Source organism: Streptomyces sp. NPDC096132 (assembly GCF_044763345.1).
Taxonomy (GTDB): Bacteria; Actinomycetota; Actinomycetes; order Streptomycetales; family Streptomycetaceae; genus Streptomyces.
In genome coordinates, this window is record NZ_JBIWGA010000001.1 from 631,220 (window position 1) to 688,013 (window position 56,794).

Consider the following 56,794-nt stretch of genomic DNA (forward strand, 5'->3'; position numbering starts at 1 on the left):
GAGCTGCCCGCGCTCACCCATGTGGTCGTCCTCGACCCGGCCGGCGTCGAGACCGGCGAGGACTGGATCCTCACCCTCGACGAGCTGGAGAAGCGCGGCGCGGCCCGGCTGGAGAAGGAGCCCGGGCTGATCAAGGAGCGGGTCGCCGCGATCACCAAGGACCAGCTCGCCACCCTCATCTACACCTCCGGCACCACCGGCCGCCCCAAGGGTGTCCGCCTCCCGCACGACAACTGGTCGTACATGGCCAAGGCGATCGCCGCGACCGGGCTGGTCGGCCCGGAGGACGTGCAGTACCTCTGGCTGCCGCTCGCGCACGTCTTCGGCAAGGTGCTCACCTCCGGCCAGATCGAGGTCGGGCACGTCACCGCCGTCGACGGCCGCGTCGACAAGATCATCGAGAACCTTCCGATCGTCCAGCCGACGTACATGGCGGCCGTGCCGCGTATCTTCGAGAAGGTCTACAACGGCATCGCCAACAAGGCCCGGGCGGGCGGCGGCGCCAAGTACAAGATCTTCCGCTGGGCCGCCGGGGTCGCCCGCGAGTACGCCAAGGTCAGCCAGGACAACTTCCGCCGCACCGGCACGGCGTCCGTCCCCTTCGGTCTCGGCGCCAAGCACAAGGTCGCCGACGCGCTCGTCTACGCCAAGATCCGCGAGGCGTTCGGCGGCAACCTGCGCGCCTGCGTCTCCGGCTCGGTGGCCCTCGCCCCCGAGATCGGCTTCTTCTTCTCCGGCGCAGGCATCCACATCCTGGAGGGCTACGGCCTCACGGAGTCCTCCGCGGCCTCCTTCGTGAACCCTGGCGAGGCCTACCGCACCGGCACGGTCGGCAAGCCGCTGCCCGGCACCGAGGTGCGCATCGCCGAGGACGGCGAGATCCTGCTGCGCGGCCCCGGCATCATGGAGGGCTACCACGGGCTGCCCGAGAAGACGGCCGAGGTGCTGGAGGCCGACGGCTGGTTCCACACCGGTGACATCGGCGAGCTGTCGCCCGACGGCTACCTCCGCATCACCGACCGCAAGAAGGACCTCTTCAAGACCTCCGGCGGCAAGTACATCGCGCCCACCGAGGTCGAGGGGCAGTTCAAGTCCGTCTGCCCGTACGTCTCCAACATCCTCGTGCACGGCGCCGACCGGAACTTCTGCACGGCGCTGATCGCGCTGGACGAGGTGTCCATCCTGGACTGGGCCAAGGAGAACGGCCTGGAGGGCAAGTCGTACGCGGAGGTCGTCGCCGCGCCGGCGACGGTCGCGCTCGTCGAGGGGTACGTGGCGGAGCTCAACGGCGGTCTGCAGAAGTGGCAGACGATCAAGAAGTTCCGGCTGCTGCCCCGGGATCTCGATGTGGAGCACGGGGAGATCACGCCGAGTCTGAAGCTGAAGCGGCCGGTGGTGGAGCGGGAGTACAAGCACCTCATTGAGGAGATGTACGCGGGTACGCGGGAGGCGTAAGCAGGCCAGGGGGGCGGGGGACTGAATTCGGCTGCCGGTCCGTCGTGGCTGGTCGCGCCCACGCGGCGGAGCCGCAAGTCGAAACAGTCCCGCGCCCCTGGGTTGACTGCAGCCAGGATGCTCGAATCTTGCCCCTTGTTCGTCTGCTATCTGTCACTTTCGTACACCCGCATCGCACTCCTCCCTCCAGAGTGATCCCCTTCGGTCACCCACCGCTTATGGCCGGGATCGGTCTGTCACTCTGTGGGCATCCGAACTGTCCGGGGAGCTGCGCATGGGGGCCATTCCGACCCAGCGGGAGACCGTCTCCCTGGCCGCGGGTGCGCCGTCGCCCGCGACCCCGGACGCGCCCCCGGTCGCCCGCACCACCCTGGCCGGCAGCTCCCACGCCCCCGGCGCCGCGCGCGATCTGGTGCGGGCCGCGTTCCAGGAGTGGGAGGAGCTTCCCGAACGCCTCGCCGAGGACGTGATACTCGTCGTCAGCGAGCTCGTCACCAACGCCGTCGTGCACGCCGGCACCGACGTGGAACTGCTGTGCCGTCTGGAGGACGACCCGGAGCACGGACACGCGGTCGTCGTCGAGGTCTCCGACCGTCACCCCTCCCGCGCCCCGCGCGACAACCCGCCCGAGACGCCGTACGAGACACCGGAGTACGGCAGGGGCCTGCGCCTGGTCGCCGCGCTCGCCGACGCGTGGGGAGTGACGTACCGCAGGGGCGCGAAGACGGTGTGGGCGCGGCTGCTGCCCCTGGCCCCCGAGCCGTACGGGACCGACGAGACCCACGGTGCCTCGCCCGTCGCGCCCCTGGACCCCCTCCTCGAAGCCCTCGCCCCCGAACCGCAACCCTCCTGCCGGGGCGGGGACTGGCTGAACCGTGGTGCCCTGTCCTTCCTCGCCGAGGCCTCCGACCTGCTCGCCGGGCAGCTCGACGAGGATCTCGTCGCCGCGCTCACCAGTCAGCTGCTGGTGCCCCGGCTCGCCGACTGGTGCGCGGTGTGGCTGGAGGACGAGGTCAGCGGGCGTGCCTGGGGCTCCCCCCGGTCGGACGGAGCCGAGAGCGCGGGAGGCTGGGGCGACTGGGGGCCCGGGCCGCGGCTCGCCCGGGTGTGGCACGGCAACGAGGGCCACATCGAGGAGCTGCGGCGGGCCCTGGAGAAGGACCCGCCGCGCCCCTGCGACCCGCCGCGCTCGGGCCCCGAGCCCTACCCCTGGCCCGGCGCGGCACTCGGCCCGCGCGGCGCGGCCCTCGCCTATCGGCTGATCGCCGGCGGCCGGCCGCTGGGCACCCTGGCCATCGGGCGGGCCGGACTGGGCGCCTTCCCCGACGAGGTCACCGGGCTCGTCGAGGACCTCGGCCGCCGGGTGGCGCTGGCGATCGGCGCGGCCCGCCAGTACACCCGCCAGGTCACCATCAGCTCCGTCCTGCAGCGCGGCCTGCTGCCCGGAGCGATGGCGGAGATCCCCGGCGTGCACAGCGCGCTCGTCTACGAGCCGCGCGAGCAGGGCGGCCCGAGCGGCGACTTCTACGACCTGTTCCCGGCGGGCGACGGCCGCTGGTGCTTCGCCATCGGAGACGTCCAGGGCAAGGGCCCCGAGGCGGCCGTCGTGATCGGCCTGGCGCGCCCCTGGCTCCGGCTGCTGGCCCGCGAGGGCTACGGCGTCCCCGACGTCCTGGACCGCCTCAACCAGCTCCTCCTCGACGACGCGACCGAGGCCGCCGACGCCGCCGCCCGTGCCTTCGTCGGCCCCGCCGGACCCGCCGACGGCCCGCAGACCCGCTTCCTGTCCCTCCTCTACGGCGAACTCGCCCCCTTCGAGGGAGGCGTCCGCTGCACCCTCGCCTCCGCCGGTCACCCGCTGCCGCTGCTCCTCGGCCCGGACGGCTCCGTCGCCACCGCCGCGCGCCCGCAGACCCTGCTCGGGGTCATCGAGGACGCCACGTACACCAGTGACGTGCTGGAGCTGCGGCACGGCGACAGCCTGCTGTGCGTCACCGACGGGGTGACGGAGCGGCGCTCGGGCTCCCGCCAGTTCGACGACGGCGACGGTCTGGCCGCGGCGCTCGCCGGGTGCGTCGGCCTGGACGCGGAGCTGATCGCCGAGCGGATCCGCCGGCTGGTGCACGAGTTCGGCGAGCGGCCGCCGGAGGACGATCTGGCGCTGCTGGTGCTGCAGGCGGAGTAACCGTCGTCGTACGGGACAATGGAGGGCATGCCTTCCGCACTCCCCGACGGCGAGCCGGTCCCCGACGACGGCGCGCTCCCGGCGCACGCGCTCACCGGCGCGGCCGACCGCCCCCTCGGGTTCTATCTGCACGTCCCCTACTGCGCGACCCGCTGCGGGTACTGCGACTTCAACACCTACACCGCCACCGAGCTGCGCGGCACCGGTGGTGTCCTCGCCTCCCGCGAGAACTACGCCGACACCCTGATCGACGAGATCCGGCTGGCCCGCAAGGTGCTGGGCGACGATCCGCGTCCGGTTCGTACGGTCTTCGTGGGCGGCGGCACGCCGACGCTGCTGGCGGCCGGGGATCTCGTACGGATGCTGGGCGCGATCCGCGACGAGTTCGGCCTCGCGGTGGACGCGGAAGTCACTACGGAGGCGAACCCCGAGTCGGTGGACCCGGCGTATCTGGCGGCCCTCCGCGCGGGCGGCTTCAACCGTGTCTCCTTCGGGATGCAGAGCGCGAAGCAGCATGTGCTGCGCGTGCTGGACCGGACCCATACGCCCGGGCGCCCCGAGGCGTGCGTGGCGGAGGCGCGGGCCGCGGGCTTCGAGCACGTCAACCTCGATCTGATCTACGGCACCCCGGGCGAGTCGGACGACGACTGGCGGGCGTCCCTGGAGGCGGCGCTGGGCGCGGGGCCCGACCACGTCTCGGCGTACGCCCTGATCGTCGAGGAGGGCACCCAGCTGGCGCGGCGCATTCGGCGGGGCGAGGTTCCGATGACGGACGACGACGTCCACGCGGACCGCTACCTGATCGCGGACGAGGTGATGACCGCCGCCGGCTACGACTGGTACGAGGTCTCCAACTGGGCCACCTCGGAGGCGGGCCGCTGCCTGCACAACGAGCTGTACTGGCGGGGCGCCGACTGGTGGGGCGCGGGGCCCGGTGCGCACTCCCACGTGGGGGGCGTGCGCTGGTGGAACGTGAAGCACCCCGGCGCGTACGCGGCGGCCCTCGCGGGCGGGCGTTCCCCGGGGGCGGGGCGTGAGCTGCTCTCGGAGGAGGACCGGCGGGTCGAGCGGATCCTGCTGGAGCTGCGGCTGCGGGAGGGGGTGCCGCTGGAGCTGCTCCGGGAGGAGGGGCTCAAGGCTTCACGCCGGGCGCTGGGGGACGGGCTGCTGGAGCAGGAGCCGTACGACGAGGGGCGTGCCGTGCTCACGCTGCGCGGGCGGTTGCTGGCGGACGCGGTGGTCCGGGACCTCGTGGACTAGGCGCCCGGCGTCGGGGCTGGGCGGGTGTGGGCTTCGCTCGCCGCGCTCGCGGGGTGCCGCTGCGCCCACCCGTGCCGCCCCAGCGGCACGATTGCCCGCAGCTGGGGGGTATGACGCTGGTGCTGGGTGGGCGCTGCCTCGGTGGCGCGGTTGCCCGTGGCTGGGGAGGTATGGCGGCTGCTGCCGGGTGGGGGTCGTCTCGGCGGTAGGGCTGTGCGCAGCTGGGAGGTATGACGGCTGCTGCCGGGTTGGGCGCCGCCCCAGCGGCACGATTGCCCGCAGCTGGGGGGTATGACGCTGGTGCTGGGTGGGCGCTGTCTTGGCGGCGCGGTTGTCTGTGGCTGGGGAGGTATGGCGGCTGCTGCCGGGTGGGGGTCGTCTCGGCGGTAGGGCTGTATGCAGCGGGGGAGGTGTGACGGCTGGCTGCTGTCGGGTGGGGGCCGCCCCGGCGGTGCGACTGTCCGCAGGTGCGCGTGCGTGGCCGGCTGTCCTGGCTACGCGGGAGCGGTGACGAAGTCGATCAGTTCCTCCACGCGGCCCAGCAGCTCCGGTTCCAGGTCCTTGTAAGAACCCACCCGGGCCAGGATCGCCTGCCACACCGCCCCGGTGTTCTCCGAGGGCCAGCCCAGCGCCCGGCACACCCCCGTCTTCCAGTCCTGGCCGTGCGGGACGCGTGGCCAGCCCGTGATGCCCAGGGACGACGGCTTCACCGCCTCCCAGATGTCGATGTACGGGTGGCCGACGACCAGGGCGTGTTCGCTGGTGACCGACTGCGCGATGCGCCATTCCTTCGTGCCGGGCACCAGGTGGTCCACCAGGACGCCCAGGCGGGCGTCGGGGCCGGGGGCGAAGTCCGTGACGATCGACGGCAGGTCGTCGACGCCCTCCAGGTACTCCACGACCACGCCCTCGATGCGCAGGTCGTCGCCCCACACCTTCTCCACCAGTTCGGCGTCGTGCCGGCCCTCGACGTAGATGCGGCCGGCGCGGGCGACCCGGGCGCGGGCGCCGGGGACGGCGACCGAACCGGAGGCGGTACGGGTGGGACGTACCGGACCGCCCGACGGCGGCCGTACGAGGGTCACCACCCGGCCCTCCAGGAGGAAGCCGCGCGGCTCCAGGGGGAACACCCGGTGCTTGCCGAAGCGGTCCTCCAGGGTGACCGTGCCCGCCTCGCAGCGGATCACCGCGCCGCAGAAGCCGGTGCCGGGCTCCTCCACCACCAGGCCGGGCTCCGCCGGGACCTCGGGGACGGGCTTCGGCTTCTTCCAGGGAGGGGTCAGATCCGGCGAGTACTGGCGCATTCGGATGACGATAGGAGAAGCCCCGGCCCGAGGGGTCCACGATCAGTGCGACACGCCGAAGCGGGTCGCGAGCGCGTCCCGCTGGGCCCGTACGAACGCCGCGTCCACCACCGCCCCGTGACCGGGCACGTACAGCGCGTCCTCGCCGCCGAGGGCCAGCAGGCGGTCCAGGGCGGCGGGCCAGCGGGACGGTACGGCGTCGGGGCCCGCCTGGGGCTCGCCGGACTCCTCGACCAGGTCGCCGCAGAAGACCACTTCCGGTGAGCCGGGGACCAGGACCGCCAGGTCGTGGGCCGTGTGGCCGGGGCCCACGTTGGCGAGCAGCACCTGCCGGCCGCCGCCCAGGTCGAGGGTCCACTCGCCGGAGACGAGGTGTCGGGGACGGACCAGGGTGTCGGCGGCCTCCGTCGCCGTCGTCTCGTCCAGGCCGTTGCGCACCGCGTCCGCCCGCAGCTCCTCCGCCGAGACCGTGTCGACGCCCACCGCGCCGAAGACCTCCGCGCCCGCGAACGCCGCGGCGCCGAACGCATGGTCGAAGTGCGGATGCGTGAGCGCGAGATGGGTCACACGCGCGCCGGTCAGTTCCTCGGCCTGCGCCCGCAGCCGCGCCCCCTCCGCGAGGCCCGACCCGGCGTCCACCATCAGCACCGCGCCCGCCCCGACGACCAGCCCGGCCGTGCAGTCCCAGCCCGGCAGCCGCACCCGCCCGACGCCGGCCGCGACCCGCTCCCACCCCAGCTCTTCCCAAGTCACCGTCATACCGGGACGCTAACGGTAAGGCGTCCCGGCGTCGGCCGACCTTGCCCCCGGTGTACCCCACCGCCGTACACTGGCCGGGGAACGTCTGGCACTCGGAAGTGAAGAGTGCCAGGGCAGGCGCCCAGGGGACTGGGGGACGACTTCTGGAGGTGTGCGCGGATGCTGAGTGAACGCAGGCTGCAGGTACTGCGCGCCATCGTCCAGGACTACGTCGGCACCGAGGAGCCCGTGGGCTCCAAGGCCCTCACCGAGCGGCACAACCTCGGCGTCTCCCCGGCGACGGTCCGCAACGACATGGCCGCCCTGGAGGACGAGGGGTACATCGCCCAGCCGCACACCAGCGCCGGGCGCATCCCCACCGACAAGGGCTACCGGCTGTTCGTCGACAAGCTGGCCGGCGTCAAGCCGATGACCGCGCCCGAGCGGCGGGCCATCCAGAACTTCCTCGACGGCGCCGTGGATCTCGACGACGTGGTGGCCCGGACCGTGCGACTGCTCGCGCAGCTCACACGGCAGGTCGCCGTCGTGCAGTACCCGTCGCTGACCCGGTCCACCGTGCGGCACGTGGAACTGCTGTCGCTCGCGCCCGCCCGGCTGATGCTCGTGCTGATCACGGACACCGGTCGGGTCGAGCAGCGCATGGTGGACTGCGCGGCGCCCTTCGGGGAGGCCTCTCTGGCGGATCTACGCGCGCGGCTCAACAGCCGGGTCGCGGGCCGACGGTTCACGGACGTGCCGCGTCTCGTGGAGGACCTGCCGGACGCCTTCGAGGCGGACGACCGCGGCACGGTCTCGGCGGTGCTCTCCACCCTGCTGGAGACGCTCGTCGAGGAGAACGAGGAGCGGCTGATGATCGGCGGCACCGCCAATCTCACCCGCTTCGGGCATGACTTTCCCCTCACCATCCGGCCCGTCCTGGAGGCCCTGGAGGAGCATGTCGTCCTCCTCAAACTCCTGGGCGAGGCGGGAGATTCGGGCATGACCGTACGCATCGGTCACGAGAACGCCTATGAGGGACTCAACTCCACTTCCGTGGTGTCGGTCGGCTACGGTTCGGGCGGCGAGGCAGTCGCCAAGCTCGGCGTGGTCGGACCGACCCGCATGGATTACCCGGGAACGATGGGAGCGGTACGCGCAGTGGCACGGTACGTCGGACAGATCCTGGCGGAGTCGTAAGTGGCCACGGACTACTACGCCGTTCTCGGCGTGCGCCGCGACGCGTCGCAGGAAGAGATCAAGAAGGCCTTCCGTCGGCTCGCCCGCGAGCTGCACCCGGACGTCAACCCGGATCCGAAGACCCAGGAGCGGTTCAAGGAGATCAACGCCGCCTACGAGGTGCTGTCGGACCCGCAGAAGAAGCAGGTCTACGACCTCGGCGGCGACCCCCTCTCCCAGTCGGGCGGCGGTGGCGCGGGCGGCTTCGGGGCCGGTGGCTTCGGCAACTTCTCCGACATCATGGACGCGTTCTTCGGTACGGCGTCCCAGCGGGGGCCGAGGTCCAGGACCCGGCGTGGCCAGGACGCGATGATCCGGCTGGAGGTGGACCTGGAAGAGGCCGCCTTCGGCACCACCAAGGACATCCAGGTCGACACCGCGATCGTCTGCGGCACCTGCAACGGTGAGGGTGCCGCCCCCGGCACCTCCGCCCAGACATGTGACATGTGCCGCGGCCGCGGTGAGGTCTCGCAGGTGACGCGGTCCTTCCTCGGCCAGGTCATGACCTCCCGGCCCTGCCCGCAGTGCCAGGGCTTCGGCACCGTCGTGCCGAACCCGTGCCCCGAGTGCGCGGGCGACGGCCGGATCCGCTCCCGCCGGACCCTCACGGTCAAGATCCCGGCCGGTGTGGACAACGGCACCCGGATCCAGCTCGCGGGCGAGGGCGAGGTCGGCCCCGGCGGCGGTCCCGCCGGTGACCTCTACGTCGAGATCCACGAGCTGCCGCACGCGATGTTCCAGCGGCGGGGCGACGACCTGCACTGCACGGTCACCCTCCCGATGACCGCGGCGGCCCTCGGCACCAAGGTGCCGCTGGAGACGCTGGACGGCCTGGAGGAGGTCGACATCCGGCCCGGCACCCAGTCCGGCCAGTCGATCCCGCTGCACGGCCGGGGTGTCACGCATCTGCGCGGCGGCGGGCGCGGCGATCTCATCGTCCACGTCGAGGTCCAGACCCCGACCAAGCTCGACCCCGAGCAGGAGCGCCTGCTGCGCGAACTGTCCAAGCTGCGGGGCGAGGAGCGGCCGACCGGGCAGTTCCAGCCGGGGCAGCAGGGGTTGTTCTCGCGGTTGAAGGACGCGTTCAACGGTCGCTGAGGCGGGCTGTTGGCCTTCTGCTGGGGGTCTGGGGGTCGGCCCCCGGGTAGGCACAGTCAGCCGGGGCGGCAGGGGTTGTTCTCGCGGTTGAGGGACGCGTTCAACGGTCGCTGACGCGGGCTGCCGGCCTTCTGCTGGGGGTCTGGGGGTCGGCCCCCGGGTAGGCACAGTCAGCCGGTCAGCGGGGGTTGTTCTCGCGGTTGAGGGACGCGTTCAACGGTCGCTGAGAGGGCAAGAACCCGCGCGGGGACGGTCGGATTCGGACTTGTTCGGAGGACGTGGCAACATGCCGTCATGTCCTCCGCGCTGACCGATCTCTTTCCGCATCCGATCGTGCAGGCCCCCATGGCGGGCGGCGTCTCCGTGCCGCAGCTCGCCGCCGCCGTGTCCGAGGCCGGCGGGCTGGGGTCCCTGGCCGCCGGGTACAAGACGGCCGACGGCATGTACCAGGAGATCAAGCAGCTCCGTGGACTCACCGGCCGCCCCTTCGGCGTGAACCTGTTCATGCCGCAGCCGGAGTATGCCGAGACCGGTGCCGTCCAGGTCTACGCCGAGCAGCTCGCCGGTGAGTCCACCTGGTACGAGACCGAGCTCGGCGACCCGGACAGCGGCCGCGACGACGGCTACGACGCCAAGATCGCCGTACTGCTGGACGACCCGGTGGCGGTGGCGTCCTTCCACTTCGGCGTCCCGAGCGGGGACACGATCGAGGCACTGCGCCGGGCGGGCACGCTCACCCTGGTCACCGTGACCTCCGCCGAGGAGGCGGTGGCCGTGGAGCAGGCCGGGGCGGACGCGGTGATCGTGCAGGGCATGGAGGCCGGCGGCCACCAGGGCACCCACAAGGACATCCCGGAGAACGACGGCTCCGCCATCGGGCTGCTCTCCCTGCTCGGCCAGGTCCGCGAGGCCGTGGGCCTGCCGATCGTCGCCGCAGGCGGCATCATGCGCGGCAGCCAGATCGCCGCCGTCCTCGCGGCCGGCGCGTGCGCGGCCCAGCTGGGCACCGCGTTCCTCGCCACGCCCGAGTCGGGCGCGCACGCCGTGCACAAGGCGGCGCTGACCAACCCCCTGTTCGTGCGCACCGAGCTGACCCGCGCCTTCTCCGGCCGCCCGGCCCGCGGTCTGGTCAACCGCTTCCTGCGCGAGCACGGCCCGTACGCCCCCGCCGCCTACCCCGAGGTCCACCACCTCACCTCGCCGCTGCGCAAGGCGGCCGCCAAGGCGGGCGACGCGCAGGGGATGGCACTGTGGGCGGGACAGGGCCACCGCATGGCCCGGGAGCTTCCCGCCGGGCAGCTGGTGGAGATCCTGGTGGAGGAACTCGAAGAGGCGCGGGCGGCGGCCGGATTCCCGGCAGGCGAGGACGGTGCCTCGTGACCGCGCCCGTCTTCGTCGTCGACGAACTACCCGGCGGCCGTGCCGAGTTCGTCCTGGACGGCCCCGAGGGGCGGCACGCCGTCTCCGTGAAGCGGCTGCGGGCCGGTGAGGAGGTCGTCCTCACCGACGGCGCCGGCCGCTGGGCCGAGGGCGAGGTCGTCGCCGCCGAGGGCAAGGACCGGCTGGTCGTGAGCCTGAAGGACGTCGTCGAGGAGCCCGTCGAGTCGCCCCGGATCACCGTCGTACAGGCCCTGCCCAAGGGCGACCGGGGCGAGCTGGCCGTGGAGACGATGACCGAGACCGGGGTGGACGCGATCGTCCCGTGGGCCGCGTCCCGCTGCATCACGCAGTGGAAGGGCGAGCGCGGGCTGAAGGCGCTCGGCAAGTGGCGGGCCACCGCCCGCGAGGCCGGCAAGCAGTCCCGCCGGGTCCGCTTCCCCGAGGTCGCCGACGCGGCGACGACCCGGCAGGTGGCGGACCTCCTGGCCCGGGCCGACTTCGCCGCCGTACTGCACGAGGACCGCGACTACGGCAGCGAGCCCCTCGCCACCGTGCCGCTGCCCGCCGAGGGCGAGATCGTGCTCGTGGTGGGCCCCGAAGGGGGTGTCTCCCCGGACGAGCTGGCGCTCTTCGAGGAGGCGGGCGCCAAGGCGTACCGGCTCGGCCGGAGCGTCCTGCGCACCTCCACCGCCGGCACCGCCGCCGCGGCCCTCCTCCTGGGCCGCACCGGCCGCTGGTCCTGACCCCGGCTCACCGGCCCACGACCGCCGCGAACAGCTCCCAGCCGTCCAGCTCCCCCGCGGAGTCGAGCAGTCCGCGCCGGGTCGCCTCGTCGACCAGGGCGCGCACGGTGCCGGGTCGGTGGAGGTTGAGGTGGTGGTGGCGGTCGCCCACTCCGCCCGAGTGCGTGTAGGCGCCGCCGCCGACGTAGCGGCCCTCCCCCTCCCGGAAGACGATCCGGGTGTGGACGCCGTCCCGGCTGAGGGTGAGGACGTCCCGGCAGGGCTGACCGTCGCCGTGCCGGTGGCGGACCGTCCACAGGTAGGTGGTCGTGGGGTCCACGACGAGTCTTCTCAAGCGGCGGTGGTCGCGCATGTGTTCAGCCTAGACAGTGGCCGCATACCGGCTGTCGCGCCGCGTTCGTGCGTGGCAGGCTGCCCTCCATGGGGCTTTTGAGGCGGATTCAGCTTCTCGCGGTCGTGCCCTTGGCCGTGGGCGGTGCCGTGGCCTGTGAGCCGGGTGGCGGGGTGAGTGCCATGTCGGTGGCGTACACGACCGATCAGGCCGCCACGGCGGAGATCGAGCGGCGGGACGTGGACGTGCGCTGGCTGACCTGCACCGCCGAGACGGACGAGAACCTCGTCTCCGTCGACTGTCAGGGGGAGACCGGGGACGGCAAGGACGTCACCGTGGACGGCAAGGTCACGCGGGCGGTCGACGGCAAGTGCGTGCGGGGCGATCTCGCCGCGGACGTCGGCAAGAAGCAGCTGTTCCAGGTCAGCGGGCTCGGCGACTGCGGCTCCGCGACGCCCTCGCCGGTCGAGCCGTCCGGTTCCGCGGGGCCCGGTTCCGCGCAGCCCGGCGGGCAGCCGACCGTCACGGTCACCGTGACCGTCACCGAGACCGTCGGGGGCGACGGCGGACAGAAGTGATCGAAACCCCTGACCTGCGGTCCCATCCCTGAATACAGTGATCTGGTGACACAGTCCGCGACGCCTGCCGCATACTTCCGACACCCGCACCTGCACGGCGAGTTGGTGGCCTTCGCCGCCGAGGACGACGTCTGGCTCGCGCCCCTCGACGGTGGGCGCGCCTGGCGGGTCAGCGCCGACAACGTGCCGGTCTCCTCACCCCGCATCTCGCCCGACGGCACCACCGTCGCCTGGGCCTCCACCCGCGACGGCGCCCCCGAGGTGCACATCGCCCCCGTCGACGGCGGCCCGGCCACCCGCCTGACGCACTGGGGGAGTTGGCAGACCCGGGTGCGCGGCTGGACCCCCGACGGCGACATCCTCGTCGTCAGCACCCACGACCAGGCGACCCTGCGCCGCAGCTGGGCCCGTGCCGTCCCGGTCGACGGCGGACCGGCAACCACCCTGCCGTACGGCCCGGTCGGCGCCGTCGCCCATGGCCCGCACACCGTGCTGCTGTCCGCGCCGATGGGCCGCGAGGCCGCCCACTGGAAGCGCTACCGGGGCGGTACGGCGGGCAAGTTGTGGATCGACCGGGACGGCAGCGGGGAGTTCGTCCGGCTGCACGAGGAGCTGGACGGGAACATCGAGTACCCGGTGTGGGCGGGGGACCGGATCGCGTTCCTCTCCGACCACGAGGGCACCGGCGCGCTGTACTCGTCGCTCGCCGACGGATCCGACCTGCGGCGGCACACCCCGCTCGAAGGCTTCTACGCCCGGCACGCCACCGGTGACGGCACCCGGATCGTGTACATGTCGGCGGGCGAGCTGTGGCTGCTCGACGATCTCGACGGCGCCGAGCCGCGTCGCCTCGCCATCCGGCTCGGCGGTCAGCGCACCGACCGCCGTCCGTACCCGGTCACTCCCGCCCGCTGGCTGGGCGGGGCCGCGCCCGACCACACCGCGCGCGGCAGCGCCGTGGAGATCCGCGGAGCCGTGCACTGGGTGACCCACCGCTCCGGGCCCGCGCGGGCGCTCGCCGCCGTGCCGGGGGTGCGGGCGCGACTGCCGCGCACCTTCCGCACGGAGGGCGAGGAGTGGGTGGTCTGGGTGACCGACGCCGAGGGCGCGGACGCCCTGGAGTTCGCCCCGGCCACCGGACAGGTCGCCGGCGCCACCCCGCGCCGGCTCGCGGCCGGACGCCTCGGGCGGGTCCTGGAGCTCGCCATGGCACCCGACGGCAGCCGGGCCGCCGTCGCCGCGCACGACGGGCGGCTGCTGCTCGTCGAGCGGGAGAGCGGCGAGGTCCGCGAGCTCGACCGCAGCGCCGACGGAGACGTCTCCGACCTGGTTTTTTCACCCGACTCGGCGTGGCTCGCCTGGTCGCACCCCGGCCCGCGCCCGCTCGCCCAGCTCAAGCTCGCCAACGTCACCGATCTGTCGGTCACCGAGGCGACCCCGCTGCGCTTTCGCGACTACGCGCCCGCCTTCACCCTCGACGGCAAGCACCTGGCGTTCCTGTCCACGCGCGCCTTCGACCCGGTCTACGACGAGCACGTCTTCGACCTCTCCTTCCCGGCCGGCGCCCGCCCGCACCTGATCACCCTGGCGGCGACGACCCCCTCCCCGTTCGGCCCGCAGCGGCACGGCCGGCCCTTCGACGCGCCCGACAAGGAGGAGACACCGGACAGCGAGGGCACCCCGGCCACCCGGATCGACCTCGAAGGCCTCGCCGACCGGATCGTGCCGTTCCCGGTCGAGGCCGGCCGCTACTCCGGGCTCGCCGCCGCCAAGGACGGCGTGCTGTGGCTGCGGCACCCCGTGCGCGGTGTCCTCGGCGCCTCCCGCGCCAACCCCGACGACCCCGATCCCCACACCGAGCTGGAGCGCTACGACCTCGTCCAGCAGCGCTTCGAACACCTCGCCGGCGACGCCGACGGCTTCGAGGTCAGCGGCGACGGCAAGCGGCTGCTGCTGTGGACCGACGGCAAGCTCAAGGTCGTGCCCAGCGACCGGCGCGCCTCCGGCGACGAGGACAGCGACACCAACATCACCGTCGACCTCGGCCGGATCCGGCAGACCGTGGACCCGGCCGCCGAGTGGCGGCAGATGTTCGACGAGACCGGCCGCATCATGCGGGACAACTTCTGGCGGGAGGACCTGGGCGGGGTCGACTGGGACGGGGTCCTGGACCGCTACCGGCCCCTGCTGGACCGGGTCGCCACCCGCGACGACCTGGTCGACGTGCTGTGGGAGGTGCACGGCGAGCTGGGCACCTCGCACGCGTACGTCTCCCCGCCCGGCGGTTACGGCCGGGGCGCCCGCCAGGGCCTGCTCGGCGCCGACATCTCCCGCCACGAGGACGGCACCTGGCGCATCGACCGGGTGCTGCCCTCGGAGACCTCCGACCCCGACGCCCGCTCGCCGCTCGCCGCGCCCGGCGTCGCGGTGCGGGCCGGCGACGCGATCCTCGCCGTGTCCGGGCACCCGGTGGACCCGGTGACGGGCCCCGGCCCCCTGCTCGTCGGTACGGCGGGCAAGGTGGTCGAGCTGACGATCTCGCCCGCCGGCGGAGGCGAGCCACGGCACGCGGCCGTGGTCCCGGTCGCCGACGAGGAGGCGCTGCGCTACCACGCGTGGGTCGCGGACCGGCGGGCGTATGTGCACGAGGCCTCGGGAGGCCGGCTCGGGTATCTGCACGTGCCCGACATGCAGGCGCCCGGCTGGGCGCAGATCCACCGTGACCTGCGGGTCGAGGTGGCCCGGGAGGGGCTCGTGGTGGACGTCCGGGAGAACCGGGGCGGGCACACCTCGCAGCTGGTGGTGGAGAAGCTGGCGCGGCGGATCGTCGGCTGGGACGTGCCGCGCGGGATGCGGCCGTCCAGCTATCCGGAGGACGCGCCCCGGGGGCCCGTGGTCGCCGTCGCCAACGAGTTCTCCGGGTCCGACGGGGACATCGTGAACGCGGCGATCAAGGCGCTCGGGATCGGGCCGGTGGTCGGCGCCCGCACCTGGGGCGGCACGATCGGCATCGACAGCCGCTACCACCTGGTCGACGGCACCCTCGTCACCCAGCCCAAGTACGCGATCTGGCTGGAGGGTTACGGCTGGGGCGTGGAGAACCACGGCGTCGACCCCGACGTCGAGGTGGTGTGCGCTCCGCAGGACTACGCGGCGGGGAGGGACGTACAACTGGACGAGGCGGTGCGACTGGCGTTGGCCGCGCTGGAGTCGACGCCGGCCAAAACGCCCCCTGCGCTGCCGTGACCGCCCTCCTCCAACCACCGCTCGCTACGATGCCCCGTAAGAGATCACCCGCCGCAAAGGAGACCCCATGGCCGGGGAACCGCAGGACGACTGCCTGTTCTGCAAGATCGTCGAAGGGCACATCCCGGCGACGATCGTCCGGGAGACGGAGACGACCGTCGCCTTCCGGGACATCAACCCGCAGGCACCCACGCACGTCCTGGTGATCCCGAAGGCGCACTACGAGAACGCCGCCGTGCTGGCCGCCGAGGCCCCGCAGCTCGCCGCCGACGTGCTGCGCGAGGCGCAGGCCGTCGCCGACGAGGACAAGCTGGAGAGCTACCGCATCGTCTTCAACACCGGCAGCGGCGCCGGCCAGACCGTCTGGCACGCCCACGCGCACGTCCTCGGCGGGCGCGGCCTGCAGTGGCCCCCCGGGTGACCCGCCATGTCCGTACGTGAACTCGTCGTCCTCGGCACCGCCAGCCAGGTCCCCACGCGGCACCGCAACCACAACGGCTACCTGCTCCGCTGGGACGGCGAGGGCATCCTCTTCGATCCCGGCGAGGGCACCCAGCGTCAGATGCTGCGGGCCGGGGTCGCCGCGCACGACATCGACCGGATCTGCGTCACGCACTTCCACGGGGACCACTCGCTCGGCCTCGCCGGGGTCATCCAGCGCATCAACCTGGACCAGGTCCCGCACGAGATCACCGTCCACTACCCGCTCTCCGGCGAACGCTTCTTCGACCGTCTCCGGTACGCCACCGCCTACCGCGAGACGGTCCCCCTGACGCAGGTACCGGTGAGCGCGGACGGAGTCCTCGACGCCCGGCCCTCCTACCTGCTGGAGGCCCACAAGCTCTCGCACCCCGTCGAGTCCTACGGCTACCGGCTGATCGAACCCGACGGCCGCCGTATGCTCCCCGAGCGGCTCGCCGCGCACGGCATCAAGGGCCCGGACGTCGGCCGCCTCCAGCGGGAGGGCGTGGTGAACGGGGTGTCGCTCGACGACGTCAGCGAGATCCGGCGCGGGCAGCGGTTCGCGTTCGTCATGGACACCCGGCTCTGCGACGGCGTGCACGCGCTGGCGGAGGGCGCCGACATGCTCGTCATCGAGTCGACCTTCCTCGACGAGGACGAGCAACTCGCGGTCGAGCACGGCCACCTGACTGCCGGTCAGGCCGCGCGTGCCGCCCGGGAGGCAGGTGTACGGCATCTCGTCCTCACCCACTTCAGTCAGCGGTACACAGAACCGGACGAGTTCGAGCGGTAGGCTCGGGCGGCCGGCTTCGACGGCGAGCTGACGGTGGCGCAGGACCTGCTGCGAGTGCCGCTGCCGAAACGGCGGTAAACCGGGCGTACGATTCTTCGATGCCCCTCCCGAAAGCTGAACTGCACCTGCACATCGAAGGCACCCTGGAGCCGGAGCTGGCCTTCGAGCTGGCCGCCCGCAACGGGGTCGCGCTGCCGTACGCCGACACCGACGAGCTGCGCAAGGCGTACCAGTTCGAGGACCTGCAGTCCTTCCTGAACCTGTACTACGAGCTCATGGCCGTCCTGCGCACCGAGCGGGACTTCGAGGACCTCGCCAACGCCTACCTCGCCCGCGCCGCCGCGCAGGGCGTGCGGCACGCGGAGATCTTCTTCGACCCGCAGGCCCACCTCTCCCGGGGCGTCGGCATGGGCACGGTCGTGGACGGGCTGTGGCGGGCGCTGGGGAACAGCGAGGCGAACCACGGGATCTCGACCCGGCTGATCCTGTGCTTCCTGCGCGACGAATCCGCCGAGTCGGCCCTCGAGACGCTGGAGGCGGCGCGGCCCCACCTCGACCGGATCATCGGCATCGGGCTGGACTCGGCCGAGGTCGGGCACCCGCCGGTGAAGTTCCGCGAGGTGTACGAGGCCGCCGCCGCGCTGGGGCTGCGGCGGGTGGCGCACGCGGGGGAGGAAGGGCCGCCGGAGTACATCACCGAGGCCCTCGACGTCCTCGGCGTCGAGCGCGTCGACCACGGGCTGCGGTGCATGGAGGACCCGGCCCTGGTGGAGCGGCTGGTGCGCGAGCGGATCCCGCTCACCCTGTGCCCGCTGTCCAACGTCCGGCTGCGCACCGTCGACACCCTCGCCGACCACCCGCTGCCCGCGATGCTCGACGCGGGGCTGGTCTGCACGGTCAACTCCGACGACCCGGCCTACTTCGGCGGCTACGCGGGCGACAACTTCGACGCCGTACGGCAGACCCTGGGCCTGTCCGAGGACCGGCTGCGCGAGCTGGCCCGCAACTCCTTCGTCGCCTCCTTCCTGGAGGACGACGAGGAGCGGCGGGCGCGGTATCTCGCCGAAGTGGACGACTACCGCTTCTAGTCCGCCTGGTGGATGCGGTCCACCAGGATGTCGATGACGAGCGGGGTGCGCGGGCCGAAGCTCAGCAGGACGCCGTCCTCCATGTCGACGACCCTGCGGTTCATGCCCGCGGGGGTCTGGGCGATGCCGGGGATCTGGAGGAGGCCGTCGAGGCCGCCGACCGAGTCCAGGCCCTTGGTCATCATCAGGATGACGTCCGGCTGGGCCTGGGCGAGGGCCTCGGTGGTGATCGGCGTGAACGGCTTGTCCAGGCCCGCCGCCGTGCCCGCGTCCTGTGCGCCCGCCGCCTCCAGCAGTGAGTCGGCGCCAGAGCCCTTGCCGCCGATCAGGTACACGGCCGCGCTGCCGCGCATGTAGAGGAACGCGACCTTCGGCCTGCTGCCCTCGGGGACGGCGGCGCGGGCGGCGGCGAGTTCGCCGTCCATGCGGCGGTTGAGTGCCTTGCCCGCGGCCGGCACGCCGAGGGCCTCGGCGATGCGGGTGGTGCGGGTGGTGACGTCCGCCAGTTTCGTCGCCGGGTCGAGTACGACGACGGGGATCCCGGCGTCCCTGATCTGGTCGATCGCCTCCTTCGGGCCGGTGTCGGTGTCGGCCAGCACCACCGTGGGCCGCAGCGACAGCACGCTCTCCGCGCTCACGTCGTGCGCCTTGGTGACCTGGGGGAGCTTCTTCGCCTCCTCGAAAGTGGCCGTGATGTCCCGGCCGACGACCCGGTCGCCGAGCCCGAGCGTGAACACGATCTCCGCGACGCCCCCGTTGAGCGGCAGGATGCGCGCGGCGTCCCGCACCGTGACCTGCCGGCCGTCCGAGGAGTCGACGGTGACCGGCAGCTTCGGGGTGGGCGCCTCGCCCGCCAGCGGGACGAGGGAGTTCGTCGCGAGTCGCTTGTGGGCGGCGGCCGCCCGGGCACTCGCGTCCGAGGGCGCCGGGTCCGCCCCCGCCGTGCTGACGCCGCTCCCGCCGCAGGCCCCCGTCAGGAGCGCCAGGGCCAGTCCGAGGGTCGCGAGAGCTCTTCCCGGCCGGTGTCTCCCCGTCACGCGCATGGCGTTTTCCTTTCCACTCGGCTGGCACACAGATGCGGATTAGTTTAGGTTAGCCTTCCCTTAGTTTCGTGTGGTGGGGGTCTTCCATGGCATGGGCAAGTGGCTTGCGTGGCCACGGAGTTGGCGTTTTTCTCACGGTGGCCTCGGCGTCCGCCCTGCTCTTCCCGGCGGCCTCGGCGGCCGTCGCGGCGGGCGGGACGGCGACCGGCCCGGAGGGTCAGAAACTCACCGTGTCCAAGTCGTCCGGCCTCGACCCGGCGGGCGAGACGGTCACCGTGACCGGCTCCGGCTACAACACAGAGAAGGGCATCTACGTCGCCTTCTGCGTCGACAACGGCGCCGGGAAGACACCCACGCCCTGCGTCGGCGGCGTCGACATGTCCGGCGAGTCGGGCGCGTCGGCGTGGATCTCCTCCAACCCGCCCTCCTACGGCGAGGGCCTCGCGAAGCCGTACGGCGGCAGCGCGCACCAGGGCACCTTCGGCGTGCGCATCAAGGTGCGCGCCAAGGACGCCAACACCGACTGCACCGCGGCCGGGGTGACCTGCGCCGTCATCACGCGCAACGACCACACCCGGGGCGGTGACCAGAGCCAGACGGTACGGATCCCGGTGACGTTCGGCTCGGCCGCGTCCACGGGGGCGTCCTCGACGCCGAGCATGAGTGCGAGTGCCACGACCAAGGCCGGCGATGGCGCGACCGCCAAGGCCGACGGCTCCATGGCCAGTACCGGCTCCGACCTCGCGCTCCCGGCCGGTCTGGCCGCCGCCGGGTTGGTGGCGGTGGGTGCGGGCGCCTGGCTCTGGGCTCGTCGGCGCAGGGTCTGACACATCCTCACATTCCCTTGGGAGAACTGAATATGGCGAAGAGAACCGGCGCCGTCGCCCTGGTGGCCGGCGCCCTGTTCGTGCTGGGTGCCCCGGTCGCGGTGGCCGACGAGGGGCGCGTGGAGTGGACCCTGAGCGTTCCCGGTGTCTCGCTCGACGTCACCGCACCCGCCGTGCGGGCCGCCGACGGCGGTGTCTCGTTCCCGGTCCTCGACGGTGGCGCGGACGCGCTGGAGTTGGGCGGCGCGGCTCGCTTCGACGGACCTGCCGAACAGCCCCTCGTGCTCGCCGGACTCCGGCTGCGGCTCGTCGGCGACGAGGGCGAGCTGTACGCGCGGACGGTCGTCGACGGCCGGGCCCGAGAGCTGGCGCTGGCCGATGTGGCAGGCGTACGGGCGTCCCTCACCGCGGAGGGCGCGCAGTTGTTGTCCTCCTGGAGCGGGATCGCGTTCCAGGAGGGCGACGGGCTGGGCGAGTTCGGTGTCGAGGTCCCGGAGCCGGTCGCGGAGTCCCCGGAGCCGTCCCCGACTCGGGCGGCTCCCGTGGAGCACAAGACCGGGCCCGCGGCCGCTGTGGGGCGCTCCGTCGTTACCCGCGGCACCGGGCAGACCGTCACCGCGACAGGGCTGCCCCCCGGTGCCGTCGTGCTCGTCGCGATCGACGGCGACACCCGCTACCAGGACACGGTCGACGCGGAGGGTCGTATCTCCCGGTCGTTTCCCGTGTACGACACGGCAGTTGTGGGCGAGCACGGTGTCGAGCTGACCCAGGTGGGCGCTGAACAGCCGGTTGTCGCTCTCGGCTTTACCGTCCATTGACAAGCATCCAAGATCATAGTTAGGTAAGGCTTACCTAAATTCATCTCCCTTCGGGAACTCCCTTCAGAGAGGAACACCCGTGAGAATCCCCGCCGCCCGCGCCGCACTCGCCGTCGCCGCCGCCGGTGCCCTGACCCTGGGCCTCGCCACCTCCGCCTCCGCCGCCACCTCGGCCCGCACGATCGTCGACGGAAGCACCACCTACAACCTGTCCCTCACCGCGCCGGACACCGCCGCCGCCTCCGGCCAGGTCATCACTGTCAGCGGCTCCGGCTACAACACCAGCCAGGGCATCTACGTCGGCCTGTGTGTCGTCGACGGCGCCGCGGGTGTGAACAAGCCCAGCCCCTGCCTCGGCGGCCAGGACGAGACCGGCTCCACCGGCGCCTCGCACTGGATCAACAACACCTTCGGTGGACTGTTCGCCAACAGCTCCAAGTTCGGCACCGGCGGCACCTTCAGCGTGAGCATCTACGTCAAGGCCACCCTCGACGACGGCAGCGTCTGCGGTGAGGACGTGACGTGCGCGGTCGTCACCCGTGCCGACCACTTCGACACCAACGACCGCAAGTACGACGTCCACGTCCCGATCACCTTCCAGTGAGAACGGCGGTGGCGCCTTCCATGCAGCCCTCCATGCAGCCCTCCATGCAGCCCTCCACGCGGCCTCGTCCGCGGTTCGGACGCCCGGCGGCGCTGCTCGGCGCCGCCGCCCTCGTGGCCGCCTCCGTGGCCGTCGGCACGGTCGTCGCCGGCCCGGTGGCGCAAGCCGCCGACACCCCCCGCACCGCCTTCGGCAAGGACGGCCAGGAACTCACCGTCTCCGCCTCCGCGAACCTCGACCCGGCCGGCGAGACCCTCCGCGTCACCGGCTCCGGCTACGACGAGACCAAGGGCGTGTACGTCGCCCTCTGCAAGGACAACGGCGACAACCGCATCCCCACCCCCTGCCTCGGCGGCGCCGACCAGACCGGCGGCAGCGGCGCGTCCCGGTGGATCGTCCCGAAGGGCTCCACGGAGGCGCCCGCCGGGGTCGCCGTCGAGTGGGGCGAGGGCGGCACCTTCGACGTCGAACTGGCGGTCACCGCCAAGGACAGCGGCCTCGACTGCACCCAGGTCTCCTGCTCGGTCATCACCCGCGTCGACCACAACGGCACCGGCGACCGGTCCCAGGACGTCCGCATCCCCGTCACCTTCCAGGGCCAGGACCCCGAAGACGACGGCGGCGACGGCGTGGACGTACCGGCCGGGACCGTCAGCTACACGAAGGCCGCCGAGTTCACCACCGCCGGCCGCCCGCTGGACCTGCTGCTGCACCCCGACTCCGGGAAGCTGTACGTCGGTTCGGAGGACATCACCGACACCGCGGGCGTCAGCGAACAGGGCCTGTACGCCCTCGACGCCGCCGACGGGAAACTCCTCGGCCACGTCCAGCAGGCCCCCGGCTCCACCGGCGCCCTGGCCAACCGGGTGGTCCGCAGGATCGCCGCCCCGCTCTCCGGCGACGGCGTCGTCTTCAACTACCCGCTGCGCGGCATCGGCACCGCCAAGGACGGCGACAGCGTCGCGCGCGGCGTCTGGCTGACCGGTGGCGAGATCACCGGCGTCGGCCCCGGCACGAGGTCCGGCACCACGCTCGTCGCCCAGGGCGCGGTGGTCTCCGAGATCGACACCGCCACCGGCGCGGTCGTGGACGGCCGCACCCTCACCCTCGACGGCGGCGACGCGCTGGGCGTGGACCTCGCCCACAAGGCGGCCTGGTCAAGCGACCGGACGAACGGCAAGCTGCGCCGGATCGACCTCGACACCTTCAAGGTCACCGCGACCGCAGACATCGCCGCCGAGATGGTCTACTTCGTCGAGCCCGACCCGGCCACGGGCAATGTGTGGGTGGGCAACGGCACCTCCGTCCTCGTCTTCGACAGGGCCGGCACCAAGATCGCCACCCTGACCGGCGGCGACCGGCCCACCGCGGCCGCCTTCGACCCCACCACCGGCGAGGCCTTCGTGCTGCGCGAGGACTTCGGCACCGCCGAGGACAACGGCGCGGACAACGTCGGCGCCCTGGAGGTCTACGACACCGCGACCTTCCAGCAGGCCGCCGAGCCGCTCGCGCTGGCCGGCAGCCGGGCGGGCGCCTACGCGGGCGTGGCCGTCACCCCGGGTGCCGCCTCCGTCTACGTCACCAAGCAGGCGGAGAGCAAGGTCGTCAAGCTGGACCGCCGGATATCCCCGAAGGTCGTCCAGTCCCCGACCGACCAGACCGTCACCGCCGGCGACGAGGTCTCCTTCGTCGCCTCCGCCGAGGGCACCCCCGCGCCCACGGTGAGCTGGAGCGTCAGCCCCGACGGCGGCCAGACCTGGTCGAGGATCGAGGGCGCGACGACGAACGCGTACTCCTTCACCGCGAAGGCGGCCCAGGACGGATACGAGTACCGCGCCGAGTTCAAGAACTCCGTCGGCACGACCCGTACGACCCCGATCACGCTGACGGTGAAGGAGCCGGGCGGCGGTACGGGCGGCGGCGGGACCCCGGCGGCCCCCTCCGGTACGAAGACCGTCACCGGCGCGGAGGGTCAGAAGCTCACCGTCACCCCGGTCAACGACCTGGCCACCGAGGACCAGACCCTGAAGATCACCGGCTCCGGCTACGACATGGACAAGGGCATCTACGTCGCCCTCTGCGTCGACAACGGCGACGGCGAACTGCCCACCCCGTGCATCGGCGGCGTCGACATGACCGGCGGCTCGCACAGCTCGGCGTGGATCTCCTCCAACCCGCCGGACTACGGCGAGGAGCTGGCGATCCCGTACGGCGCGGGCGGCACCTTCGAGATCGAGCTGACCGTGGACGCCGAGGACGAGTTCACCGACTGCTTCGAGACGACCTGCGTCCTGGCCACCCGCGCCGACCACACCCTCTCCGGCGACCGCTCCCAGGACGTGAAGGTCCCGGTCGGCTTTGTCGGCCAGGACCCGGTGGGCACGGACGACGACGGTGACACCGGCGGTGGCGACGGGGGCACGACGGGCGGTTCCACCGGCGGTACGACGTCCGGCTCCACCTCGGGCGGTACGACCGGTACGACGACCACCGGCTCCACGTCCACCTCCGGCGGCAGCCTCGCCTCCACCGGGGCGACGGTCGGCACGGCGGCGGGCCTGGCGCTGCTGCTGACCGCGGCGGGCTGGTACACGCGCCGGCGGGCGAGGGCCGCAGCCGAGTAGCTCAGTTCCCGGACCCCGGTGAGGCGCCCGCCTGCCGGGGGCCGGCCGTGTCGTAGGCGCCCTGTGCGGGCGCGGCCGCCACGTCCACCTCGATCAGCTCGACGGACGGCTGCCGTACGGCTCCCGTCCGCACCAGCCGCCCGCTCGCGTGCAGCGCGACCCCGGTCATCGGCACGGCCACGACGAGCAGCGCCGCCCCCAGCACCAGACCCATCACGGGGAACCCGGCCTGTGCCGACAGCACGCTCCCGGTCAGCGGGCCGGCCGCCGTGCCCAGCGAGCCCGCCGACCCGACGAGCACCGCCCAGCGGCCGCGCGGGTCGAGGGACGCGGCGAGCCCGATCAGGTACGACAGGACGACCGGGTAGAGCACGTTCCAGACGATCTGGCCGGTCGCGAAGCCCACGGGCCCGGTCGCCGAGGCGTTGCCCGCCACGCACACCGCGATCAGCACGGTCCCCGCGCCGATCGGCACCGCCCGTCCCAGCCGTGCCCCGAGCGTCCCGGCGACCAGCACACCCATGAGCCCGGCGCCCAGCGCCACCGCGAACACCGCGCCGACGGCGGCCTCGCTGAGGTGCGCCTGCGTCAGCCCGATCCGTCCGCTCACTCCCCACAGGGAGTTCTGCACCAGGGACCAGCAGGGCATGGCGGCGGCCAGCACGAGCCCGGCGCGCAGGTTCGGCAGCGGCACGCGCTCGACGCGCCCGGCCGCCGCGGGGGCCGTGGCCGTACGGCCGGGCAGACGCTTCGTCAGCGGCCATACGGCGAGGGCGGTCAGCGCTATGGCGGCCAGTGGCCGGCCGTGGCCCGCACCGAGGTGCGGCACCGTCAGATAGACGGCCCCGGCGAGCGCGGACACCCCGAGCAGGCCCAGCGTGGAGGCGCGGTGCGGGTCGGGTTCGGCGGCGATCCGGGTCGCGGCGACCGCCGTGGCCGTACCGGAGCCGAAGCCACCGAGGACGGCGCCCGCGACCACGAGCGGCACGGCGTCGGCGAGGGCGGCCCCGCCGTACCCGAGCACCATCAGGACGAGCCCCGCCCGGGCGAGGGTCCGCGCGCCGATCCGCTCCACCCGGGAGGCCAGCAGGAAGCCGGCCGAGGACGAGCTCAGCAGCAGCGCGCTGCCGACGGCGCCTGCCTCGGTGGCGGTCAGGGGGAGCCCCGAGTCCAGCCGGCCGACGACGGTCGGCAGCAGATAGGGGGCGAGATACCCGGCCGTGAAGAGGGCGAGAAGCGGCCAGGGGAGGGTGCGGGGGGCAGACACGGGCGTTCCAGGGCATGCGAAAAGAAGCGGCTCAAAAAGGGGAGGCGCAGGCCGTCGACGGACAGGAACGCGCGGGCAATTTGTATCAAGCGGGTAGATCGCGAAAAAGCTCGGGGGTGGTGATCTGAGTCACATGTTGTTTACGGTGGGGAACCCCGGGTAAACGAGGCGCCTCTAACGCCAGTTCACGGCCCCGCCGGCCCCGCCGGCCCCCGGTGCCGTCGCCTCGATCTTCGCCCGGATCTCCCGCATCACCGCCACGATCCGCTCCTCGTGCTCCGCCGACAGCCGGGCCACCGGCACCGAGCAGCTGATCGCGTCCTGTGCGGGGTGGTCGTAGCGCAGGGCGAAGCCGAAGCCGACGATGCCGGTGACGCCCTCCTCCCGGTCCACCGAGTGGCCACGGGCCCGCACCTGCGCCAGATCCGCCCGCAGCGCCTCCCGGCTCGTGTGCGACCTCGGGGTCAGTGCCTCGTACGGCCCCTCGGGCAGCTCGTCGTCCGGGCGTTCGGCCAGCAGGGCCTTGCCGAGCGCGCCGACGTGCGCGGGCAGCCTGCGGCCCACGCGGCTGATCGTGCGCAGGTATTCGTGCGACTCCCGCGTCGCCAGATACGCCACGTCCCGCCCGTCGAGCCGCCCCAGGTGGATCGTCTCGCCCAGCGCCTCGGACGCCTCGTCGAGATACGGGCGGACCAGGCGGACGCGCGGGTCGGAGTCGAGATAGCCGGTGCCGGTCAGCAGGGCGTGGATGCCGATGCCGTAGAGCGAGCCGGTGACGTCCGTGCGCACCCAGCCGCGGCCGATCAGGGTCTGCAGCAGCGCGTACATCGAGCTGCGCGGCACGCCCAGCTCGTCCGCCAGCTCCTGCAGCCGCGCCGGGCGGTCCCCGCGGGCGGCGAGCAGTTCCAGCAGCTCGACCGTGCGCGCGGCCGACTTCACCTCGCGGACGCCGCCCGCGCCCGCCGCCTCCGACCCCGACGCCACCCCTGACTCCGACATGCGCCGATCGTAATCCGCGCCGCGCGGCCCATTGACGGGCGCGGTTCGCATATCTAACCTCCATCTTCATACGTGGATGACGTCTACATAGGGAGATGACGAGGGTGAGCCTCGACACGGACACGGCCCGGCGACTGCGGGAGGGCATGGCAGCGGGCGTGCTGTCGTTCCCGCTCACGAGCTTCCGCGCGGACGGCTTGCTCGACCCCGACGGCTTCCGCGCCCACCTCGCCGCCCAGCTCGCCACCGCCCCCGGCGCCGTCTTCCCGGCCTGCGGCACCGGCGAGTTCTTCTCCCTCGACGAGGACGAGTACCGCCAGGTCGTCTCGATCGCCGTGGCGGAGGCGGCCGGGAGCGTGCCCGTCGTCGCCGGTATCGGCTACGGCTGGGCGCAGGCCGTCCGCTTCGCCCGGATCGCCGAGGACGCCGGCGCCGACGCCCTCCTCGTCCTGCCGCACTACCTCGTCGCCGCCCCGCAGCACGGCCTCGTCGCCCAACTGGAGCAGATCGCCGCCCGCACCCGGCTCCCGCTCATCGCCTACCAGCGCGGCCAGGTCGCCTTCACGGCCACCTCGCTCAAGCGCATCGCCGCCCTCCCGACCGTGATCGGCCTCAAGGACGGCCACAGCGACCTCGACCGCCTCCAGCGCCTCACCCTCGCCGCGCCCGAGGGCTTCCTCTTCTTCAACGGCGCCTCCACCGCCGAGATCCAGGCCCGCGCCTACGCCGCCGTCGGCGTCCCCGCCTACTCCTCGGCCGTCCACGCCTTCGCCCCCGAGATCGCGAACGCCTTCTTCACCGCGCTGAAGGGCGGCGACGAGGGCACCGTCGACAAGCTCCTGCGCGACTTCTACGTCCCGCTCGTCGAACTGCGCGACCGGGTGCCGGGATACGCCGTGTCCCTGGTGAAGGCGGCGGCCCGGCTGCGCGGCCGGCCGGTCGGAGGCGTCCGCGCCCCGCTCACCGACCCCTCGGCCGCCGACCTCGCCGACCTCAAGACCCTCCTGACCACCGGACTCGACCTCGTGGGAGCCGCCCTGTGAACCTCGCCATCACCGACGTACGGCTGACGCCGATCCTGGTCGCCGACCCGCCCCTGCTCAACACGCAGGGCGTGCACCAGCCGTACACGCCCCGGCTGATCGTGGAGGTCGTGACGGCGGCCGGGGTCACCGGTGTCGGCGAGACGTACGGCGACACCAAGTACCTGGAGCTGGCCCGGCCGTTCGCCCAGAAGCTGATCGGACGGCAGGTCAGTGATCTGAACGGGCTGTTCACCGTCGCCGACGAGGTGGCCGTCGACGGCTCCCGGGTCTCCGGGCAGGTCGACGTGGGCGGGCTGCGCGGGGTGCAGACCGCCGACAAGCTGCGGCTGTCCGTCGTCTCCGCCTTCGAGGTCGCCTGCCTCGACGCCCTCGGCAAGGCGCTCGGCCTGCCCGTGCACGCCCTGCTCGGCGGCAAGGTGCGGGACGCGGTCGAGTACAGCGCCTACCTGTTCTACAAGTGGGCCGACCATCCCGAGGGCGTGACCTGCGAGAAGGACGACTGGGGCGCCGCCGTCGACCCGGCCGGGGTCGTCGAGCAGGCCCGCAGGTTCAAGGAGCGCTACGGGTTCACCTCCTTCAAGCTCAAGGGCGGGGTGTTCCCGCCCGACGAGGAGATCGCCGCCGTACGCGCGCTGGCGCGGGCCTTCCCCGGGCACCCGCTGAGGCTGGACCCCAACGGCGCCTGGAGCGTGGAGACCTCGCTGCGGGTGGCGCGGGAAATCGGGGACGTCCTCGAGTACCTGGAGGACCCCGCGCTCGGCACCCCGGCCATGGCCGAGGTCGCGGCGAAGACCGGCGTGCCGCTGGCCACCAACATGTGCGTCACGACCTTCGCCGAGATCAAGGAGGCGTTCACCCGGGACGCCGTCCAGGTCGTCCTCTCCGACCACCACTACTGGGGCGGGCTGCGCAACACCCAGCAACTCGCCGCGATCTGCCGCACGTTCGGCGTCGGGGTGTCCATGCACTCCAACACCCACCTGGGCATCTCGCTCGCCGCGATGACGCACGTCGCGTCGACCGTCCCCAACCTCCACCACGCCTGCGACTCCCACTACCCCTGGCAGTCGGAGGACGTCCTCACCGAGCGCCTGACCTTCGAGGACGGCCGGGTCGCCGTCTCCGACGCGCCCGGCCTCGGCGTCGCACTCGACCACGACAAGCTGGCGTTCCTGCACCGCCGCTGGCTCGACGACGACGGCACGCTCAAGGACCGCGACGACGCGGCCGCCATGCGCGTCGCCGACCCCGACTGGGTCACCCCGTCCGTCCCCCGCTGGTAACCAGCGTGTTCGTGTCGCCGTGGGCCGGCCTGGGGGCCCTCTGCCTGGCCGCGATGGGCTTCAAACCGGCCTCGCCCGTCTTCTGGACCATCCCGCAGAGCTACCTCGACGCCCGCGCCGCCGCCCCCGGGATCGCCCTGATCAACTCCATCGGCAACCTGGGCGGATTCGTGGCGCCCACCGCCTTCGGGATCATCGAGGACACCACGGGCTCGACCAAGGCAGGGCTGGTGGGCCTGACGGTCGTCGGCTTCCTGGCCGCGGTCAGTGTGCTGCTCGTCCGCGGCGGTGGCCGCAACGACCGCGTCCGCCTCCGCCCGGCCCCGGCCCCTGGCCCTGCCCCGTCCCCGGCCCCCACACCGGGCACGGCGCCCCGCATGGCCACGTAGCCGCGACCACCGCTCGGCCGCGGGCCGTGGTGGGCTGGTCGCGCAGTTCCCCGCGCCCCTGGGGTGGTGCGGTTGTCCGGGGCTGTCAAGGTCGGTCCCGGGTGGGGGAGGGCGGGTGCGGCGGTCGGCTGCGGGTTGTGGTGGGCTGGTCGCGCAGTTCCCCGCGCCCCTGGGGTGGTGCGGTTGTCCGGGGCTGTCAGGTTCGGCCGGTGCGGGTTGTGGTGGGCTGGGTGCGCAGTTCCCGGCGCCCCTGAGGGGGTGGGGGTGCCCGGCGCTGAACGGTTCGGCCCCTCAGGGGTGGTCCCGGCCATCGCGACGTGCGGCGGGGTGGTCGTTCCTTGGTGCAGACTGGCTGGATCCGCACCACGCCAGGGAGCACACCGTGACCGCGTCCAACGCGCTTGCCGGAGAGGGACCACACCACTGCGAGGCCCAGGTGGACCCGCTGTCCGCGCTGCGGACACCGGCCGATCCGCCCTGGGACGTCTATCTCACCGGCACGGTCTTCCTGGACATCATCTTCACCGGGCTCGACTCCGCCCCGGTGCGCGGGACCGAGTCCTGGGCGCGCGGGATGGGGTCGAGCCCCGGCGGTGTCGCCAACATGGCCACCGCCCTGGCCCGTCTGGGCCTGAGGACCTCCCTGGCCGCCGCCTTCGGCGACGACCACTACGGCGAGTACTGCTGGGACGCCCTCGAGCAGGGCGAGGGCATCGACCTCGCCCCCTCGCGGACGGTCCCCGGCTGGCACTCGCCCGTCACCGTCTCCATGGCCTACGAGGGCGAGCGGACGATGGTGTCCCACGGGCACGAGCCGCCCCCGGAGGAGCCCGCCCCGGACTCCCCGCCGCCGGCCCGCGCCGCCGTCGCCTCCCTCACCCCCGGCAAGCGCGCCCCCTGGATCGCCCAGGCCGCGAGCCGCGGCACCCGTGTCTTCGCCGACGTCGGCTGGGACGACACCGGCGCCTGGGACCTGGCCGGCCTCGCCGACCTGGAGCACTGCGTGGCCTTCCTGCCGAACGCCGAGGAGGCCATGCGCTACACCCGCGCCGACTGCCCGCGCGCCGCCGCCCACGCCCTCACCGAGCACGTACCCCTCGCGGTCGTGACGCTCGGCGCGGACGGCGCGTACGCGGTGGACCGGGACACCGGCGAGTCGGCCGAGGTCCCGGCGATCGCGGTCGAGGCCCTCGACCCGACCGGCGCGGGAGACGTGTTCGTGGCCGGCTTCGTCACCGGCACCCTCGCCGGCTGGCCGCTCGCCGACCGCCTCGCCTTCGCGGGCCTCACCGCGGCGCTGTCGGTCCAGGAGTTCGGCGGCTCCCTCTCCGCGCCCGGCTGGTCCGAGATCGCCGCCTGGTGGCGCAGGGTGCAGTCGGTCGAGGGCCAGGACCCCGAGGCACTGCGCCGGTACGCGTTCCTGGAGGGCCTGATCCCGAGGGAGGAGACCACGCCCTGGCCGCTGCGCCGCGCGGTCCCGACGATCGGTTTCCGCCGCTCCGCGTAGGGCGGGTCCCGGCCATCGGGCCCATGACAAAACCCCTACGGCGTTGTCACCGCCCTGGCGTACTCTTGAAATCGCCAGGCCGCCCTTGTGGCAGGCGAGACGCATCCGGGAGGACGTAGAGGCCTTCGTGGCCGGCCTATGACTCAGACACCCACAGCTCAGACGCCCGCGCAGGGCAAGGCGAGAGCACAGTTCACGGTTCCCGCCCAGCACCCCATGGTGACCGTGCTGGGGTCCGGAGACTCCCTTCTGCGCGTGATCGAGACGGCCTTCCCGGCGGCCGACATCCACGTCCGGGGCAATGAGATCAGCGCGACCGGCGACTCACGGGAAGTCGCCCTCATCCAGCGCCTGTTCGACGAGATGATGCTGGTGCTCCGCACCGGGCAGCCGATGACGGAGGACGCAGTGGAACGCTCGATCGCCATGCTGCGGGCGAGTGAGAACGGGACGAGTGACGGCCAGGAGACCCCGGCCGAGGTACTGACGCAGAACATCCTGTCCTCGCGCGGCCGCACCATCCGACCGAAGACCCTCAACCAGAAGCGGTACGTCGACGCGATCGACAAGCACACGATCGTCTTCGGCATCGGCCCCGCCGGTACCGGCAAGACCTACCTGGCCATGGCGAAGGCGGTCCAGGCCCTGCAGTCCAAGCAGGTCAACCGGATCATCCTGACCCGGCCGGCGGTGGAGGCGGGCGAGCGCCTCGGCTTCCTGCCCGGCACCCTCTACGAGAAGATCGACCCCTACCTGCGCCCGCTGTACGACGCGCTGCACGACATGCTCGACCCCGACTCCATCCCGAGGCTGATGGCCGCGGGCACGATAGAGGTCGCGCCCCTGGCGTACATGCGCGGCCGCACGCTCAACGACGCCTTCATCATCCTGGACGAGGCCCAGAACACGAGCCCCGAGCAGATGAAGATGTTCCTCACCCGCCTCGGCTTCGACTCGAAGATCGTGATCACGGGTGACGTGACCCAGGTCGACCTGCCCAACGGCACCAAGTCGGGTCTGCGTCAGGTCCAGGACATCCTCGAGGGCCTCGACGACGTCCACTTCTCCCGTCTGTCGTCCCAGGACGTCGTACGGCACAAGCTCGTCGGCCGTATCGTCGACGCGTACGAGAAGTACGACAGCAAGCACGGCACCGAGAACGGCGGCCACAAGGGCGGCCGGGGCAGGCAGACCGGGCACAAGGGGAAGTAGCAGAGCAGCACCATGTCGATCGACGTCAACAACGAGTCCGGAACCGAGGTCGACGAGCAGGCGATCCTCGACATCGCCCGCTACGCGCTCGCACGGATGCGCATCCACCCGCTCTCCGAGCTCTCGGTGATCGTCGTGGACGCCGACGCCATGGAGCAGTTGCACATCCAGTGGATGGACCTGCCGGGGCCGACGGACGTCATGTCCTTCCCGATGGACGAGCTGCGTCCGCCGTCGAAGGGCGACGACGAGCCCCCGCAGGGCCTCCTCGGCGACATCGTGCTCTGCCCCGAGGTCGCCGCCAAGCAGGGCGCCGAGGCGCCCACCCAGCACTCCATGGACGAGGAGCTCCAGCTCCTCACCGTCCACGGCGTGCTGCACCTGCTGGGCTACGACCACGAGGAGCCCGACGAGAAGGCCGAGATGTTCGGCCTCCAGGCGGCCATCGTGGACGGCTGGCGTGCGGAGAAGGGCCTGACCGGCCCGTCCCCGGCCCCGACCGTCTCATGAGCCCCACCCTCGTCTCCGGCGCGATCGCCCTGGTCGTCGTCGCGTGGCTCGCCGCCTGCGCGGAGGCGGGCCTCGCGCGCGTCTCCAGCTTCCGCGCCGAGGAGGCCGTACGGTCCGGACGGCGCGGCAGCGCCAAGCTCGCGCAGATCGCCGCCGACCCCACCCGCTATCTGAACGTGGCCCTGCTGGTCCGCGTCGCCTGCGAGATGGCGGCCGCCGCGCTGGTCACCTACGCCTGCCTGCAGGAGATCGACGGCACGACCTCGGCCCTGCTCGCCGCGATCGGCGTGATGGTCCTCGTGTCGTACGTCGCCGTCGGGGTCTCCCCGCGCACCATCGGCCGCCAGCACCCGCTGAACACGGCGACCGCGGCGGCGTACGTGCTGCTCCCGCTCGCCCGGATCATGGGCCCGATCCCGTCGCTGCTGATCCTCATCGGCAACGCGCTGACCCCCGGCAAGGGCTTCCGCCGCGGCCCCTTCGCCTCCGAGGCGGAGCTGCGGGCGCTGGTCGACCTCGCCGAGAAGGAGTCGCTGATCGAGGACGAGGAGCGCCGCATGGTGCACTCCGTCTTCGAGCTGGGCGACACCCTCGTACGGGAGGTCATGGTCCCCAGGACCGACCTGATCGTCATCGAGCGGTACAAGACGATCCGCCAGGCCCTGACCCTCGCCCTGCGCTCCGGCTTCTCACGCATCCCCGTGACCGGCGAGAGCGAGGACGACATCGTCGGGATCGTGTACCTGAAGGATCTGGTCCGCAAGACGCACATCAGCCGTGACGCCGAGTCCGACCTGGTGTCCACGGCCATGCGGCCCGCGGCCTTCGTCCCCGACACCAAGAACGCCGGCGACCTGCTGCGGGAGATGCAGCAGGAGCGCAACCACGTCGCCGTCGTCATCGACGAGTACGGCGGCACGGCCGGGATCGTCACCATCGAGGACATCCTCGAGGAGATCGTCGGCGAGATCACCGACGAGTACGACCGCGAACTCCCGCCGGTGGAGGAGCTCGGCGACGACCGCTACCGGGTCACCGCCCGCCTCGACATCACCGACCTGGGCGAGCTGTACGGCCTGGAGGAGTACGACGACGAGGACGTGGAGACCGTCGGCGGCCTGCTGGCCAAGGCCCTGGGCCGGGTCCCCATCGCCGGCGCGGCCGGCGTGGTCGACCTGCCGGACGGCCGTGCGCTGCGCCTGACCGCCGAGGCGGCGGCCGGACGCCGGAACAAGATCGTGACGGTGCTGGTGGAGCCGGTGGCAGCGGCGGATCCGCCCGACGACGAGGACAAGTCCGAGTGACCCCCCAGCAGTTGCGCGCCTTCTGTCTCTCCTTCAACGCGGCCGTGGAGGACTTCCCCTTCCGCCCGGAGATCTCGGTCTTCAAGGTCGGCGGCAGGATGTTCGCGCTGAGCTGGACGGACGAGCGGCCCCTGAAGGTCAACCTCAAGTGCGACCCCGAGGACGCGGTCCGGCTGCGCACCGACCACCCGGGCCTGATCGCTCCCGGCTACCACATGAACAAGCGGCACTGGAACACCGTCACCGTCGACGGCGACCTCCCGGACCGCCTGGTCCGGGAGCTGATCGAGGACTCGTACGACCTGGTCGTGGCCGGCCTGCCCCGCGCCGAGCGCCTCCGCCTCGACCGGCCCTGACGCATCACCTTTCCGCCGGGGGGAGTTGACCGCGGCGGCTCCGCAGGCCCAGGCCCACCAGCGCCGCCGTCGCCAGCACGAACCCCGCGTCCAGGGCCAGGACCGTGTGGACGCCGGAGAGCAGGTCGTCCGCGGTGGTGGCCAGGACGCCGAGGAGCGGGATGCCCACGGTGAGGCCGACCTGCTGGGTCGAGGTGACCAGCCCGGTGGCCAGGCCCTGCTCCGCGTCCGGGACGCCCGAGGTGACCGTCAGGCCGTAGGAGATGATCGCGCCGAGGTGGCACATGCTGGCCAGGGAGACGGCGGCCGTGGCGAGCCAGACCGACCAGGTGTGGGTGTTCAGGCCCAGCAGGGCGGCGACCAGGGCGCCCTGGCCGGCGAGGGAGGCCACGAGCGTGCGGCGGGCGCCGAAGCGGCCGACGAACCTCGGGGTGAACGCGCCCGCCACCACCGACAGCACGCCCTGCACGCCGAACACCAGGCCCGTCTCGAAGGCCGACAGCCGCAGGGTCTCCTGCAGGTACAGCGTCAGCACGAAGACGACCGTCGACATCATCGAGAAGGTGACCAGACCGCCGAGGTTGCCCCAGGCCACCGTGCGGCGGCGCAGCATCGGCAGGGAGACCAGGGGCGCGGGGCTACGGGACTCCACCGCGACGAACGCGGCGAGGAGCAGCACGCCCGCGACCAGCGTCACGATCACGTCCGTACGGCCGAAGCCGTGGTCGGCGGCCGTCGACAGGGCGTAGATCAGGGACAGCAGACCGGCGGTGACCGTCACCGCGCCGGGCACGTCCAGGCGCGGGCGCTCGGGGGTGCGGGACTCCGGCAGCAGCCCGGGCGCCAGCGGCAGCACGAGCAGGGCGAACCCGGTGAGCAGGCCCATCGTGGAACGCCAGCCGAGCGTGTCGGTGAGGGCGCCGCCGGCCACCATGCCGACCGTGAAGCCCAGCGACAGCAGGGTGCCGGAGATGCCCAGGGCCCGGTCGCGGGCCGGGCCCTCCGGGAACGTCGTCGTCAGCAGGGACATGCCCGTCGGCACGATCGCCGCCGCGCCCAGCCCCTGCAGGGCCCGCCCGGTGAGGAAGGACGCCGGGTCCCAGGCGAAGGTGGCCAGCAGCGAGGCCGCGCCGAACAGGGCCAGACCGGCCAGGAACAGCCTGCGGCGGCCGTAGAGGTCGCCGACCCGGCCGAACAGGAGCAGGAAGCCGCCCGAGGGGAGCGCGAAGGCGGTGACCGCCCACTGCAGGGCCGTGGTGCTCATGCCCAGGTCGGCGCCCAGCACCGGCAGCGCCACGTTCAGGACGGAGAAGTCGAGCGCGACCATGAACTGGGCCGCGCACAGCACGAAGAGGACGAGCCGGTCCCGCGGGGAGAGCCGCGGGGGATCCAGCGGATCTCGGACGGAGGGAGTTGTCGTGGTGGTGTCGATCGCCATGGCATGAGCTTCCGGCGGCCGGAATACCCGTGGGGAGTCGGTGTTTATGGTGGTGGTGGCACCACCAGATACGGACGGCCGGGGGGAGCGGTACGTGCCCGAGGACGCGCTGAAGACCCATCGGCGCAGTGAACTGCGCGAGTTTCTGAGGAACCGGCGGGCCCGGGTCTCACCGGCCGAGGCGGGCCTGCCCGACGGCGGCGCCCGGCGCCGTACGCCCGGCCTGCGGCGCGAGGAGGTCGCGGTGCTCGCGGGGGTGGGCGCCTCCTGGTACCAGTGGCTGGAGCAGGGGCGGGACATCTCCGTGTCGCCGCAGGTGCTCGACGCGGTGGGCCAGGTCCTGCGGCTGAGCGGCACCGAGCGCCGTCACCTCTACCTCCTCGCCGGGCTCAACCCGCCCGTGCCCGAGGTGGCGCCCGAGAAGCGGCGGACGATGTGCGAGGGGCTGCAGCGGCTGATCGACGCCTGGATGCCGTACCCGGCGCACATCATGGACGTGTACTACAACTACGTCCTGCACAACGACGCGGCCGCGCTGGTCCTCGGGCTGCGTGCGGACCGTACGCGCAACTGCCTGGTCGACTTCTTCACCGACCCGATGTACCGCTCCCGCTCCCGCAACTGGGAGCAGAACGCCCGCACGGTCGTCGCGCAGTTCCGGGCCCTGTGCACGGCCTCACCCGACGACGAGGGATTCCAGGCGGTGCTGGCCGAGGTGACCGCGGCGAGCCCGGAATTCGCCGGGCTGTGGAAGGAACGGGACATCGAGGATCCCGGACAGATCCGCAAGGAACTCAACCACCCGGTGGTCGGGCTGCTGTGCCTGGAGGCGAGCGTGATGAAGATGCCGGTGCGGCCCGACCTGTCCATCGTGCTGCACACACCGCTGGACGAGGCGAACACCGCGGCGAAGCTGGAGTGGCTGGCCTCACCGGAGGGACGCCGGGGCGCGATGTACCCCGTGGCGGGGTGAGCGGCCGGGTTCTTCGTATGCTCGGGGCATGACCGAGAGCAACGCGCTTGACCCCGAGGACCGCAAGATCGTCACCCTGGCCCGTTCCGCGCGGGCCCGGGGCGGTGTGCCGGAGGGGGCCGCCGTACGGGACGAGACGGGACGTACGTATGTCGCCGGGACGGTCGACCTGCCGTCGCTGAGGCTGAGCGCGCTGCGGACGGCGGTGGCGATGGCGGTGGCGTCGGGCGCGAAGTCGCTGGAGGCGGCGGCGGTGGTCTCCGAGGCGGAGGGTGTCGCCGAGGACGATCTCGCCGCCGTACGGGATCTCGGCGGGCCGGGGACACCCGTGCTGGTGGCCGCGCCGGACGGCACGGTCCGGGCCACGGTGACCGCGGACTGACAGCGCTTTCAACTCGGCCGGAAATCAGCCTTGCCGTACCCCGCCCCTCCCGCATCAATGGAGCCGTAAGTTCCGACGGACCGTCAGATTCACCCCCCACCGGGCCCGGTGACCGCACCCACCGTCCCGCTTCGGCCGTCCGTCTCCCCACATCCGGGAAGGAGCCGGAATCCCATGAGCAAGCGAATCGGATCAGGTGCGGCACTGCTGGCCGGGGCCCTCGCGGTCACCGGGCTGGTGTTCGCGCCCTCGGCCGCCGCCGTGACCCCGACGACGGCGACCATCACCGCGAGCTGCGGCATCTTCGGCGGTGGCGCGGCCACGCTCACCGCCACGCAGTCCGGTACCTCGGCCACCATCACCCTCACCTCCTCGATCACCACCCCCCTCGCGCTCGGCGCCAACAGCATCAATTCCACGCTCACGATGGCGAACTCGACCGGTTCCGCACGCGTCTTCAGCGGGTCCGTCAACCCGGCCATGGCGGCCGGCGCCACGATCACGGTCGGCCCGCTGCCCGGCACCGTGGCCTCGGGCGACAAGCTCGACTTCAACGGCGGGTCGCTGAAGATGGTGATCTTCGGCGTCACCGTCACCTGTACCACCAGCACGGCGCAGGCGCCGGGACCGTTCGTGTTCGACTGATAGCGGACGGAAACAGCGCCAACGGACCGTCAGTTTCTCACCGGGACCAGGAAGCTGACGGTCCATCAGTTCACCACGCTGCGTCCATTGACTTCTCACGCGATCCGCACGTCAATGCCCCCTGTCGGCGCAGAAGAGCCGCTGCGCCCGCACCCCGGAGGAGGGGGCACACATGGGTTCACCCCGAAGTTCCCGGAATTCCCGAAGACGGCGCTGGGCTTCGCTGCTCGGGGCGACCGCGCTCGCGGTCACCGCGGGCGGGGCGCTCGCCGGCCCGGCCGGCGCCGCGACCAACGTGGACTTCCCGACGCACTGCATCCCGCCGGCGATCGCGGGCCTCCCGCCGATCGACGGCACCACCACGGCGAAGATCACGGTGGACAACGCCAGCCCCAAGGTCGGCGACACCGTCACCGTGACCTACACGGTCGTCACGCCCGCCGCCAGCAACCCCACCGACCTGGCCCTGCCGGCCGACATCATGACGCCGACGGGTCTGGTCGCCCTCGGCGGCGCGCAGACCGGCAACGTCACCGTCGCGGGGCCGAAGAAGAACGACCCGGTGCCCGGCAGGGGTGCCTTCCCGTCGTTCTCCATGACCGGCACCTTCACGGTCACCTCGCCCGGAGCGATCACCCTCTCGCCCGGTGACTACAACATCCACACCAGCTACATCCTCGAGCTGGACACCCCCTGCACGGTGACCAACCCGCCCGCCCCGGTGTCGGAGACGATCACCGCGGCGGACAACCCGCCGGCCAACACCCGTTCCATCAGCCTGGGTTCGGCCTCCGGCAGCCCGGGTGACCCCGTCACGTTCACCGGCAGCGACTTCACGCCGGGCGCGACGGTCACCGTCGCCGGGCGGTCCGGTTCCGCCGAGACCGCGGACAAGACCACCGTCACCGCGAACTCCACGGGCGGCATCTCCGGCTCGCTCGTCGTCAACGACCTCACCACGACCGGTCTGGTCGCGTACGAGGGCGGCAGCTGGAGCTCGGACCTCGGGGCCGGACCCGTGGCGTACATCGTCATCGACGACACGCCCGTACCCGAGGGCAGTCAGAAGCTGACGACGACCGTCAAGGCGGGCACCCTGTCGATGTCCCAGGCCGGGGACGCCGTGGCGATGTCCGCGGTCGACTTCGGCTCGGGCGACGACTCGACCGGGGCCCTCAACGCGGTGACGGTCAAGGACTACCGCGGCGGACCCGCGGGCTGGTCCCTGACCGGCAAGGTCACCGACTTCAGCGGCCCCGGCGCCAAGATCGACGCCGGCAAGCTGAGCTGGACGCCCGCGTGCACCACCAAGGCGGGCAGCCCGAGCACCTGTCAGGCCGGGTCGGCCGGAGTCGTGGGCAGCGCGGGGGCGACCCTGGCGTCCGCACCGGACGGCACGCTCACCGGCGGTGAGTTCACCGCGAACGCCGGACTCTCCCTCGACGTACCGGCGTTCACGCCCCCGGGCACGTACGCCGGCGTCCTGACGCTCACGCTCACCTGACCCACCCGTCCGTTCTCCCGGTGGCCGGGCGCCCGCCCCACAGGTCCGCACCCGCCCGACCACCCCCTCCTCAACCCGCCCTTCCGTCCGTCCGTGGGGGGTCCGCACCCATGCGCAAGCCGTACGTCCTCCTCCTGCCGTTCCTCCTGTGCCTGCTGTTCGCCGCGCCCGCCCGGGCCGCCGACAACGGGAGCTGGTCCGTCTACCCCGTCTCCTCGGCCGTCGCCGCACGGCCGTACTTCTATGTCTCGGCCGATCCCGGACAGACGATCGCGGACAAGGTCGTCGTCGCCAACAAGACGGACGAGCCCCTCACCTTCCGGCTGTACGCCGCCGACGCCTACAACACCGCGCGCGACGGCGGCTTCGCCGTGAAGTCGCTCGGGGAGAAGATGCGGGGCGTGGGGGCGTGGGCCGAGCTGCCGAAAGAACGGGTCACCGTGCCCGGCCGGGGGACCGTCACCGTGCCGTTCACCATCAAGGTGCCCCGGGGCGCCGAGCCCGGCGACCATCCCGGCGCGATCGTCGCCCTCGACGAGCGGATCGACCAGGGCGACGGCTCGGTCGCCCTCGGCGTCCAGCGGGCGGTCGGCGCCCGCGTCTACCTCAGCGTCGGCGGCCCCACCCTGCCCGCGCTCGCCGTCGAGGACGTCGACATCAGCCACCACCAGCCTCTCGTCCCCGGCCTCGGCGACAGCACGGCGACGATCACCTACACCCTCCACAACACCGGGAACGTCACCCTGCAACCCAATGTGCGGCTCCGGGCGGAGGGTCTGTTCGGCCGCACACTCCTGACCCGCGACCTGAAGAAGATCCCCTCCCAGCTACTGCCGGGACAACGGGTCCGCCTCACCGAAACCTGGCGGAGTGCACCCCAGCTGGACTGGGCAGACGTGAAGCTGACGGCGACGGCCAAGGACACGAAGGAGTCGACGACCGTCTCGTTCGTGGCGGTGCCGTGGCTGGTGGTGGGGGTGGTCGTGGTGGGTATCGGCATCGGCGTGTGGCTCTTGATCAGGCGTCGGCGGACACGTCCTGAAGGGGCGCGGGGAACTGCGCGACCAGCCCCCACACACCCGCAGCCAAAAGTCGACCAACCCGCCGGAGGCTAAAGCGCGTCAGGCCCCCGCTCACCCGTCCGCACCCGGACCACCGTCTCCACCGGCACCGCCCACACCTTCCCATCCCCGATCTTCCCGGTCCGCGCGGCCAGCGCAATCGCATCGATCACCGCATCCGACTCCGCGTCCTCGACGACGACCTCGATCCGCACCTTCGGCACGAGATCGACCTGGTACTCGGCCCCCCGGTAGACCTCGGTGTGGCCGCGCTGGCGGCCGTACCCGCTGGCCTCGGTCACGGTCAGGCCGTGGACGCCGAGCTCCTGCAGGGCCGTCTTGACCTCGTCGAGGCGGTAGGGCTTGACGATCGCGGTGATGAGCTTCATGCCTGCGGCTTGACCTTCTGGGCGGAGGGGACGGAGTGGGTGACCGGGGCACCGTGGCCCAGGACGCCGTGATCGTATGCGGTCTCGGCGTGGACCGTAAGGTCCAGGCCGGTGTGCTCCTGGTCCTCGTCCGCCCGGAAGCCGATCGTGCGGTCGAGCAGCTTGCCGATGCCGTAGGTGACTCCGAAGGCGTAGGCGGCCACGACGACCACGGCCACCAGCTGCTTGCCGAGCTGGGTGAGCCCGCCGCCGTAGAGGAGACCCTCCGTGCCGCCGGTCATGGTGTCGACCGCGAAGACGCCGATGAGGAGGGTGCCGATGACGCCGCCGACCAGGTGGACGCCGACGACGTCGAGCGAGTCGTCGTAGTTCAGCTTGAACTTCCAGCTCACGGCGTACGAGCAGACGACACCGGCGGCGAGGCCGACGACGAGGGCGCCGAGCAGCGAGACCGAGCCGCAGGAGGGGGTGATCGCGACCAGACCGGCGACGGCGCCGGAGGCGGCGCCCAGCGTGGTCGGGTGGCCGTCGCGCTTCTGCTCGACGAAGAGCCAGCCGAGGAGGCCGGTGCAGCCGGCGGCCAGGGTGTTGAGGAAGGCCGCGGCGGCGAGGCCGTTGGCGCCGAGGGCCGAGCCCGCGTTGAAGCCGAACCAGCCGAACCAGAGCAGGCCCGCGCCCAGCACCACCATGGGCAGGTTGTGCGGACGCATCGCGTCCTTCTTGAAGCCGAGGCGGGGTCCGAGGACCAGGCAGAGGGCCAGTCCGGACGCGCCGGAGGTGATTTCGACGGGGAGACCGCCCGCGAAATCGAGGGCGCCGAGCCTGTCGAGAATCCAGCCGCCCGGCCCCCAGACCCAGTGGGTGACGGGAACGTATACGAGCAGCGCCCAGACGGGGACGAAGACCAGCCACGCCGCGAACTTCGCGCGGTCCGCGATCGCGCCGCTGATCAGGGCCGCCGTGATGATCGCGAAGGTGAGCTGGAAGGTGGCGAAGAGGAGGGTGGGGACGGTGCCCTGGACGCTGTCCGGGCCGAGGCCGCTCATACCGGCGTGCTCGAGCCCGCCGATCAGACCGCCGAAGGAGTCGTCGCCGAAGGCCAGCGAGTAGCCGGCCGCCAGCCACACCACCGTGACCAGCGCGATCGACACGAAGCTCATCATGAGCATGTTGAGGACGCTCTTCGTGCGGACCATGCCGCCGTAGAACAGGGCCAGACCCGGGGTCATCAGCAGGACGAGCGCGGTGGCGGCGAGCAACCAGGCGGTGTCGCCGGTGTCGACGTGTGCGGCGGCGAGGGACGTCACAGGGTCTCCAACGGTGCGGGGGCTCGTCAGAGGGTCACCGGTGTGCGTTTCCGGTTGCGTACGGGTGTGTTTCCGTGACGTTTCGTTGCGTGGAGGTTTCCGGGAGCTCACGGCGGACCGGGCTGCCGCTCGTGTGTACGGCGGGGCTTGATGGATCAGGGAGAATGGGGGCCATGAGCGTTCGTAACCAGTCATCCGAGCAGTCGGCCGGGACCCTTCACCGTGCCGGCTTCGCCTGCTTCGTGGGCCGCCCCAACGCGGGCAAGTCCACCCTCACGAACGCTCTGGTCGGGAAGAAGGTGGCGATCACCTCCAACCGCCCCCAGACCACCCGGCACACGGTACGGGGCATCGTGCACCGTCCGGACGCCCAGCTGATCCTGGTCGACACCCCGGGGCTGCACAAGCCGCGCACCCTGCTCGGCGAGCGGCTGAACGACGTGGTCCGCACCACCTGGGCGGAGGTCGACGTGATCGGTTTCTGTCTGCCCGCCGACCAGAAGATCGGCCCCGGTGACCGTTACATCGCCAAGGAACTGGCCGGGATCAAGAAGACCCCGAAGGTCGCCGTCGTCACGAAGACCGACCTGGTCGACCCCAAGGCGCTCGCCGAGCAGCTCATCGCGATCGACCAGCTGGGCAAGGAGCTGGGCATCGAGTGGGCTGAGATCATCCCGGTCTCGGCGGTCGGCGACCGACAGGTGGACCTCCTGGCCGACCTGCTGGTCCCGATGCTCCCGGAGGGTCCCGCCCTCTACCCCGAGGGCGACCTGACCGACGAGCCCGAGCAGGTGATGGTCGCCGAGCTGATCCGCGAGGCCGCCCTGGAGGGAGTCCGCGACGAGCTGCCGCACTCCATCGCCGTCGTCGTCGAGGAGATGCTCCCCCGCGAGGACCGCCCCGCCGACCGGCCGCTCCTCGACATCCACGCGAACATCTACATCGAGCGGACGAGCCAGAAGGGCATCATCATCGGCCCGAAGGGCCGCCGCCTGAAGGACGTCGGCATCAAGTCCCGCAAACAGATCGAGGCTCTCCTCGGCACTCCGGTCTTCCTTGACCTCCATGTGAAGGTCGCCAAGGACTGGCAGCGGGACCCGAAGCAGCTGCGGAAGCTGGGCTTCTAGGTCATCTGGTCTTCCAGGTCATACGGCGCGAGGTGCCGGTGCCGGTGCGGTCAGCTGGCCCGTGGCGGTGAGGGCCAGGCGGGAGAACAGCTGGCCGGAGAATCCGAAGAGCAGGGCGACGGCCAGCGCGATCGGGCGTTCGGGGGCGCCCCACGAGTTCTCCAGGAACACCTGACCGAGGAGGTTGAGGTCGGGGTCGGCGAGCATCCGTACGAGCAGCAGGCCCCCGACGGCGGCCAGCGCACCGCCGACCGGCGCGAGGACGAGCACGCCCCAGGACGACGGACGCTGCGAGCGCATCACCCCCACGACCGGCGACAGAAAGCCGCCCAGCGCGCCCAGCAGCATCGTCTCCCGGTGGTCGAGCACCCTGCCGATCAGCAGGATCGCGCACAGCCCGGTCAGCGCCAGCCACAGCGCGACGCGCTGCTGGTCGTAGTCCCGCTCGGCCGCGCTGTCCTCGAGCTCGTGCACGCGCTGCGCGGCGGCGAGCACAAGGGCCCGCGCCTCGGCCGAACGCGGGTCGGCGGCGGCCTCGGCGGCGAGCTTCGCGGCCAGCTCCGCGTCACCCGGATCGCTCGACCCGGCGAGCTGGATCAGCAGCACCTCCCGCTGCGCGAGGACCTCCTCGGGCGGTTCGACACCGAGAAGCCGACGCTCCGAGGCGTGCAGCGCCCGCCAGGCCGCGGCGAGCTTCGACAAGGGGATCGCGATCACCCCGTACCGGGAACTCAGCCGCCACACCACCGTGCCCCCCAGCTCCAGAGCATCCAGCCGACCCGCCACGGCGGCGACCACCGCCTTCTCCGGCGAATCGTCACCACGGGTCGCGGCCAGGCACTCCACCCGGGACCGGCAGTCCCGCAGCCTCGCCTGCAGCAGCCGATAGCGGGGGGCGGCAATCAGCCCTCGGCTGGTGATGTACACGATCAACAGATAGCAGACACAGACCAGTTCCAGTCCCCAACCGCCGACTCGCATCCGGCTTCCCCCTGTTGTGTCGCGGGCTCAGCTCCCGCTCGCCTCCGCCCCTCGGGTCTCTACCCCGCCCACAGCGAAGTCCTGCAACCCCACCACCCGCAGCAACCGCAGCCGTTCATAGGTGTCCGTGCCCGGGCGGGCCGTGTGGATGACCAGGTACTGGTGGTGTTCGTGGCTGAGCATGACCTCGCAGTCGAGGTCGAGGAGGCCGACCAGGGGGTGCTGGAAGCGTTTGGTGGCGCGGTGGCGCAGGGCCACCTCGTGGTCGTCCCAGAGGCGGGCGAACTCCTCGCTCTCCGCGCGGAGTTCGGCGACCAGCGCGGCCGGTTCCGGGTCGTCGGGGCGGGCGGCGGTCACCGCGCGCAGATTGGCCACGGCCGCGCGGGCGTGCTCCGCGCGGTCCTCCTCCGGGAACAGGGCGCGCGCGTCCGGGTCCAGGAAGTAGCGGCGGGCCAGGTTGCGTTCGCGCCGCGGGCGGGACATCACGTCGAGGGTCAGGGCCCTGGCCATCGCGTTCTGCGCCAGGACCTCTCCGCAGTCGGTCACCACCTGCGCCGGGGTGTCGTACAGGCGGTCCAGGATCAGCATCAGGCCGGGCGGCACGTGGGCCGACGGCGTCTCGCGGCGCGGGGGTTCCTCGCCGGCCAGGTGGAAGAGGTGGTCGTGTTCGTCGTCGGTGAGGCGCAGGGCGCGGGCCAGTGCCGTCAGCATCTGGCGGGACGGCCGCGGGCCCCGGCGCTGTTCCAGGCGCGTGTAGTAGTCCACCGACATGCCCGCCAGCTGGGCCACCTCCTCGCGGCGCAGTCCGGGGGTACGGCGGCGGGGGCCCGGGGCCAGTCCCACGTCCGAGGGGGCCAGCCGGGCCCGGCCGCGGCGCAGGAAGTCGGCGAGTTCGGTCCGGTTCACCTCTCCAGGCTGCGGCACCCGGCCCGGCTTATCCAGGGACTGCCGGTCCCCTGATCGACGGGTCTCTCCCGGCCGGCCCGCATCCCGCCGAGGGTGGGGTGCAGACCGAGAGGAGCAGATCATGCTGACACTGGTGACGGGGACGACGGGACAGGTCGGGAAGCGGTTCGTGCCGCGGCTGCTGGCCCAGCGGGAGTCCGGCGAACAGGTCCGGGTCCTGGTGCGCGACGCGGTGCGCGGGGAGCCCTTCGCCGAGCTGGGTGCCGAGGTCGTCGTAGGGGATCTGCGGGACGCGGACGCGCTCGGCAAGGCGGTGGCCGGGGCGGACGCGGTGGTGAACGTCGCCGCCTCCTTCCGCGGGGTGCCCGACGAGGAGGCCTGGGCCGTCAACCGGGACGCGGCGGTGGAGCTGGGCCGCGCCGCACTGGCCTCCGGGGTACGGCGGTTCGTACAGGTCAGCACGGGGATGGTGTACGGCGTGGGACGCGGGCGACCGTTGACCGAGGACGACGAGGTCCGGCCCGGCGGCCAGATGTGGGGTGCCTACAACGAGTCCAAGGCGGCGGCCGAGCGGGAGCTGCTCGCGCTCGTGGGGGAGGGGATGGAGGTGCGGATCGGGCGGCTGCCCTTCGTCTACGGCGACGGTGACCCGCATCTCGCCCAGTCCCTGCGCTGGGCCGCGCACTGGGCCCCGGCCCAGCGGCTGCAGATGGCCCACCATGCCGACGTCGCCCAGGGGCTGCTGCGTCTCCTGTACGCGCCGGCGGTGAGCGGGCCGGTCTACAACATCGCCGACGACGCCCCCGTGACGGCCGTGGAGCTGTACCGGCTCAACGGCGCCGAGCCGCCCGCCGACCTGCACACCCATACCGATCCCGACCCGTGGTTCGGGATCATGTCCAACCAGCGGATCCGCCGGGACCTCGGCTTCCGGCCCATCCATCCGTCCGTCTGGTCCGCCCGGGACGCCGGAGCCCTGTAGCTCCGGGCCTCGCTCCACGGACCGGTCCTCAGTCCACCCCCTTGATCCGCCCCACCAGCACCGCCCCCGCCAGCCCGACCAGCGCCGCCACCACGTACAGCACGCGGTAGCCGCCCAGGTACGTGACGATCGGCGCGGCGAGCACGGGCGCGGCGACCTGGGGCAGGGCGTTGGCGACGTTGATGACGCCGAGGTCCTTGCCCCGGTCGAGGGCCTTCGGCAGGACGTCCGTCATCAGGGCGAAGTCGACCGAGGTGAACACGCCGAAGCCGATGCCGAGGACCGCCGCGGCGACGATCGCGCCGGGCCAGGTCTGCCACACCGCCAGCCCCGCCGTCGCCACCGCCATCAGCACGCCCGACCAGATCACGAACGGCTTGCGCCGGCCCAGCCGGTCCGACCAGACGCCGCCGACGACGACCGTGGCGAGCAGCGTCACCCCGTTCACGGCCGTCAGGATCAGCACGCCCTCGTCGGGGTCGGCGTAGTGGAGGCGGTCGCGCAGGTAGTAGAGCAGGTAGAGCAGCACCAGCGCGTTGCTCAGGTTCATCAGGAACCGGGTCAGCCACGCCCAGCCCAGGTCGGGGTAGCGGCGCGGGCTGAGCCAGAAGCCCGCCAGGAAGGCGCGCCGGGACCAGGGCGGGCGGTCCGCCACCGGCAGCCGCAGGTCCTCGTAGCGCAGGACGTACGGCAGGACGCCCACCGCCGTGAACACCGCGCACGCCACGTACCCGGCGCCCACACCCCCGGCGGCCGTGGCGAGCGCCGTGCCGCCGACCACGCCGAGGACCTGCGCGACGCCCAGCCAGCCGCCCACGGCGCCCCGCTGGAGCCGGGGGACCCGGTCCGGGACGGCGGCCGTGACCGCCGCGAAGGCCGCGTTCAGGGTGAGCTGCACCAGGCACCAGCCCAGCGCCATCGTCCACACCCCGTCCGCCGCCGCGAGCAGCAGCAGGGAGAGGGCGCCGCCCGCCGCGCCGGCCACGATCCACGGCGTACGGCGGCCGTGGCGGGAGGTCGTACGGTCCGACAGGGCGCCGAAGAGCGGGTTCGCCACCAGCGACACCAGGGCGCCGACGCCGGTCACCCAGGCCAGCATGGTCTCCTTCGACATGCCGGAGCCGGGTGCGAAGTCCTTGGCCTGGGAGGCGAGCAGGATCTGCAGCGGGCCGTACCAGCCCACCCAGATCGCCCCGTTGGCGAGGGAGAGCGCCGAGGACCAGCCCTTCCCGACCCGCTCGACGGGCTCGGCCAGAGCCGAGGCGGCGGCCGTCGTCATCTCTGCGCCCGCAGGACGTCCCGGAACCAGCGGTACGACGCCTTCGGGGTCCGGGTCTGCGTCGCGTAGTCGACGTGGACCAGACCGAAGCGGCGCTCGTAGCCCTCGGCCCACTCGAAGTTGTCGAGCAGGGACCACACGAAGTAGCCGCGGACGTCCACACCCGCCTCCACGGCCTTGTGCAGGGCGCGGATGTGGCCGTCCAGGTAGGCGATACGGGCCTGGTCGTCGACGCCCTCGTAGGAGCAGCCGTTCTCCGTGATCACCACCGGCGGGAGGCGGTCGCCGTAGCGGTCCTTGAAGGTGGTCAGCAGCTCGGTCAGGCCCTCCGGGACGACCGGCCAGCCGAAGTCCGTCACCGGGACGCCCTCGATCTCCTGGACGGAGAAGGGCAGTTCGGCCGGCATCCGGATCCCGCCGAACTCGATCTCCGTACCCTGCGGGGCGCCCACCCGGGTCGGGGCGTAGTAGTTGACGCCGTACCAGTCGAGGGGCTCCCCGATGATCTTGAGATCGGCCGCCACGTCCCCCGGCATCAGCTCGCCGAGGCCCTCCGGGTACTCGCCCAGCAGGAGCGGTTCGGCGAACAGGCGGTTCAGCAGGACGTCGTAGAAGGCCGCGGCCTCCAGGTCGGCCTGCTCCTGGGACGCGGGCCAGGTCGGGCCGTGGGAGTTGGCGACGCCGATGTCCGTGGCACCGGCCGCGCGCAGGGCCCGTACGGCGAGACCGTGGGCGAGGAGCTGGTGGTGGGCCACCGGGAGCGCGTCGAACAGCAACTGCTTGCCTGGGGCGTGGGTGCCGAGCGCGTGGCCCAGCAGGGTGTGTTCGGCGGGCTCGTTGAGGGTGATCCACTTGTTCACCCGGTCGCCGAGGCGGTCCACGACCACCGTCACGTAGTCCGCGAACCGGGACGCCGTGTCCCGCTCCAGCCAGTCCAGGTGCGCCGGCAGGTCCCAGTGGAAGAGGGTCGGGACGGGACGTACGCCCGCCGCGCACAGTTCGTCGACGAGACGGTCGTAGAAGTCGAGGCCGCCGGGGGAGTTCACCCGGGGCCAGGAGATCGAGAAGCGGTACGCGTCCACCCCGAGCCCCGACAGCAGGTCCACGTCCTCGGTGTGGCGGTGGTAGTGGTCGCAGGCCACCGCCGCCGTGGAGCCGTCCTTCACGCGCCCCGGCTCGGCAGTGAAGGTGTCCCACACGGACGGCTCGCGCTCGTCCACCGCGCCCTCGATCTGATGGGCGGAGGTGGAGACGCCCCAGAGGAAGCCGGCGGGGAACTGGGGGATCGGGTGCACCGCGTCGCGCGGATCGTTCGCCATGGGCGGGATCATCCTTACCCACCGGTAAGGAAGTCAACGCCCACGCGTGAACTACCAGTTGTGCCTCTTCCTCAGGCACCCTCCTTCAGCACCCGCGAGATCAGCTTCCGCTGCTCCGGGGAGAGCCGGGGATCGGCCGCGTACACCGTCTTCCCGTCCACCGTGATCTCGTAGCTGAACCCGTCCGGGACGCCCAGTGGACGGGAGCGCTGACCGTCCGCCAGGGCCTGTTCGGCCAGGGTCTCCCACTCGCGGGCATCGGGACGCCCGGAGGTGTCCACCTCGGCCTGCCGCCCGATGCCCGCGAAGCCGCCCGTGCGACTCACTCGAATCCGCATGGGACCGTGTCTAGTACGGATCTACAGGATCCGCACCCCCACCTGCTCCCACGCCTTCTGCACGGCCTGCAGCTCGTCGCCGCCGTCGCCGAAGCGCTCGCGCGCGGCCTTGACGGTGAGCCCCGCGAAGTCGGTGAAGAACGCCCCCGACGTCAGTTCGCCGCCGGTCAGCACGTCGTACCAGATCTGGCCCGCCTTCTCCCAGGCGTGGCCGCCGATGGCGGTGGCGACCAGGTAGAACGCGTGGTTGGGGATGCCGGAGTTGATGTGCACGCCGCCGTTGTCGCGGCCGGTGCGGACGTAGTCGTCCATGGTCGCGGGCTGCGGGTCCTTGCCGAGGACGTCGTCGTCGTACGCCGTGCCCGGGGCCTTCATCGAGCGCAGGGCCGAACCGGTGACGTCCGGGGCGAGGATGCCCGCGCCGATCAGCCAGTCGGCCTCGGCGGCGGTCTGGCCCAGCGTGTACTGCTTGATGAGCGAGCCGAACACGTCGGACATCGACTCGTTGAGGGCGCCGGGCTGGCCGTAGTAGGTCAGGTTCGCCGTGTACTGGGTGACGCCGTGGGTGAGCTCGTGGCCGATGACGTCGATGGAGTTGGTGAAGTCGACGAAGATCTCGCCGTCTCCGTCGCCGAACACCATCTGCTCGCCGTTCCAGAAGGCGTTGTTGTAGCCCTCGTCGTAGTGGACCGTGGCGTCCAGGGGCAGACCGTCGCCGTCGATGGAGTGGCGCCGGTAGGCCTTGAGGTAGAGGTCGAAGGTGGCGCCGAGCCCGGAGTAGGCGCGGTTGACGGTGGCGTCCTGGCCGGGGTCCTGGCCCTCGGCGCGGACCTTGGTGCCGGGCAGGTCGGTGCCGTGCCCGGCGTCGTAGATCGTGCGCAGCGGCTGCTCCGACGGCGCCTTCGCCGTCGGTCCGGCCCACAGGCGGAACTCGGTGGTCACCCGACGCCTGGCGCGCAGCTCGCTGTCGCGCACCAGGGTGCGCTGGGCGGGTCCGGAGAGTGCGGGGTCGTCGTGCCGGGCCAGCTTGTCGAGGACATGCGGCGGTACGACGGTGCAGAAGACGGGCTCGAAGCCCCCGTTCGTCGTCATGAGCGGCACCCTTGCACTGTGTTATCCCGCTGTCACCATCGGCAACCATGATCGGTGAAAAACGGTGACAAACATGGCCGATCCGCGGCGGGGAGTGGTATAGCGCACGTTTCGCCCCCTTTGGTCCCCGTGGTCCCGCATACTGATACGGACCCACGCGACGGAAGCGGCTCGGCTAGGCTGCGGAGCACTATGCGTTTCGGGCTGCTTCTCCTTAGCTGCCGCGGCGAGGGCCTGTAAGACAGGTCGACTCCCTCCCCGCGGAGCTTTGCGTTGCATCGTCGGCCGTCCTTCCGGACATCCTGAGGAGCCCCGCGAACATGGCGAACCGCCAGCAGCCCAGCCAGATGCCGATCCACAAGTACGGCTCGTACGACCAGGTCGACATCCCCGACCGCACCTGGCCGAACAACCGGATCACGGTAGCCCCCCGCTGGCTCTCCACCGACCTGCGTGACGGCAACCAGGCCCTGATCGACCCCATGTCGCCCGAGCGCAAGCGCCGGATGTTCGACCAACTGGTCAAGATGGGCTACAAGGAGATCGAGGTCGGCTTCCCGGCCTCCGGTCAGACCGACTTCGACTTCGTGCGCTCGATCATCGAGGAAGAGGGCGCGATCCCGGACGACGTGACGATCTCCGTGCTGACGCAGGCCCGTGAGGACCTGATCGAGCGGACGGTGGAGTCCCTGAAGGGCGCCAAGCGCGCCACCGTCCACCTGTACAACGCCACGGCCCCCGTGTTCCGCCGGGTGGTCTTCCGCGGCTCCAAGGACGACATCAAGCAGATCGCCGTCGACGGCACCCGCCTGGTCATGGAGTACGCCGAGAAGCTGCTGGGCCCGGAGACGGAGTTCGGCTACCAGTACAGCCCCGAGATCTTCACCGACACCGAGCTGGACTTCGCGCTGGAGGTCTGCGAGGCGGTGATGGACGTCTACCAGCCCGGCCCGGGCCGCGAGATCATCCTCAACCTGCCCGCCACGGTCGAGCGCTCCACCCCCTCCACCCACGCGGACCGCTTCGAGTGGATGAGCCGGAACATCTCCCGCCGCGAGCACGTCGTCATCTCCGTCCACCCGCACAACGACCGCGGCACCGCCGTCGCCGCCGCCGAGCTGGCGCTGATGGCCGGCGCCGACCGCGTCGAGGGCTGTCTGTTCGGCCAGGGCGAGCGCACCGGCAACGTCGACCTGGTGACTCTGGGCATGAACCTGTTCTCCCAGGGCGTCGACCCGCAGATCGACTTCTCCGACATCGACGAGATCCGTCGTACGTGGGAGTACTGCAACCAGATGGAGGTCCACCCGCGCCACCCGTACGTGGGCGACCTGGTCTACACGTCCTTCTCCGGCTCCCACCAGGACGCCATCAAGAAGGGCTTCGACGCCATGGAGGCCGACGCGGCCGCGAAGGGCGTCACCGTCGACGACATCGAGTGGGCGGTGCCGTACCTGCCGATCGACCCGAAGGACGTCGGCCGCTCCTACGAGGCCGTCATCCGCGTCAACTCGCAGTCCGGCAAGGGCGGTATCGCCTACGTCCTGAAGAACGACCACAAGCTGGACCTGCCCCGCCGGATGCAGATCGAGTTCTCGAAGCTCATCCAGGCGAAGACGGACGCCGAGGGCGGCGAGGTCACCGGCGCCGACATCTGGGCCGTCTTCCAGGACGAGTACCTGCCGAACCCCGAGAACCCCTGGGGCCGCATCCAGGTCCGCACCGGCCAGTCGACCACGGACACCGACGGCGTCGACACCCTCACGGTCGAGGCCACGGTCGACGGCGAGAACACCGTCCTGACCGGTACCGGCAACGGTCCGATCTCGGCCTTCTTCGACGCCCTGCAGTCCATCGGCATCGACGTACGCCTGCTCGACTACCAGGAGCACACGATGAGCGAGGGCGCCTCCGCGCAGGCCGCCTCCTACATCGAATGCGCGATCGACGGCAAGGTCCTGTGGGGCATCGGCATCGACGCGAACACGACGCGTGCGTCTCTGAAGGCGGTCGTCTCCGCCGTCAACCGCGCGACGCGCTGACCGGCCTGACCGGGAGTTTCGGGGCCTTGATCGTCGTATACGGCGGTCAGGGCCCCGTCGGTTATCGGCCACCGCGTAGTGGATGTCACGGAAAGGTCTCGTCCTGGGTGCTGACTACTCCTCCCCGATGTGGCTAACATCACGCAGACGTGGCGATGTTGCCGCGGGGTTACGGAGGTGCGACGTGCTGCCAGAACGGGGACGAGACGGCCAGGTCACCAGGCTTGCCCGCATCCTGGGCACCCGCACCGCGTGGACGCCCGTCGGGGACGGCGAGTTCTTCTGCCCCGGCTGCGGCGGCGACCGCAACTACCAGCGGCTGACCGGCCGACGCCGCTTCACCCTGCTGGGCCTGCCCGTCCTCTCGCGCGGCGAGACCGGCCCGGTGGTCGAATGCGCCGCCTGCCAGAACCAGTACGGCACCGACGTCCTCGACCACCCCACCACCACCCGCTTCTCCGCGATGCTCCGCGACGCCGTCCACACCGTCGCCCTCGCGGTCCTCTCCGCGGGCGGCACCTGCGCGCCCCCCTCCCTGGAGGCGGCGGCGGGCGCGGTGCGCGCGGCCGGCTTCACCGACTGCACCCGCGAACAGCTGGCCGCCCTCGTCGACGCCCTCGCCGCCGACACCGGCCGCACCTACGGCGAACCCTGCGGCGCCGGCCTCGCCATAGAGCTCCACGAGGCCCTCGACCCCCTCGCCCCCCACCTCGCCCCGGCCGGCCGCGAATCGATCCTGCTGCAGGGCGCCCGCATCGCCCTCGCGGACGGGCCGTACACCCCGGCCGAGCGAGAGGTCCTGACGACGGTCGGGGCGGCCCTGACGATCTGCGCGGACGACGTGACGCGACTGCTGGTGGCGGCCGGCGCCCCCTCCTGACCCGTCCGCCGTTACTCCCCGGGGAGTAGTCCGGCCCCCGGGCCGCCCGCCGCAGTACCCCCGAACTCGCCCTCACGCGCGACGATCCGCCCCTTTCGGGCCGGGAGTCTGGAGAGCGCATCCAGACAACCGTGCCGGAGGGAGGGCCCGTTCATGAGGGCCGGGACAAGGAAGAGCATCCCCTGGGTGGTGCTCGCGTTGTGGGTGGCGGTGCTGGCGTTCGTCTCGCCGTTCGCCGCGAAGCTCGCCGATGTGCAGCACGACCGGATCACCGACTACCTGCCGGCGAGTGCCGACTCGACGAAGGCCGCGAAGATCCAGGAGCAGTTGCCGGGTGGTGAGGCCACCGAACTGGTGCTCGTCTACCACCGCGACGGCGGGCTGACCGCCGCCGACCGGGAGACCGCCCGGGAGCAGGTCGCGCGCGTCGCCGGGGAGCACGCGCTGACCGCCGAGCCGCAGGGCGTGCCGTCCGCCGACGGTACGACCCTGATGTATCCGGTCGCCAGCACCGAGCCGGGCACCGACGAGGACGAGCGGGACGCCCTCGTCGGGGACATCCGCGAGGTCGTCCGCGGTGGGGACGGGCTGACCGTCGAGGTCGGCGGGGCCGGTGCGCTCGCCACCGACGCCTCCGAGGTCTACAACTCGCTCGGCGGACCGCTGCTCTACACCACCATCGCGGTCGTCGCGATCCTGCTGATCCTGATCTACCGCAGCCCGGTGCTGTGGCTGGTCCCGCTGGTGGTGGCCGGCATCGCCGACTACCTGTCGATGGGCGTCGCCTACGGGCTCAACCAGGCCTTCGGGACCACGGTCTCCGGCCAGAGCTCGGGCATCATGACCATCCTCGTCTTCGGCGCCGGGACCGACTACGCGCTGCTGCTCGTCTCCCGCTACCGGGAGGAACTGCGCCGCGTCGAGCGGCCGTACGAGGCGATGGTGGCCGCCCTCAGGGGCTGCGGGCCCGCCGTCCTCGCCTCCTCCGGGACCGTCGCGGCCGGACTGCTGTGCCTGCTCACCGCCGACCTCAACTCCAACCGGGACATGGGCCCACTGGGGACCGTGGGGGTGCTGTGCGCGCTGGTCGCCATGCTGACCCTGCTGCCGGCCGTGCTGGTGCTCCTCGGCCGCCGGGTGTTCTGGCCACTGGTGCCGGCGTACGGCTCCACGCCCAAGGTCCGCCGGTCGCTGTTCGCCGCGATGGGCACCTCCGCGGGCCGCCGACCGCTGACCGTCCTGCTCGGCGGGGCGGCCCTGCTCGGCGCCCTCGCCCTGGGCACGCTCAACCTGCCCGGCACGGTCAAGCAGCAGGACGCCTTCGTCGACAAGCCCCAGTCCGTCGCGGCCATGGAGACCCTGGCCGCCGCCTTCCCCGAGGCATCCGCGCAGCCCGTCGACGTCATCACCCCGGCCGGCCGCGCCGACGCGACCCTCGCCGCCGTCCGGGGGACCGAGGGCGTCGACAGTGCGCGCAAGGGCCGTAGCGGAGAGGGCTGGACGGAGATCTCGGTGCTCGCCGCCGCACCCCCGCAGTCGGCGGCCGAGACCGCGACCATCGAGCGGTTGCGGGACCGCCTCGACGGCTCCTACGTGGGCGGGCCCAGCGCCCAGCAGATCGACCTGAAGGACACCAACGCCCGGGACCGGCTGGTCGTCGTACCGATCGTGCTGCTGTCGGTGCTGCTGATCCTCGTCGTCCTGCTGCGGTCACTCGTCGCGCCGCTGATCCTGACGGCCGCCGTGGTCGCGGTGTGGGGTGCCGCGCTCGGCATCGGCGGGCTGGTGTTCGGACCGCTGTTCGGCTTCGAGGGCACGGATCCGGGACTCGGGCTGCTGTCCTTCGTGTTCCTGGTCGCCCTCGGCGTGGACTACGGCATCTTCCTGATGCACCGGATGCGGGAGGAGTCGCTGCGGGGCGCCGAACCGGCCGCCGCCGCGCTCACCGCGCTGCGCACCACCGGCGGGGTCATCGCCTCCGCGGGGCTCGTGCTCGCCGCGACCTTCGCCGTCCTGACGAACATGGGGCTCGTGCAGCTCGTCGAGCTGGGCTTCGTGATCGCGGTCGGCGTGCTGCTGGACACCTTCCTCGTGCGGACCTACCTGGTGACCAGCGCGAGCGTGGCGCTGGGGCGGAAGGTGTGGTGGCCGGGGCGGCTGTCGAAGGCGCATCCGGCGCCGGAAGCGGAATCGGCGCACGAACGCCAGCACGTCTGAGGGAGGATGGGACCGTGGGGGAGGGGGAGAGCATGCGGACGCGGGACGTGTGGCTCGCCGCGGCTTCGGCCGCCGTGGCCGTCGTGCTCGGACTGTTCGTCGAGGACGGCCGCCGCCTGGACGTCCTGGGCTGGACGCTGCTGCTCGCCGCCCAGGCCCCCCTCCTCGTGCGGCAGCGGTACCCGATGGCGGTGCTGGTCGCGGTGGTCGCGTGCGTCGCGCCGTACCACGCGCTCGACTACATGCACAGCGCCGCCGTACCGGCCGGCATGATCGCCCTCTACACGGTCGCCTCGACCGGCAGCGCCCGCCGCACCCTGCTCACCGGTGTCGTCGTGGTCGGCGGCACCCTCACGGTGAACGCCCTCGTCAGCCCGAGCCAGGTCGTGGACATCCTGCGCATCTCCGGCTGGATCATCGACGTCCTGCTCTTCGGCGGCTACCTCCGCGTCCAGCGCGAACGCGCCGAACGTGCCGAACGCACCCGCGAGGAGGAGGCCCGCCGGCGCGTCGCCGAGGAGCGGCTGCGCATCGCCCGCGACCTGCACGACCTGCTCGCGCACAGCATCACCCTGATCGGTGTGCAGACCTCCGTCGCCGCCCATGTCCTGGCCGCCGACCCCGATCGCCTCGACCGCGCGGCCGTGGCCAAGGCCCTCGACGACATCGCCGAGACCTGCCGAGGGGCGCGCGGGGAACTCCGTACGACGCTGGAGGTGCTGCGCGAGCAGGAGGACCCACGCGGGCCGCTGCCGGGGCTGCGCGGCCTGCCCGAGCTCGCCGAGACGGCCCGGGCGGCGGGCGCGAGGGTCGACCTGACGGTGGTCGAGGCGGACGTGCCGCCCGCCGTCGGCGCGGCGGCCTACCGGATCGCGCAGGAGGGGCTGACGAACGCCGTACGGCACGGCGGACGGGAGGATCTGACGGTGGGGGTGCGGGTGTACGAGGAGCAGGGCGCCCTGCGGGTGACGGTCACCGACGACGGGGCCGGCGCGGGGCCCGGCACCCCGGGCTTCGGACTGGTCGGGATGAGGGAGCGGGCGCGCAGCGTCGGCGGCACCCTTCAGGCGGGGCCGCGCGCCGGCGGGGGCTTCGAGGTGTGTGCGGTCCTGCCCCTGGGGGAGCGGTGACGGGTCCCGTACGGGTGCTGCTCGCCGACGACCAGACACTGGTACGGGCCGCGTTCGCGATGCTCGTCGAATCGGCCCCCGACATGGTCGTGGTGGGGGAGGCGGGCAGTGGCCGGGAGGCCGTGGCGCTGGCCCGGGAGGTCCGCCCCGACCTCGTCGTCATGGACATCCGCATGCCCGACCTCGACGGCATCGAGGCGACCCGGCTGATCGCCGCCGAGGAGGCGCTGGCCGGGGTACGGGTCCTGGTGCTGACGACGTACGACACCGACGAGAACATCGTCGAGGCGCTGCGCGCGGGCGCCTCCGGGTTCCTGGTGAAGGACACCCGGCCCGCCGAGCTGCTCGACGCGATCCGCACGGTCGCGGCCGGCGAGGCGCTGCTGTCCCCCGGGCCGACGGCCCGGCTGATCGCCCGGTTCCTGCGCAGCCCGTCGGTGCCGCCGGTGGGCGGGCCGGAGTGTCTGTCCGAGCGGGAGCGCGAGGTGCTCGCCCTGGTCGGGCGGGGACTGACCAACACCGAGATCGGCGAGGCGCTCGGGCTGAGCCCGCTCACCGCGAAGACGCACGTCAGCCGGATCATGGGCAAGCTGGGGGCGCGGGACCGCGCGCAACTCGTCGTCGTGGCGTACGAGTCGGGGATGGTGACGCCGGGGACGATGTGAGCAGTCCGTCCAAGGGAGCCGCGATGACCCTCCTGAGCCGTACCCTCCTCGCCACCGCCGTGTTCCTGAGCCCCTTCACCGCCGCGGGCCCGGCCGCCGCGAGCCCGGGCCGCTGCACCTCCTCGGTGCCGTACGTCTCCGGGCAGGGCGGCTACGCCTCCTACCGCATCCCGGCCGCCGTCACCACCCGGCGAGGGACCGTGCTGGCCTTCGCCGAGGGGCGCCGGGACGGGCCCGGGGACACCGGGGACATCGACATCGTGCTGCGGCGCTCCACCGACGGCGGCTGCACCTGGGGCCCGCTGACGGTCGTCGCCGCCGGGCAGGGCGACACCCGGGGCAACCCGGCGCCCGTGGTCGATCCGCGCACCGGAGCCGTGGTCCTGGTGAGCTGTGCCAACGCGGGCACGGCGACCGAGGCGCAGATCATGCGGGGCGAGGCGCCCGGCCG

General features: G+C 72.3%; 50 protein-coding genes and 2 pseudogenes (2 of these 52 cut by a window edge). 37 read left to right on the forward strand and 15 right to left on the reverse strand.

Translation table 11 applies throughout. The features are described from left to right. The 3 genes from ACIRF9_RS02650 to hemW form a co-directional block, all read left to right on the forward strand. Positions 1-1,455, forward strand: the 3' portion of a protein-coding gene (locus ACIRF9_RS02650) for an AMP-dependent synthetase/ligase (RefSeq protein ID WP_403815133.1). It extends 423 nt beyond the left edge of the window; the window shows 1,455 of its 1,878 coding nt (coding positions 424-1,878); the start codon falls outside the window, past its left edge; it ends in the stop codon at positions 1,453-1,455. Positions 1,456-1,729: 274 nt separating this feature from the next. Then, positions 1,730-3,640, forward strand: a complete 1,911-nt coding sequence (locus tag ACIRF9_RS02655; RefSeq protein ID WP_403815136.1) for a SpoIIE family protein phosphatase — start codon at positions 1,730-1,732, stop codon at positions 3,638-3,640. Positions 3,641-3,667: 27 nt separating this feature from the next. After that, positions 3,668-4,900, forward strand: a complete 1,233-nt coding sequence (hemW, locus tag ACIRF9_RS02660; protein WP_403815139.1) for a radical SAM family heme chaperone HemW — start codon at positions 3,668-3,670, stop codon at positions 4,898-4,900. 494 nt (positions 4,901-5,394) lie between these two features. On the opposite strand, the gene ACIRF9_RS02665 is transcribed toward hemW, so the two are convergent. Both ACIRF9_RS02665 and ACIRF9_RS02670 read right to left on the reverse strand, forming a co-directional pair. Continuing rightward, the gene (locus tag ACIRF9_RS02665) at positions 5,395-6,204 is read right to left on the reverse strand and encodes a DUF3097 domain-containing protein (protein WP_403815142.1); all 810 of its coding nucleotides are present in this window, start codon (positions 6,202-6,204) and stop codon (positions 5,395-5,397) included. 42 nt (positions 6,205-6,246) lie between these two features. Further along, a complete protein-coding gene (locus ACIRF9_RS02670; RefSeq protein WP_403815146.1) occupies positions 6,247-6,963 on the reverse strand; it encodes an MBL fold metallo-hydrolase in 717 nt (238 codons plus the stop codon). Between the two features lie 159 nt (positions 6,964-7,122). On the opposite strand from ACIRF9_RS02670, the gene hrcA reads away from it, so the two are divergent. The 4 genes from hrcA to ACIRF9_RS02690 all read left to right on the forward strand — a co-directional run bounded on the left by hrcA (position 7,123) and on the right by ACIRF9_RS02690 (position 11,399). Further along, on the forward strand, positions 7,123-8,139 hold the full coding sequence (gene hrcA, locus ACIRF9_RS02675) for a heat-inducible transcriptional repressor HrcA (RefSeq protein ID WP_403815149.1): 1,017 nt from the start codon (positions 7,123-7,125) through the stop codon (positions 8,137-8,139). After that, positions 8,140-9,276, forward strand: coding sequence for a molecular chaperone DnaJ (gene dnaJ / locus ACIRF9_RS02680; protein WP_403815152.1), 1,137 nt, complete (start codon positions 8,140-8,142; stop codon positions 9,274-9,276). It begins immediately after the preceding gene. Positions 9,277-9,570: 294 nt separating this feature from the next. Continuing rightward, positions 9,571-10,656: a nitronate monooxygenase gene (locus ACIRF9_RS02685; RefSeq protein WP_403815155.1), complete on the forward strand. Its 1,086-nt coding sequence runs from the start codon at positions 9,571-9,573 to the stop codon at positions 10,654-10,656. Further along, positions 10,653-11,399 carry a 16S rRNA (uracil(1498)-N(3))-methyltransferase gene (locus tag ACIRF9_RS02690; protein ID WP_403815158.1) on the forward strand — a complete coding sequence of 249 codons (747 nt, stop codon included), beginning with the start codon at positions 10,653-10,655 and terminating at the stop codon, positions 11,397-11,399. Before ACIRF9_RS02685 ends, ACIRF9_RS02690 begins: the two co-directional genes overlap by 4 nt. A 7-nt stretch (positions 11,400-11,406) precedes the next feature. On the opposite strand, the gene ACIRF9_RS02695 is transcribed toward ACIRF9_RS02690, so the two are convergent. Next, the gene (locus tag ACIRF9_RS02695) at positions 11,407-11,751 is read right to left on the reverse strand and encodes a hypothetical protein (protein ID WP_403815161.1); all 345 of its coding nucleotides are present in this window, start codon (positions 11,749-11,751) and stop codon (positions 11,407-11,409) included. A 68-nt stretch (positions 11,752-11,819) separates the two neighbouring features. On the opposite strand from ACIRF9_RS02695, the gene ACIRF9_RS02700 reads away from it, so the two are divergent. From ACIRF9_RS02700 to ACIRF9_RS02720, 5 genes and pseudogenes are all read left to right on the forward strand, one after another. Then, entirely contained in the window at positions 11,820-12,308 is a 489-nt protein-coding gene (locus tag ACIRF9_RS02700) for a hypothetical protein (RefSeq protein WP_403815164.1), read from the forward strand. A 45-nt stretch (positions 12,309-12,353) separates the two neighbouring features. After that, complete coding sequence (locus ACIRF9_RS02705; RefSeq protein WP_403815167.1) at positions 12,354-15,554, forward strand: S41 family peptidase; 3,201 nt, start codon at positions 12,354-12,356, stop codon at positions 15,552-15,554. A 67-nt stretch (positions 15,555-15,621) separates the two neighbouring features. Then, positions 15,622-15,975, forward strand: coding sequence for a histidine triad nucleotide-binding protein (locus ACIRF9_RS02710; RefSeq protein WP_403815170.1), 354 nt, complete (start codon positions 15,622-15,624; stop codon positions 15,973-15,975). Positions 15,976-15,981: 6 nt separating this feature from the next. Next, positions 15,982-16,887, forward strand: a pseudogene (locus tag ACIRF9_RS02715) (ribonuclease Z). Positions 16,888-16,907: 20 nt separating this feature from the next. Beyond that, complete coding sequence (locus ACIRF9_RS02720) at positions 16,908-17,897, forward strand: adenosine deaminase (RefSeq protein ID WP_403815172.1); 990 nt, start codon at positions 16,908-16,910, stop codon at positions 17,895-17,897. Here the strand turns inward: ACIRF9_RS02720 and ACIRF9_RS02725 are convergent. Then, complete coding sequence (locus tag ACIRF9_RS02725) at positions 17,894-18,940, reverse strand: hemin ABC transporter substrate-binding protein (protein ID WP_403815174.1); 1,047 nt, start codon at positions 18,938-18,940, stop codon at positions 17,894-17,896. The two genes, ACIRF9_RS02720 and ACIRF9_RS02725, sit on opposite strands and share 4 nt — an antisense overlap. Positions 18,941-19,077: 137 nt before the next feature. Here ACIRF9_RS02725 and ACIRF9_RS02730 point away from each other — a divergent pair, with 137 nt between their 5' ends. The 4 genes from ACIRF9_RS02730 (at position 19,078) to ACIRF9_RS02745 (ending at position 23,813) form a co-directional block, all read left to right on the forward strand. Continuing rightward, complete coding sequence (locus ACIRF9_RS02730; RefSeq protein ID WP_403815177.1) at positions 19,078-19,767, forward strand: hypothetical protein; 690 nt, start codon at positions 19,078-19,080, stop codon at positions 19,765-19,767. 32 nt (positions 19,768-19,799) lie between these two features. Beyond that, positions 19,800-20,585, forward strand: a complete 786-nt coding sequence (locus tag ACIRF9_RS02735) for a hypothetical protein (RefSeq protein WP_403815180.1) — start codon at positions 19,800-19,802, stop codon at positions 20,583-20,585. A 79-nt stretch (positions 20,586-20,664) separates the two neighbouring features. Further along, positions 20,665-21,189: a hypothetical protein gene (locus ACIRF9_RS02740; protein WP_403815183.1), complete on the forward strand. Its 525-nt coding sequence runs from the start codon at positions 20,665-20,667 to the stop codon at positions 21,187-21,189. A 44-nt stretch (positions 21,190-21,233) separates the two neighbouring features. Next, complete coding sequence (locus tag ACIRF9_RS02745; RefSeq protein WP_403815186.1) at positions 21,234-23,813, forward strand: immunoglobulin I-set domain protein; 2,580 nt, start codon at positions 21,234-21,236, stop codon at positions 23,811-23,813. Position 23,814: 1 nt separating this feature from the next. Here the strand turns inward: ACIRF9_RS02745 and ACIRF9_RS02750 are convergent, their stop codons facing one another. Both ACIRF9_RS02750 and ACIRF9_RS02755 read right to left on the reverse strand, forming a co-directional pair. Continuing rightward, entirely contained in the window at positions 23,815-25,080 is a 1,266-nt protein-coding gene (locus ACIRF9_RS02750) for an MFS transporter (protein ID WP_403815188.1), read from the reverse strand. Positions 25,081-25,254: 174 nt separating this feature from the next. Continuing rightward, the gene (locus ACIRF9_RS02755; protein WP_403815191.1) at positions 25,255-26,079 is read right to left on the reverse strand and encodes an IclR family transcriptional regulator; all 825 of its coding nucleotides are present in this window, start codon (positions 26,077-26,079) and stop codon (positions 25,255-25,257) included. A gap of 104 nt (positions 26,080-26,183) precedes the next feature. Between ACIRF9_RS02755 and ACIRF9_RS02760 the strand changes: the two genes are divergently transcribed. From ACIRF9_RS02760 to ACIRF9_RS02795, 8 genes and pseudogenes are all read left to right on the forward strand, one after another. Then, on the forward strand, positions 26,184-27,122 hold the full coding sequence (locus ACIRF9_RS02760) for a 5-dehydro-4-deoxyglucarate dehydratase (RefSeq protein ID WP_403815194.1): 939 nt from the start codon (positions 26,184-26,186) through the stop codon (positions 27,120-27,122). Next, positions 27,119-28,408, forward strand: a complete 1,290-nt coding sequence (locus ACIRF9_RS02765; RefSeq protein ID WP_403815198.1) for a glucarate dehydratase family protein — start codon at positions 27,119-27,121, stop codon at positions 28,406-28,408. The genes ACIRF9_RS02760 and ACIRF9_RS02765 overlap by 4 nt, the downstream gene beginning before the upstream one ends. Positions 28,409-28,410: 2 nt before the next feature. Then, positions 28,411-28,797: pseudogene (locus ACIRF9_RS02770) on the forward strand (MFS transporter); the annotation flags it as partial. Positions 28,798-29,179: 382 nt separating this feature from the next. Further along, on the forward strand, positions 29,180-30,304 hold the full coding sequence (locus tag ACIRF9_RS02775; RefSeq protein ID WP_403815201.1) for a carbohydrate kinase family protein: 1,125 nt from the start codon (positions 29,180-29,182) through the stop codon (positions 30,302-30,304). Between the two features lie 138 nt (positions 30,305-30,442). Continuing rightward, positions 30,443-31,516: a PhoH family protein gene (locus tag ACIRF9_RS02780; RefSeq protein ID WP_403815204.1), complete on the forward strand. Its 1,074-nt coding sequence runs from the start codon at positions 30,443-30,445 to the stop codon at positions 31,514-31,516. Positions 31,517-31,528: 12 nt separating this feature from the next. After that, positions 31,529-32,026, forward strand: a complete 498-nt coding sequence (gene ybeY, locus ACIRF9_RS02785) for an rRNA maturation RNase YbeY (protein WP_403815207.1) — start codon at positions 31,529-31,531, stop codon at positions 32,024-32,026. After that, positions 32,023-33,330 (forward strand): hemolysin family protein, encoded by a 1,308-nt coding sequence (locus tag ACIRF9_RS02790; RefSeq protein ID WP_403815210.1) that lies wholly within the window; start codon positions 32,023-32,025, stop codon positions 33,328-33,330. The genes ybeY and ACIRF9_RS02790 overlap by 4 nt, the downstream gene beginning before the upstream one ends. Then, on the forward strand, positions 33,327-33,686 hold the full coding sequence (locus ACIRF9_RS02795) for an MmcQ/YjbR family DNA-binding protein (RefSeq protein WP_403815213.1): 360 nt from the start codon (positions 33,327-33,329) through the stop codon (positions 33,684-33,686). The genes ACIRF9_RS02790 and ACIRF9_RS02795 overlap by 4 nt, the downstream gene beginning before the upstream one ends. A 4-nt stretch (positions 33,687-33,690) precedes the next feature. Here ACIRF9_RS02795 and ACIRF9_RS02800 read toward each other — a convergent pair whose 3' ends face one another. Beyond that, on the reverse strand, positions 33,691-35,124 hold the full coding sequence (locus tag ACIRF9_RS02800) for an MFS transporter (protein ID WP_403815216.1): 1,434 nt from the start codon (positions 35,122-35,124) through the stop codon (positions 33,691-33,693). Positions 35,125-35,170: 46 nt separating this feature from the next. Between ACIRF9_RS02800 and ACIRF9_RS02805 the strand changes: the two genes are divergently transcribed. From ACIRF9_RS02805 to ACIRF9_RS02825, 5 genes are all read left to right on the forward strand, one after another. After that, on the forward strand, positions 35,171-36,097 hold the full coding sequence (locus tag ACIRF9_RS02805) for a helix-turn-helix transcriptional regulator (RefSeq protein ID WP_403815219.1): 927 nt from the start codon (positions 35,171-35,173) through the stop codon (positions 36,095-36,097). A gap of 28 nt (positions 36,098-36,125) precedes the next feature. After that, positions 36,126-36,479, forward strand: coding sequence for a cytidine deaminase (locus ACIRF9_RS02810; RefSeq protein WP_403815222.1), 354 nt, complete (start codon positions 36,126-36,128; stop codon positions 36,477-36,479). 174 nt (positions 36,480-36,653) lie between these two features. After that, a complete protein-coding gene (locus ACIRF9_RS02815; protein WP_403815225.1) occupies positions 36,654-37,124 on the forward strand; it encodes a hypothetical protein in 471 nt (156 codons plus the stop codon). A gap of 172 nt (positions 37,125-37,296) precedes the next feature. Beyond that, complete coding sequence (locus ACIRF9_RS02820) at positions 37,297-38,628, forward strand: beta-xylosidase (RefSeq protein ID WP_403815227.1); 1,332 nt, start codon at positions 37,297-37,299, stop codon at positions 38,626-38,628. 110 nt (positions 38,629-38,738) lie between these two features. Beyond that, the gene (locus ACIRF9_RS02825) at positions 38,739-39,743 is read left to right on the forward strand and encodes a WxL protein peptidoglycan domain-containing protein (RefSeq protein WP_403815230.1); all 1,005 of its coding nucleotides are present in this window, start codon (positions 38,739-38,741) and stop codon (positions 39,741-39,743) included. Here the strand turns inward: ACIRF9_RS02825 and ACIRF9_RS02830 are convergent. Together ACIRF9_RS02830 and ACIRF9_RS02835 are read right to left on the reverse strand one after the other, a co-directional pair. Beyond that, positions 39,740-40,078 carry a P-II family nitrogen regulator gene (locus ACIRF9_RS02830; RefSeq protein ID WP_403815233.1) on the reverse strand — a complete coding sequence of 113 codons (339 nt, stop codon included), beginning with the start codon at positions 40,076-40,078 and terminating at the stop codon, positions 39,740-39,742. The two genes, ACIRF9_RS02825 and ACIRF9_RS02830, sit on opposite strands and share 4 nt — an antisense overlap. Then, the gene (locus tag ACIRF9_RS02835) at positions 40,075-41,385 is read right to left on the reverse strand and encodes an ammonium transporter (RefSeq protein WP_403815236.1); all 1,311 of its coding nucleotides are present in this window, start codon (positions 41,383-41,385) and stop codon (positions 40,075-40,077) included. The genes ACIRF9_RS02830 and ACIRF9_RS02835 overlap by 4 nt, the downstream gene beginning before the upstream one ends. Before the next feature lie 173 nt (positions 41,386-41,558). On the opposite strand from ACIRF9_RS02835, the gene era reads away from it, so the two are divergent. Then, positions 41,559-42,512 carry a GTPase Era gene (gene era / locus ACIRF9_RS02840; RefSeq protein WP_403815239.1) on the forward strand — a complete coding sequence of 318 codons (954 nt, stop codon included), beginning with the start codon at positions 41,559-41,561 and terminating at the stop codon, positions 42,510-42,512. Positions 42,513-42,530: 18 nt separating this feature from the next. Here era and ACIRF9_RS02845 read toward each other — a convergent pair whose 3' ends face one another. Together ACIRF9_RS02845 and ACIRF9_RS02850 are read right to left on the reverse strand one after the other, a co-directional pair. Next, positions 42,531-43,493, reverse strand: coding sequence for a hypothetical protein (locus ACIRF9_RS02845; protein WP_403815242.1), 963 nt, complete (start codon positions 43,491-43,493; stop codon positions 42,531-42,533). A gap of 27 nt (positions 43,494-43,520) precedes the next feature. Further along, on the reverse strand, positions 43,521-44,399 hold the full coding sequence (locus ACIRF9_RS02850) for a helix-turn-helix transcriptional regulator (RefSeq protein WP_403815245.1): 879 nt from the start codon (positions 44,397-44,399) through the stop codon (positions 43,521-43,523). Between the two features lie 121 nt (positions 44,400-44,520). On the opposite strand from ACIRF9_RS02850, the gene ACIRF9_RS02855 reads away from it, so the two are divergent. Continuing rightward, positions 44,521-45,381: an NAD-dependent epimerase/dehydratase family protein gene (locus tag ACIRF9_RS02855; protein WP_403815248.1), complete on the forward strand. Its 861-nt coding sequence runs from the start codon at positions 44,521-44,523 to the stop codon at positions 45,379-45,381. A gap of 28 nt (positions 45,382-45,409) precedes the next feature. Here ACIRF9_RS02855 and ACIRF9_RS02860 read toward each other — a convergent pair whose 3' ends face one another. From ACIRF9_RS02860 to ACIRF9_RS02875, 4 genes are all read right to left on the reverse strand, one after another. Continuing rightward, positions 45,410-46,660: an MFS transporter gene (locus ACIRF9_RS02860; RefSeq protein WP_403815251.1), complete on the reverse strand. Its 1,251-nt coding sequence runs from the start codon at positions 46,658-46,660 to the stop codon at positions 45,410-45,412. Continuing rightward, positions 46,657-47,979, reverse strand: a complete 1,323-nt coding sequence (locus ACIRF9_RS02865; protein WP_403815254.1) for a GH1 family beta-glucosidase — start codon at positions 47,977-47,979, stop codon at positions 46,657-46,659. The genes ACIRF9_RS02860 and ACIRF9_RS02865 overlap by 4 nt, the downstream gene beginning before the upstream one ends. Before the next feature lie 71 nt (positions 47,980-48,050). After that, positions 48,051-48,317 carry a protealysin inhibitor emfourin gene (locus ACIRF9_RS02870; RefSeq protein WP_403815257.1) on the reverse strand — a complete coding sequence of 89 codons (267 nt, stop codon included), beginning with the start codon at positions 48,315-48,317 and terminating at the stop codon, positions 48,051-48,053. Between the two features lie 21 nt (positions 48,318-48,338). Next, positions 48,339-49,409, reverse strand: coding sequence for a M4 family metallopeptidase (locus tag ACIRF9_RS02875; RefSeq protein WP_403815260.1), 1,071 nt, complete (start codon positions 49,407-49,409; stop codon positions 48,339-48,341). A gap of 320 nt (positions 49,410-49,729) precedes the next feature. On the opposite strand from ACIRF9_RS02875, the gene leuA reads away from it, so the two are divergent. From leuA to ACIRF9_RS02905, 6 genes are all read left to right on the forward strand, one after another. Further along, positions 49,730-51,451 carry a 2-isopropylmalate synthase gene (leuA, locus tag ACIRF9_RS02880; protein ID WP_403815263.1) on the forward strand — a complete coding sequence of 574 codons (1,722 nt, stop codon included), beginning with the start codon at positions 49,730-49,732 and terminating at the stop codon, positions 51,449-51,451. 184 nt (positions 51,452-51,635) lie between these two features. Continuing rightward, positions 51,636-52,331, forward strand: a complete 696-nt coding sequence (locus ACIRF9_RS02885) for a TerB family tellurite resistance protein (protein WP_403815266.1) — start codon at positions 51,636-51,638, stop codon at positions 52,329-52,331. A 153-nt stretch (positions 52,332-52,484) separates the two neighbouring features. After that, entirely contained in the window at positions 52,485-54,548 is a 2,064-nt protein-coding gene (locus ACIRF9_RS02890; protein ID WP_403815269.1) for an MMPL family transporter, read from the forward strand. Positions 54,549-54,580: 32 nt separating this feature from the next. Further along, positions 54,581-55,678, forward strand: a complete 1,098-nt coding sequence (locus ACIRF9_RS02895; protein WP_403815272.1) for a sensor histidine kinase — start codon at positions 54,581-54,583, stop codon at positions 55,676-55,678. Further along, on the forward strand, positions 55,675-56,343 hold the full coding sequence (locus ACIRF9_RS02900) for a response regulator (RefSeq protein WP_403815275.1): 669 nt from the start codon (positions 55,675-55,677) through the stop codon (positions 56,341-56,343). The genes ACIRF9_RS02895 and ACIRF9_RS02900 overlap by 4 nt, the downstream gene beginning before the upstream one ends. A 23-nt stretch (positions 56,344-56,366) precedes the next feature. Then, positions 56,367-56,794, forward strand: the 5' end (the start) of a protein-coding gene (locus ACIRF9_RS02905) for an exo-alpha-sialidase (protein WP_403815278.1). Its footprint extends 751 nt past the window's final position; only the first 428 of its 1,179 coding nucleotides appear in the window; the start codon lies at positions 56,367-56,369; its stop codon lies beyond the right edge, outside the window.

What these genes read in the sequence shown, in the direction of transcription:
- ACIRF9_RS02655 (WP_403815136.1), top strand. Translation starts at nt 1,730, where the DNA reads ATGGGGGCCATTCCGACCCAGCGGGAGACCGTCTCCCTGGCCGCGGGT.
- hemW (WP_403815139.1), top strand. Translation starts at nt 3,668, where the DNA reads ATGCCTTCCGCACTCCCCGACGGCGAGCCGGTCCCCGACGACGGCGCG.
- ACIRF9_RS02665 (WP_403815142.1), bottom strand. Translation starts at nt 6,204, where the DNA reads ATGCGCCAGTACTCGCCGGATCTGACCCCTCCCTGGAAGAAGCCGAAG.
- ACIRF9_RS02670 (WP_403815146.1), bottom strand. Translation starts at nt 6,963, where the DNA reads ATGACGGTGACTTGGGAAGAGCTGGGGTGGGAGCGGGTCGCGGCCGGC.
- hrcA (WP_403815149.1), top strand. Translation starts at nt 7,123, where the DNA reads ATGCTGAGTGAACGCAGGCTGCAGGTACTGCGCGCCATCGTCCAGGAC.
- ACIRF9_RS02685 (WP_403815155.1), top strand. Translation starts at nt 9,571, where the DNA reads ATGTCCTCCGCGCTGACCGATCTCTTTCCGCATCCGATCGTGCAGGCC.
- ACIRF9_RS02695 (WP_403815161.1), bottom strand. Translation starts at nt 11,751, where the DNA reads ATGCGCGACCACCGCCGCTTGAGAAGACTCGTCGTGGACCCCACGACC.
- ACIRF9_RS02700 (WP_403815164.1), top strand. Translation starts at nt 11,820, where the DNA reads ATGGGGCTTTTGAGGCGGATTCAGCTTCTCGCGGTCGTGCCCTTGGCC.
- ACIRF9_RS02710 (WP_403815170.1), top strand. Translation starts at nt 15,622, where the DNA reads ATGGCCGGGGAACCGCAGGACGACTGCCTGTTCTGCAAGATCGTCGAA.
- ACIRF9_RS02720 (WP_403815172.1), top strand. Translation starts at nt 16,908, where the DNA reads ATGCCCCTCCCGAAAGCTGAACTGCACCTGCACATCGAAGGCACCCTG.
- ACIRF9_RS02725 (WP_403815174.1), bottom strand. Translation starts at nt 18,940, where the DNA reads ATGCGCGTGACGGGGAGACACCGGCCGGGAAGAGCTCTCGCGACCCTC.
- ACIRF9_RS02735 (WP_403815180.1), top strand. Translation starts at nt 19,800, where the DNA reads ATGGCGAAGAGAACCGGCGCCGTCGCCCTGGTGGCCGGCGCCCTGTTC.
- ACIRF9_RS02745 (WP_403815186.1), top strand. Translation starts at nt 21,234, where the DNA reads ATGCAGCCCTCCACGCGGCCTCGTCCGCGGTTCGGACGCCCGGCGGCG.
- ACIRF9_RS02755 (WP_403815191.1), bottom strand. Translation starts at nt 26,079, where the DNA reads ATGTCGGAGTCAGGGGTGGCGTCGGGGTCGGAGGCGGCGGGCGCGGGC.
- ACIRF9_RS02780 (WP_403815204.1), top strand. Translation starts at nt 30,443, where the DNA reads ATGACTCAGACACCCACAGCTCAGACGCCCGCGCAGGGCAAGGCGAGA.
- ybeY (WP_403815207.1), top strand. Translation starts at nt 31,529, where the DNA reads ATGTCGATCGACGTCAACAACGAGTCCGGAACCGAGGTCGACGAGCAG.
- ACIRF9_RS02790 (WP_403815210.1), top strand. Translation starts at nt 32,023, where the DNA reads ATGAGCCCCACCCTCGTCTCCGGCGCGATCGCCCTGGTCGTCGTCGCG.
- ACIRF9_RS02800 (WP_403815216.1), bottom strand. Translation starts at nt 35,124, where the DNA reads ATGGCGATCGACACCACCACGACAACTCCCTCCGTCCGAGATCCGCTG.
- ACIRF9_RS02805 (WP_403815219.1), top strand. Translation starts at nt 35,171, where the DNA reads ATGGTGGTGGTGGCACCACCAGATACGGACGGCCGGGGGGAGCGGTAC.
- ACIRF9_RS02810 (WP_403815222.1), top strand. Translation starts at nt 36,126, where the DNA reads ATGACCGAGAGCAACGCGCTTGACCCCGAGGACCGCAAGATCGTCACC.
- ACIRF9_RS02815 (WP_403815225.1), top strand. Translation starts at nt 36,654, where the DNA reads ATGAGCAAGCGAATCGGATCAGGTGCGGCACTGCTGGCCGGGGCCCTC.
- ACIRF9_RS02820 (WP_403815227.1), top strand. Translation starts at nt 37,297, where the DNA reads ATGGGTTCACCCCGAAGTTCCCGGAATTCCCGAAGACGGCGCTGGGCT.
- ACIRF9_RS02825 (WP_403815230.1), top strand. Translation starts at nt 38,739, where the DNA reads ATGCGCAAGCCGTACGTCCTCCTCCTGCCGTTCCTCCTGTGCCTGCTG.
- ACIRF9_RS02830 (WP_403815233.1), bottom strand. Translation starts at nt 40,078, where the DNA reads ATGAAGCTCATCACCGCGATCGTCAAGCCCTACCGCCTCGACGAGGTC.
- era (WP_403815239.1), top strand. Translation starts at nt 41,559, where the DNA reads ATGAGCGTTCGTAACCAGTCATCCGAGCAGTCGGCCGGGACCCTTCAC.
- ACIRF9_RS02845 (WP_403815242.1), bottom strand. Translation starts at nt 43,493, where the DNA reads ATGCGAGTCGGCGGTTGGGGACTGGAACTGGTCTGTGTCTGCTATCTG.
- ACIRF9_RS02855 (WP_403815248.1), top strand. Translation starts at nt 44,521, where the DNA reads ATGCTGACACTGGTGACGGGGACGACGGGACAGGTCGGGAAGCGGTTC.
- ACIRF9_RS02860 (WP_403815251.1), bottom strand. Translation starts at nt 46,660, where the DNA reads ATGACGACGGCCGCCGCCTCGGCTCTGGCCGAGCCCGTCGAGCGGGTC.
- ACIRF9_RS02865 (WP_403815254.1), bottom strand. Translation starts at nt 47,979, where the DNA reads ATGGCGAACGATCCGCGCGACGCGGTGCACCCGATCCCCCAGTTCCCC.
- ACIRF9_RS02870 (WP_403815257.1), bottom strand. Translation starts at nt 48,317, where the DNA reads ATGCGGATTCGAGTGAGTCGCACGGGCGGCTTCGCGGGCATCGGGCGG.
- ACIRF9_RS02875 (WP_403815260.1), bottom strand. Translation starts at nt 49,409, where the DNA reads ATGACGACGAACGGGGGCTTCGAGCCCGTCTTCTGCACCGTCGTACCG.
- leuA (WP_403815263.1), top strand. Translation starts at nt 49,730, where the DNA reads ATGGCGAACCGCCAGCAGCCCAGCCAGATGCCGATCCACAAGTACGGC.
- ACIRF9_RS02890 (WP_403815269.1), top strand. Translation starts at nt 52,485, where the DNA reads ATGAGGGCCGGGACAAGGAAGAGCATCCCCTGGGTGGTGCTCGCGTTG.
- ACIRF9_RS02895 (WP_403815272.1), top strand. Translation starts at nt 54,581, where the DNA reads ATGCGGACGCGGGACGTGTGGCTCGCCGCGGCTTCGGCCGCCGTGGCC.